General features: G+C 65.4%; 59 protein-coding genes and 1 pseudogene (2 of these 60 running past the window's edge). 34 read left to right on the top strand and 26 right to left on the bottom strand.

Annotation, left to right across the window (positions count from 1 at the left end):
- The 3 genes in view from BT115_RS05595 to BT115_RS05585 are tightly spaced (at most 56 nt apart) and all read right to left on the bottom strand, a layout consistent with a single transcriptional unit that may run on beyond the window.
- Positions 1-771: the 5' portion of a sterol desaturase family protein gene (locus BT115_RS05595; RefSeq protein WP_072321497.1), read on the bottom strand. The gene continues 57 nt to the left of window position 1, outside the view; the window shows 771 of its 828 coding nt (coding positions 1-771); it begins with the start codon at positions 769-771; its stop codon lies beyond the left edge, outside the window.
- Positions 772-789: 18 nt separating this feature from the next.
- Complete coding sequence (locus BT115_RS05590) at positions 790-1071, bottom strand: hypothetical protein (RefSeq protein WP_072321496.1); 282 nt, start codon at positions 1069-1071, stop codon at positions 790-792.
- Positions 1072-1127: 56 nt separating this feature from the next.
- Positions 1128-1664 carry a hypothetical protein gene (locus tag BT115_RS05585; protein WP_072321495.1) on the bottom strand — a complete coding sequence of 179 codons (537 nt, stop codon included), beginning with the start codon at positions 1662-1664 and terminating at the stop codon, positions 1128-1130.
- A 182-nt stretch (positions 1665-1846) separates the two neighbouring features.
- Here BT115_RS05585 and ompR point away from each other — a divergent pair, with 182 nt between their 5' ends.
- Genes ompR through BT115_RS05570 form a run of 3 tightly spaced genes read left to right on the top strand, consistent with a single transcriptional unit; the run spans position 1847 to position 4718 of the window.
- Positions 1847-2566, top strand: a complete 720-nt coding sequence (gene ompR / locus BT115_RS05580) for an osmolarity response regulator transcription factor OmpR (protein ID WP_072321494.1) — start codon at positions 1847-1849, stop codon at positions 2564-2566.
- Positions 2563-3828 carry a HAMP domain-containing histidine kinase gene (locus BT115_RS05575; RefSeq protein ID WP_072321493.1) on the top strand — a complete coding sequence of 422 codons (1266 nt, stop codon included), beginning with the start codon at positions 2563-2565 and terminating at the stop codon, positions 3826-3828. The genes ompR and BT115_RS05575 overlap by 4 nt, the downstream gene beginning before the upstream one ends.
- Positions 3829-3860: 32 nt before the next feature.
- Complete coding sequence (locus BT115_RS05570; protein ID WP_083527380.1) at positions 3861-4718, top strand: alpha/beta hydrolase; 858 nt, start codon at positions 3861-3863, stop codon at positions 4716-4718.
- Between the two features lie 34 nt (positions 4719-4752).
- Here BT115_RS05570 and ccsA read toward each other — a convergent pair whose 3' ends face one another.
- Positions 4753-5550, bottom strand: a complete 798-nt coding sequence (gene ccsA, locus BT115_RS05565) for a cytochrome C assembly family protein (protein ID WP_072321491.1) — start codon at positions 5548-5550, stop codon at positions 4753-4755.
- A 226-nt stretch (positions 5551-5776) separates the two neighbouring features.
- Between ccsA and ffh the strand changes: the two genes are divergently transcribed.
- The 5 genes from ffh (at position 5777) to rplS (ending at position 9320) form a co-directional block, all read left to right on the top strand.
- Positions 5777-7159 (top strand): signal recognition particle protein, encoded by a 1383-nt coding sequence (gene ffh, locus BT115_RS05560; RefSeq protein WP_072321490.1) that lies wholly within the window; start codon positions 5777-5779, stop codon positions 7157-7159.
- Between the two features lie 187 nt (positions 7160-7346).
- Positions 7347-7598 (top strand): 30S ribosomal protein S16, encoded by a 252-nt coding sequence (gene rpsP, locus BT115_RS05555; protein ID WP_072321489.1) that lies wholly within the window; start codon positions 7347-7349, stop codon positions 7596-7598.
- The gene (gene rimM / locus BT115_RS05550; RefSeq protein WP_072321488.1) at positions 7598-8113 is read left to right on the top strand and encodes a ribosome maturation factor RimM; all 516 of its coding nucleotides are present in this window, start codon (positions 7598-7600) and stop codon (positions 8111-8113) included. Before rpsP ends, rimM begins: the two co-directional genes overlap by 1 nt.
- A gap of 18 nt (positions 8114-8131) precedes the next feature.
- A complete protein-coding gene (trmD, locus tag BT115_RS05545) occupies positions 8132-8914 on the top strand; it encodes a tRNA (guanosine(37)-N1)-methyltransferase TrmD (protein ID WP_072321487.1) in 783 nt (260 codons plus the stop codon).
- 10 nt (positions 8915-8924) lie between these two features.
- A complete protein-coding gene (gene rplS / locus BT115_RS05540) occupies positions 8925-9320 on the top strand; it encodes a 50S ribosomal protein L19 (RefSeq protein WP_072321486.1) in 396 nt (131 codons plus the stop codon).
- 90 nt (positions 9321-9410) lie between these two features.
- On the opposite strand, the gene BT115_RS05535 is transcribed toward rplS, so the two are convergent.
- Both BT115_RS05535 and epmB read right to left on the bottom strand, forming a co-directional pair.
- Complete coding sequence (locus BT115_RS05535) at positions 9411-11474, bottom strand: EAL domain-containing response regulator (RefSeq protein WP_072321485.1); 2064 nt, start codon at positions 11472-11474, stop codon at positions 9411-9413.
- Positions 11475-11575: 101 nt separating this feature from the next.
- Positions 11576-12601, bottom strand: coding sequence for an EF-P beta-lysylation protein EpmB (gene epmB / locus BT115_RS05530; protein ID WP_072321484.1), 1026 nt, complete (start codon positions 12599-12601; stop codon positions 11576-11578).
- A gap of 87 nt (positions 12602-12688) precedes the next feature.
- Between epmB and efp the strand changes: the two genes are divergently transcribed.
- From efp to folE2, 7 genes are all read left to right on the top strand, one after another.
- Positions 12689-13270: an elongation factor P gene (gene efp / locus BT115_RS05525; protein ID WP_072321483.1), complete on the top strand. Its 582-nt coding sequence runs from the start codon at positions 12689-12691 to the stop codon at positions 13268-13270.
- Positions 13271-13371: 101 nt separating this feature from the next.
- Positions 13372-14709: a TRZ/ATZ family hydrolase gene (locus tag BT115_RS05520; RefSeq protein WP_072321482.1), complete on the top strand. Its 1338-nt coding sequence runs from the start codon at positions 13372-13374 to the stop codon at positions 14707-14709.
- Positions 14706-14990 (top strand): YciI family protein, encoded by a 285-nt coding sequence (locus tag BT115_RS05515; RefSeq protein ID WP_083527323.1) that lies wholly within the window; start codon positions 14706-14708, stop codon positions 14988-14990. Before BT115_RS05520 ends, BT115_RS05515 begins: the two co-directional genes overlap by 4 nt.
- Before the next feature lie 4 nt (positions 14991-14994).
- On the top strand, positions 14995-15708 hold the full coding sequence (gene ubiG / locus BT115_RS05510; RefSeq protein WP_072321481.1) for a bifunctional 2-polyprenyl-6-hydroxyphenol methylase/3-demethylubiquinol 3-O-methyltransferase UbiG: 714 nt from the start codon (positions 14995-14997) through the stop codon (positions 15706-15708).
- The gene (locus BT115_RS05505) at positions 15705-16385 is read left to right on the top strand and encodes an HAD family hydrolase (RefSeq protein WP_072321480.1); all 681 of its coding nucleotides are present in this window, start codon (positions 15705-15707) and stop codon (positions 16383-16385) included. The genes ubiG and BT115_RS05505 overlap by 4 nt, the downstream gene beginning before the upstream one ends.
- Positions 16382-17218, top strand: coding sequence for a squalene/phytoene synthase family protein (locus tag BT115_RS05500; RefSeq protein ID WP_072321479.1), 837 nt, complete (start codon positions 16382-16384; stop codon positions 17216-17218). Before BT115_RS05505 ends, BT115_RS05500 begins: the two co-directional genes overlap by 4 nt.
- Positions 17219-17314: 96 nt before the next feature.
- On the top strand, positions 17315-18238 hold the full coding sequence (folE2, locus tag BT115_RS05495; RefSeq protein WP_072321478.1) for a GTP cyclohydrolase FolE2: 924 nt from the start codon (positions 17315-17317) through the stop codon (positions 18236-18238).
- A 42-nt stretch (positions 18239-18280) separates the two neighbouring features.
- Here the strand turns inward: folE2 and BT115_RS05490 are convergent, their stop codons facing one another.
- From BT115_RS05490 to yidD, 3 genes are read right to left on the bottom strand one after another with little or no spacing between them, the layout of a single operon-like run.
- The gene (locus tag BT115_RS05490; RefSeq protein ID WP_255369387.1) at positions 18281-19033 is read right to left on the bottom strand and encodes a M23 family metallopeptidase; all 753 of its coding nucleotides are present in this window, start codon (positions 19031-19033) and stop codon (positions 18281-18283) included.
- Positions 19034-19077: 44 nt separating this feature from the next.
- Positions 19078-20418: a dihydroorotase gene (locus BT115_RS05485; protein ID WP_072321476.1), complete on the bottom strand. Its 1341-nt coding sequence runs from the start codon at positions 20416-20418 to the stop codon at positions 19078-19080.
- Entirely contained in the window at positions 20411-20671 is a 261-nt protein-coding gene (gene yidD, locus BT115_RS05480) for a membrane protein insertion efficiency factor YidD (RefSeq protein ID WP_072321475.1), read from the bottom strand. The genes BT115_RS05485 and yidD overlap by 8 nt, the downstream gene beginning before the upstream one ends.
- Positions 20672-21333: 662 nt before the next feature.
- On the opposite strand from yidD, the gene dksA reads away from it, so the two are divergent.
- Positions 21334-21822 (top strand): RNA polymerase-binding protein DksA, encoded by a 489-nt coding sequence (dksA, locus tag BT115_RS05475; RefSeq protein WP_072322270.1) that lies wholly within the window; start codon positions 21334-21336, stop codon positions 21820-21822.
- 223 nt (positions 21823-22045) lie between these two features.
- Here dksA and BT115_RS05470 read toward each other — a convergent pair whose 3' ends face one another.
- Together BT115_RS05470 and cysS are read right to left on the bottom strand one after the other, a co-directional pair.
- Positions 22046-22483, bottom strand: a complete 438-nt coding sequence (locus BT115_RS05470) for a SufE family protein (RefSeq protein WP_072321474.1) — start codon at positions 22481-22483, stop codon at positions 22046-22048.
- Complete coding sequence (gene cysS, locus BT115_RS05465; protein ID WP_072321473.1) at positions 22480-23859, bottom strand: cysteine--tRNA ligase; 1380 nt, start codon at positions 23857-23859, stop codon at positions 22480-22482. The genes BT115_RS05470 and cysS overlap by 4 nt, the downstream gene beginning before the upstream one ends.
- 203 nt (positions 23860-24062) lie before the next feature.
- On the opposite strand from cysS, the gene BT115_RS05460 reads away from it, so the two are divergent.
- The 13 genes from BT115_RS05460 (at position 24063) to BT115_RS05400 (ending at position 37833) form a co-directional block, all read left to right on the top strand.
- A complete protein-coding gene (locus BT115_RS05460; protein WP_072321472.1) occupies positions 24063-24608 on the top strand; it encodes a glycine zipper 2TM domain-containing protein in 546 nt (181 codons plus the stop codon).
- A gap of 372 nt (positions 24609-24980) precedes the next feature.
- On the top strand, positions 24981-26015 hold the full coding sequence (locus BT115_RS05455; RefSeq protein ID WP_072321471.1) for an N-acetylornithine carbamoyltransferase: 1035 nt from the start codon (positions 24981-24983) through the stop codon (positions 26013-26015).
- Between the two features lie 44 nt (positions 26016-26059).
- Entirely contained in the window at positions 26060-27265 is a 1206-nt protein-coding gene (locus BT115_RS05450; RefSeq protein ID WP_072321470.1) for an argininosuccinate synthase, read from the top strand.
- Between the two features lie 9 nt (positions 27266-27274).
- A complete protein-coding gene (locus BT115_RS05445; RefSeq protein ID WP_072321469.1) occupies positions 27275-28372 on the top strand; it encodes an acetylornithine deacetylase in 1098 nt (365 codons plus the stop codon).
- Positions 28362-29678, top strand: coding sequence for an acetylglutamate kinase (locus BT115_RS05440; RefSeq protein ID WP_072321468.1), 1317 nt, complete (start codon positions 28362-28364; stop codon positions 29676-29678). The genes BT115_RS05445 and BT115_RS05440 overlap by 11 nt, the downstream gene beginning before the upstream one ends.
- 6 nt (positions 29679-29684) lie before the next feature.
- Positions 29685-30632 (top strand): N-acetyl-gamma-glutamyl-phosphate reductase, encoded by a 948-nt coding sequence (gene argC, locus BT115_RS05435; protein WP_072321467.1) that lies wholly within the window; start codon positions 29685-29687, stop codon positions 30630-30632.
- Between the two features lie 14 nt (positions 30633-30646).
- Positions 30647-31942 carry an argininosuccinate lyase gene (gene argH / locus BT115_RS05430; protein ID WP_072321466.1) on the top strand — a complete coding sequence of 432 codons (1296 nt, stop codon included), beginning with the start codon at positions 30647-30649 and terminating at the stop codon, positions 31940-31942.
- Between the two features lie 47 nt (positions 31943-31989).
- Positions 31990-33123 carry a glutamate 5-kinase gene (gene proB / locus BT115_RS05425; protein ID WP_072321465.1) on the top strand — a complete coding sequence of 378 codons (1134 nt, stop codon included), beginning with the start codon at positions 31990-31992 and terminating at the stop codon, positions 33121-33123.
- Positions 33120-34373 (top strand): glutamate-5-semialdehyde dehydrogenase, encoded by a 1254-nt coding sequence (locus BT115_RS05420; RefSeq protein ID WP_072321464.1) that lies wholly within the window; start codon positions 33120-33122, stop codon positions 34371-34373. Before proB ends, BT115_RS05420 begins: the two co-directional genes overlap by 4 nt.
- A gap of 228 nt (positions 34374-34601) precedes the next feature.
- Positions 34602-34796: a hypothetical protein gene (locus BT115_RS05415; RefSeq protein ID WP_143144464.1), complete on the top strand. Its 195-nt coding sequence runs from the start codon at positions 34602-34604 to the stop codon at positions 34794-34796.
- A gap of 22 nt (positions 34797-34818) precedes the next feature.
- Positions 34819-36183: a class III lanthionine synthetase LanKC N-terminal domain-containing protein gene (locus BT115_RS18380; RefSeq protein ID WP_143144463.1), complete on the top strand. Its 1365-nt coding sequence runs from the start codon at positions 34819-34821 to the stop codon at positions 36181-36183.
- Positions 36184-36334: 151 nt separating this feature from the next.
- A complete protein-coding gene (locus tag BT115_RS05405) occupies positions 36335-37204 on the top strand; it encodes a hypothetical protein (protein WP_072321461.1) in 870 nt (289 codons plus the stop codon).
- Positions 37192-37833 (top strand): ABC transporter ATP-binding protein, encoded by a 642-nt coding sequence (locus tag BT115_RS05400; protein WP_072321460.1) that lies wholly within the window; start codon positions 37192-37194, stop codon positions 37831-37833. Before BT115_RS05405 ends, BT115_RS05400 begins: the two co-directional genes overlap by 13 nt.
- Before the next feature lie 15 nt (positions 37834-37848).
- Here the strand turns inward: BT115_RS05400 and BT115_RS05395 are convergent, their stop codons facing one another.
- From BT115_RS05395 to BT115_RS05340, 12 genes and pseudogenes are all read right to left on the bottom strand, one after another.
- Positions 37849-38550, bottom strand: a complete 702-nt coding sequence (locus BT115_RS05395) for a hypothetical protein (protein WP_072321459.1) — start codon at positions 38548-38550, stop codon at positions 37849-37851.
- Positions 38547-39827, bottom strand: coding sequence for a kynureninase (gene kynU, locus BT115_RS05390; protein ID WP_072321458.1), 1281 nt, complete (start codon positions 39825-39827; stop codon positions 38547-38549). Before kynU ends, BT115_RS05395 begins: the two co-directional genes overlap by 4 nt.
- 11 nt (positions 39828-39838) lie before the next feature.
- Positions 39839-40336 carry a hypothetical protein gene (locus tag BT115_RS05385; protein ID WP_083527318.1) on the bottom strand — a complete coding sequence of 166 codons (498 nt, stop codon included), beginning with the start codon at positions 40334-40336 and terminating at the stop codon, positions 39839-39841.
- Between the two features lie 94 nt (positions 40337-40430).
- Positions 40431-41456 (bottom strand): amidohydrolase family protein, encoded by a 1026-nt coding sequence (locus BT115_RS05380; protein ID WP_072321457.1) that lies wholly within the window; start codon positions 41454-41456, stop codon positions 40431-40433.
- 53 nt (positions 41457-41509) lie between these two features.
- Positions 41510-43582 carry an FUSC family protein gene (locus tag BT115_RS05375; RefSeq protein WP_072321456.1) on the bottom strand — a complete coding sequence of 691 codons (2073 nt, stop codon included), beginning with the start codon at positions 43580-43582 and terminating at the stop codon, positions 41510-41512.
- Positions 43583-43684: 102 nt separating this feature from the next.
- Positions 43685-44251 (bottom strand): elongation factor P-like protein EfpL, encoded by a 567-nt coding sequence (yeiP, locus tag BT115_RS05370; protein ID WP_072321455.1) that lies wholly within the window; start codon positions 44249-44251, stop codon positions 43685-43687.
- 31 nt (positions 44252-44282) lie between these two features.
- Positions 44283-45050 carry an SDR family oxidoreductase gene (locus BT115_RS05365; RefSeq protein ID WP_072321454.1) on the bottom strand — a complete coding sequence of 256 codons (768 nt, stop codon included), beginning with the start codon at positions 45048-45050 and terminating at the stop codon, positions 44283-44285.
- Positions 45051-45143: 93 nt separating this feature from the next.
- Complete coding sequence (locus BT115_RS05360) at positions 45144-45713, bottom strand: GNAT family N-acetyltransferase (RefSeq protein WP_072321453.1); 570 nt, start codon at positions 45711-45713, stop codon at positions 45144-45146.
- On the bottom strand, positions 45710-46120 hold the full coding sequence (locus BT115_RS18755) for a GNAT family N-acetyltransferase (RefSeq protein ID WP_255369386.1): 411 nt from the start codon (positions 46118-46120) through the stop codon (positions 45710-45712). The genes BT115_RS05360 and BT115_RS18755 overlap by 4 nt, the downstream gene beginning before the upstream one ends.
- Positions 46121-46195: 75 nt before the next feature.
- Positions 46196-46681, bottom strand: a pseudogene (locus BT115_RS18855) (GNAT family N-acetyltransferase); the annotation flags it as partial.
- 87 nt (positions 46682-46768) lie between these two features.
- The gene (locus BT115_RS05345; protein WP_072321452.1) at positions 46769-47668 is read right to left on the bottom strand and encodes a hydroxymethylglutaryl-CoA lyase; all 900 of its coding nucleotides are present in this window, start codon (positions 47666-47668) and stop codon (positions 46769-46771) included.
- A gap of 13 nt (positions 47669-47681) precedes the next feature.
- The gene (locus BT115_RS05340; protein WP_072321451.1) at positions 47682-49676 is read right to left on the bottom strand and encodes an acetyl/propionyl/methylcrotonyl-CoA carboxylase subunit alpha; all 1995 of its coding nucleotides are present in this window, start codon (positions 49674-49676) and stop codon (positions 47682-47684) included.
- 188 nt (positions 49677-49864) lie between these two features.
- On the opposite strand from BT115_RS05340, the gene BT115_RS05335 reads away from it, so the two are divergent.
- Positions 49865-50347, top strand: a complete 483-nt coding sequence (locus BT115_RS05335) for an FKBP-type peptidyl-prolyl cis-trans isomerase (protein ID WP_072321450.1) — start codon at positions 49865-49867, stop codon at positions 50345-50347.
- 42 nt (positions 50348-50389) lie between these two features.
- On the opposite strand, the gene BT115_RS05330 is transcribed toward BT115_RS05335, so the two are convergent.
- A complete protein-coding gene (locus BT115_RS05330) occupies positions 50390-51454 on the bottom strand; it encodes a phospholipase A (protein ID WP_072321449.1) in 1065 nt (354 codons plus the stop codon).
- Between the two features lie 162 nt (positions 51455-51616).
- A complete protein-coding gene (locus BT115_RS05325) occupies positions 51617-52189 on the bottom strand; it encodes an EF-hand domain-containing protein (protein WP_072321448.1) in 573 nt (190 codons plus the stop codon).
- Between the two features lie 115 nt (positions 52190-52304).
- Here BT115_RS05325 and BT115_RS05320 point away from each other — a divergent pair, with 115 nt between their 5' ends.
- Positions 52305-53573, top strand: coding sequence for a winged helix-turn-helix domain-containing protein (locus tag BT115_RS05320; RefSeq protein ID WP_255369356.1), 1269 nt, complete (start codon positions 52305-52307; stop codon positions 53571-53573).
- Here the strand turns inward: BT115_RS05320 and BT115_RS05315 are convergent, their stop codons facing one another.
- Positions 53574-54047: a hypothetical protein gene (locus tag BT115_RS05315; protein WP_072321447.1), complete on the bottom strand. Its 474-nt coding sequence runs from the start codon at positions 54045-54047 to the stop codon at positions 53574-53576.
- Positions 54048-54370: 323 nt separating this feature from the next.
- Between BT115_RS05315 and BT115_RS05310 the strand changes: the two genes are divergently transcribed.
- The 3 genes from BT115_RS05310 to BT115_RS05300 all read left to right on the top strand — a co-directional run.
- Positions 54371-54580: a cold-shock protein gene (locus tag BT115_RS05310; protein ID WP_072321446.1), complete on the top strand. Its 210-nt coding sequence runs from the start codon at positions 54371-54373 to the stop codon at positions 54578-54580.
- 336 nt (positions 54581-54916) lie between these two features.
- Positions 54917-55120, top strand: coding sequence for a transcription antiterminator/RNA stability regulator CspE (locus BT115_RS05305; RefSeq protein WP_036111837.1), 204 nt, complete (start codon positions 54917-54919; stop codon positions 55118-55120).
- A 303-nt stretch (positions 55121-55423) separates the two neighbouring features.
- Positions 55424-55778 carry the beginning of a pirin family protein gene (locus tag BT115_RS05300; RefSeq protein ID WP_072321445.1) on the top strand. 512 nt of this gene lie beyond the right edge of the window, so only the first 355 of its 867 coding nucleotides appear in the window; its start codon is at positions 55424-55426; the stop codon falls past the right edge of the window.

Here is a 55778-nt window from a genome sequence, read left to right as displayed (position 1 = left end):
CATGGTGCGAAACATCTGTAGCCAGGTATGGAAGGCGATGCGGACGGGGTTGTGGCTGTATATCGGCTTCACCAGACCGTACCGAGGCGGTTCGTCCTCACGCTCTCTGCGGAACGAACCAAACATCCTGTCGAACACGATCAGCACACCGCCGTAGTTGCAATCGATGTAATCCGGATTGCTGGCATGGTGCACGCGGTGGTGCGACGGAGTGTTGAACACGAACTCGATCGGTCGCGGCAATCGTCCGATCAGTTCCGTATGCAACCAGAACTGATACAGCAGATTCACCGCCAGCGCGGCGAGCACGACGGGCACCGGAAACCCGAGCCATACCAGCGGCGCGAAGAAGATCGTGGCGCCAGTGATCTTTCCGGTCCAGCCAAGGCGATAGGCGGACGACAGCGTGTACTGGTTCGACGAGTGGTGAACCGAGTGATTGAGCCAGAACCAGTGGATGCGGTGATCGGCACGATGCATCCAGTAGTAGCAGAACTCCTGGCCCACGAAGAGCAAGGCCCAATGCCACCATCGGTCCATCGTGAAGGTGGCGATGCGCCATGGCCATACTGCATAGAGCAACGCTCCGATGATTCCGGCCCCGAGCAGTCCGTTGATCAGCACGCGGCCTGCTGCATCCCCGAGCGACGCCCAGTAGGCTTTCCAATCGTGGCCGAGTCCGCGTCGTTGTCGCAGCCAACCTTCGGCGGCGGCGATGAGTACTAATAGCGGCAGCGGTAGCACCAGCAAGCCGAGCGACGAGGTATCCATGGTGATCGCCTTGCTCGTTCAGCGGCCGAAGCGCTGTCGCGCGACGTCGACGGCCTGCTTGAGTTCGGCGGCAGACAGCTTTCCATCGTGGTTGGTATCGATCTTGTCGAAGTTCTTGGCGACACGCGGCAGGCTGGCTTCGGCTTCCTGGCGATCGATAAGGCCGTCGCCGTTGGCATCGGCAGCCTTGAGGCGTGCCTGCATGTCCTGCTTGGCCTGGGCGGCGCCTTCGCTCTGCGCGAAGGAGGAGGTGGAGGCGACGAGCAGCGTTGCGGCAAGTAGGTAGGGACGTTTCGGCATGGGATACCTCGTTGGCTGAAAGGGTGGCCATCCCTGGCCTGGGGGAGGGTTGGGCATCAGTTACCGCGGCACGCGATCGTCTCGCCTACCGCGTTGGTGCAGGTGCCGGTGTGGGTAACCGTGCCGTTCTGGACGGTGGTCGAACCGTTGTAGGTGTTTCCGCTCTGGCCGGTAGCGCTGGTGCTGCGACTGCCATTGACGTTGCCGGACGCGTCGCGCGCGATGCTTCCGCTGGTGGTCGCGGTGCCACCGTTGGGGCCGTTGACCGAGGCACTGCCCTGGCGACCGGCGCTCCCGTCGGCATTGCGGTAGAAGCTGCCTTGGCGCTGCGCGGTGCCGCCGTCGGCACCGGCGGCATACGCGCCGCTGCGGCCACTGACATTGCCCTGGCCATCGCTGTCCACACGGTGTCCGCGCTCATAGGAACCGCGATCGCCACGGGCGGCCGCACCGGTGACGGCAGTACGCCCGCCATCACCGGTATGGACTACGGCGTGGCCGCGGACGCGGCCTTGCGCCGAGACGTCCGGAATGGCGGCAACGGAAGCGCCGGCCAGCACAAACGTCGCCATCAGCAGGGTCGTTCTGTTCATGGGTATCTCCTTCGGGTCGGCGCGAGGCATCCTCGCGGTGAGGCCAAGCTAATCCCGGCCCGGACCGAACGTATGTCGCCATCGCCACCAGATGTTTCGGCGGGGCGCCTCGGAAACATTTGCTTACAAACGGCTCCGAAAGGGCGTTGCGCCGGCTCGCGGCCAGCCGCGATAGTGGCCCCATGGACGAAAACCTTGCCCGCATCCTTCTGGTCGACGATGACGCTCGCCTGCGCGACCTGCTGCTGCGCTACCTGGAATCCCAGGGTTTCGAAGTCAAAGGCGTGGGCGATGGTATGCAGATGCGCCAGGCGCTGGACCGCGGCCACTACGACCTCATCGTGCTGGACTTGATGCTGCCCGGCGAAGACGGCCTCGATATCTGCCGTCGCCTGCGCGGTCAGGGCGACGCCACGCCGATCGTGATGCTCACGGCCAAGGGCGACGAGATCGATCGCATCGTCGGCCTGGAGATCGGTGCCGACGACTACCTGCCCAAGCCCGTCAATCCCCGCGAGCTGCTGGCGCGCATCCGCTCGGTGTTGCGGCGAGCGCGCCCGACGCCGGGTGCGCCGGAGCCCGACGGTGGTATCGTTCGCTTCGGTCCGTTTCGGTTGGATCTCGGGCGCCGCGAATTGAGCAAGCACGGCGAGATGCGGCGTTTGACCTCCGGCGAATTCGCCGTGCTGACGGTGCTGCTGCGGCACCCGCGACAGCCGCTCAGCCGCGATCGCCTGATGAGCCTCGCACGTGGCCGCGAACACGATGCGTTCGAACGCAGCATGGACGTCACGATCGCTCGCCTTCGCCGGCTGCTGGAAGACGACGTGCGCAACCCACGCATCCTCCAGACCGTGTGGGGCGTGGGTTACGTGTACGTGCCGCCGGATGAAAACGCATGATCCGCCTTCCGCTACCGCGCAGCGTGTTCGGGCAACTCGTGCTGGTGATCGGGCTGGTGTTGCTCGGGGCGGCCGTGTTGGCTGTGGCGATGGGGCGGCAGATGACCACCCGCCCGGCTGCCGTGCAATTGCTGAAAGCGATGGACGGCTTTGCGGATGTCGCCGAGGAACTGGCACGCACCCAGCCCCATGAACGCGTGGTGGCCCATTTGCGCGACGCCGGGCTGGCAGTGAGCGAGTTGCCGCCGCCATCGCGGGACCTCCGTGCCGTGCCAGTCATGCGCGAGTTGATCGAACAGGCGCCGCAACAGCTCACACACGGTCGCGAGGTGCGTCTGGGGCGCCTCGGAACGGCGAACGTGGTGTGGCTGAAGCTCGATACACAGCCGGCCCTGTGGGTGTCGTTCGCTCTCGATCAGCGTGCCAGTCGCGTGTTGCGCTTTTCGGTACTGATGTTGATCGTGGGTGCCGTGCTGGTCTGGCTTGCGGCGGCATACTACGCACACCGTCTGGTGGTGCCGTTGCGGCGCCTGGCGCAATCCGCACCGGCGATCGTGCGGGGCGAATCGCCATCGCCGGGGACTCTGGCGGGGCCGCAGGAAGTGGAGGAGCTGGCGCGCGCGCTTGCCGATTCGAGCAAGGAGGTACGCGAGGCGGCCGAGGAACGCGCACTGATGCTGGCCGGCATCTCGCACGACCTGCGCACGCCGCTGACGCGCCTGCAATACGCCATCGAACTGGTGCCCGGTGTCGATTCGGAACTGCGTGCCGGGATGCATCGCGATATCGCCGATATCGACGCGATCCTTTCGCAGTTCATTGCTTACGCGCGGGATGGCCGCGACGAAGCGAGCGAACCGCTCGACCTGGCCGTGCTTTGTCGCAACGCGATCAGCGCGTGTGAGGGCGAGTGGCAGGTCGATACGCCTGCCCACGCGCCGATGACCGGCAGACCGATGGCGCTGTTACGCGCAGTGGGCAACCTGCTCGTCAACGCGCAACGGCACGGTGCGCCGCCTTACGCGCTGGCACTTTCGCGTCAGGACGACGCCTGGTGCGTCGACGTCGTCGACCACGGTCCGGGCTTGCCCGAGCAGGTTGCCGAGCGCGCTCGGCAGCCCTTCGTGCATGGCGAGGGCGGCGGTACCGGCCTGGGGCTGGCGATCGTCGAGCGCGTCGCACGTCAGCATGGCGGCGAGCTGCGGCTCGCGCCGCTCCGACCTCATGGGTTGATGGCAACGCTTGTGTTGCACGGAAGTTGAACGACTCCACCTCTCGGGCAGACATCATGGGCATGAAACGAATACGTGGGATTCTCGCTGCGGTATGCATCGCCGTAGGTGTTGGCGGTATCGCGCATGCCGCGCAAGAAGACGTATCGCGAACCGATTCGAGAGTCCTGCGCGACGTGGCTTATGGCGACGACCCTCAGCAGCGTTTCGACGTCTATCTGCCGCCGTCGCCGCGCCATGCGCCGGCGATCTTCATGGTGCATGGAGGAGCCTGGGTCATCGGCGACAAATCCAATCCGGGCGTGGCCGATAACAAGGCGGCGTACTGGTTGCCGAAAGGGTATGTCGTGGTCTCGGTAAATTACCGGATGCTGCCCGCGGCCCGACCGTTGGAGCAGGCCCGGGACGTCGCTCGCGCCTTGGCCACGGCGCAACGCATGGCCACCTCATGGGGCGCAGACCGCGATCGATTCGTCCTGATGGGCCACTCGGCAGGCGCGCACCTGGTCGCCTTGCTGGGTGCCGATCCCGACATGCTGACTGCTGCTGGGGCCGTTCGGCCGCGCGGGGTCGTTTCGCTCGACAGCGCCGCCATGGACGTGGTGCAGATCATGGAGTTTCCGCGTCATCCCAGGCTCTACGATCGCGCCTTCGGTGACGATCCGCGCGAATGGGCTGCTGCGTCGCCGTACCATCGACTCCAGGCAGACGCGCTGCCAGTGTTGGCGGTGTGTTCCAGTCAGCGTTTCGATGCGTGCCCGCAGGCACGGCGCTTCGCGCAGAAGGCGGCAGGGCTCGGTGTACGTGTCGACGTGTTCCCGCAGGACCTTTCGCACGCCGAGATCAACCGAACGCTGGGGCTGCACTCCGATTACACCGAGCGGGTAAATGCGTTTATCGCCGGACTCGTGGTCCCGTAGCGAGACGCATGGTGTCCAGGCGCGCCGTCTCGGGTTAGGGCGTTCTGTGCAGGATCAGCTCGAGCACGGCCTTCGTACCGAAGAACGCGAGCAACAGGATGCCCATGCCGATCAGTGTGAGATACACCGCGCGGATGCCGCGCCAGCCGTATTGCCAGCGGCCCCACAACAACACGCCGAACACGATCCAGGCGGCGATCGAGAGCACGGTCTTGTGGACGAGATGCTGACTGAAGAGATTGCCGACAAACAGCGTGCCGGTGACCAGCGTCAGCGTGAGAAGTACGAAGCCGACCGCGATCAAGCGGAACAGGAGCACTTCCGTCAGCGTAAGCGGGGGCAGGGCGCGTAGCCAGTGCCCGAAGCGACTGCGGCGCAAGGCACGTTCCTGAATCGCCAGGAGCACTGCCAACGCGGCGGCGAGGGAAAGGATGCCAAAGGCTAGGATCGCGATCGTGACGTGCAGTTCGATCTGCCAGGTCATCGCCTCAGGCGCGGTGCGCGGGGCGAGGAAGGTGTCGATGGCCAGGAACACCGCCGACAACGGAAAGATCAGGATGCCCAGGCCGGCGATGGGGCGCGAAAGGTTCACCACAATGGTGAGCGCAGAGGCGATCCAGGCGACCAGCGAGAGCGCAGCGAAGAAGTGCAGGTCGAGCGTGCCGCGATGCGCGGAGAGCAGCACTGCGCCGTGCGCAATCGCGGCGACGGTCGCCAGCGCCATGCCGGCGCGCGCAAGCGGTTGTCCACCTGTCGCGAGCGGCCGGGCGAGGACGCCGGCAGCGGTCAGGTAGAAGACGATGGCGGCCAGGGACAGGATGGTAACGGTCATGGACGCGCAGTGTGGCATAGAGAACAGGCGTTGTAGTTGTAGGAGCCGCCATGGCGGCGAGGGAAACCTAGCCTTGAGCCTGCATATGGGCTTTGGCTTCACCGCTTCGTGGACTTCTCGCCGCCATGGCGGCTCCCACACAGGTCCGTGTGCGCTTCGAGCGGAGCGGTGGTGTGTGTGGGGTTCGGCTATAATCCCTGGTTTATTGCATCTTGACCGAATCCCCATGTTCGAATCGCTCAGCCAGCGCCTGTCCGACACCGTCAACCGCCTGCGTGGCCGCGGGCGGCTGACCGAGGAAAACATCCGCGAAACCCTGCGTGAGGTTCGTATCGCCCTGCTCGAGGCCGACGTGGCCTTGCCGGTGGTGAAGGCGCTGGTGGAACGCGTGAAGGTTCGCGCCGTCGGTCAGGAGGTCCTGAAGAGCCTGTCGCCGGGTCAGGCGCTGGTCAAGGTCGTCAGCGACGAGTTGACCACCCTGATGGGAGCGGCCAATACCGAACTGAACCTGGCGGCGCAGCCGCCGGCAGTCGTGCTCATGGCCGGCCTGCAGGGCGCGGGCAAGACCACCACCGTCGGCAAGCTCGCCCGCTTCCTGAAGGAGCGCAAGAAGAAGCGCGTCATGGTCGTGAGCTGCGACGTCTATCGTCCGGCCGCGATCGAACAGTTGCGCACCCTGGCGTCGCAGGTCGACGTCTCGTTCTTCCCGTCGGAAGCCGGGCAGAACCCGGTGGACATCGCCAAGGCCGCCGTGGCGGCCGCCCGTCGCGAAGTCATCGACGTGCTGCTGGTGGATACCGCCGGCCGACTGCACGTCGACGCTGCCATGATGGACGAGATCAAGGCGCTCCACGGGGCGCTCGATCCCATCGAGACGCTGTTCGTCGTCGATTCGATGACGGGCCAGGATGCCGCCAACGTCGCCAAGGCCTTCGCCGATGCGCTGCCGCTTACCGGCGTGGTGCTCACCAAGACGGACGGCGATGCGCGCGGCGGTGCTGCGCTTTCGGTGCGCTACGTCACCGGCCGGCCGATCAAGTTCCTTGGCGCGGGCGAGAAGTCCGACGCGCTCGAGCCATTCCATCCGGACCGCGTGGCCCAGCGCATCCTCGGCATGGGCGACGTGCTGTCGCTGGTCGAGGAGGTCGAGCGCAAGGTCGACCAGGAGAAGGCCCAGAAGCTGGCCGAGAAGGTCATCAAGGGCAAGCGGTTCGATCTCAACGACATGCGCGACCAGCTCGAGCAGATGAGTAACATGGGCGGCCTCGCCGGTCTCATGGACAAGCTGCCGGGCATGGCCAGCATTCCGGATAGCGTCAAGTCCAAGGTCAACGACAACGAGCTGAAGCGCATGGTCGCCATCATCGGCTCCATGACCAAGAAGGAGCGCCGCCATCCGGACCTCCTGAACGGCTCGCGCAAGGCCCGCGTCGCGCGCGGCTCTGGCACCCAGCCGGCGGACGTGAATCGCCTCCTGAAGCAGTACATGCAGATGGAAAAGATGATGTCCAAGCTGTCCAAGGGCGGCAGCAAGGGCCTTCTGCGCCAGATGCGCGGCGCCATGAAGGGCATGGGTGGCATGGGCGGCATGCTGCCGCCGGGCCGCTAAGGCGGCCCAGAGTGAACCGTGAACCGTAAACCGCAAGTAAGGGTGGCGGTCCCGGGTCCGCGGCGGCAGCTTACTGTTTACGGTTAACTCTTTACACACTCGAAATTTTCACTACAATGTCCGGCTTTACCGCGCCCGCTTCTCGCGCGCGCCTTGCCGGTCTTCGGCATTCTGGAGCTCGTAACTTATGGTCAAGATTCGTCTTTCGCGCGGTGGCGCCAAGGGCCGTCCGTTTTATCACGTCGTCGTGACCGACCAGCGCAGCCCGCGCGACGGTCGCAACATCGAACGCGTTGGCTACTACAACCCGGTCGCTTCGGGCAACGACAAGCGCCTCGAACTCGACGTTTCCAAGGTTGAGGCCTGGATCGCGAAGGGTGCGCAGATGACCGACAAGGTCCGTGCCCTGGTGAAGGAAGCCGGCAAGCTGGCTGCTTGATGTCGACGGAGTCCGGTAAGCGCGTCCGAGTGGGACGCATTGTCGGGCTCCATGGCGTGCAGGGACAGGTCAAGCTCGAAAGCTGGACCGAGCCCCGCATCCAGATCTTCCGCTACCAGCCCTGGCTGCTGACCGCGCCGGGCGTTGAGCGGGAAATGGACGGAATCCGCGGTCGCGCTCAGGGCAAGGGCATTGTTGCCACCCTGCCGGGCATCGAGGATCGTGATCAGGCGGCTGCCCTGGTCGGCTGCGAGATCACGGTCTCGCGCGACAAGCTGCCGCCGCCCGCGCCAGGTGAGTTCTACTGGACCGATCTCGAAGGCCTTGAGGTCGTAACCACGGAGAACGCTCATCTGGGTCGGGTCAGTCATCTCTTTTCCACCGGCGCCAACGACGTCATGGTGGTAAGGGATGGCGACAAGGAACGGCTGGTTCCGTTCGTCCAGGGCCCTTACGTGCATTCGGTCGATTTCGACGCCGGGCGCATCGTGGTGGACTGGGATCCCGAGTTCTGACGGCGAAACCTGAAGATCATGCGTATCGACGTGGTTTCGCTTTTTCCCGATTTCGTCCGCCAGTCGGCTGCGATCGGGGTGGTCGGAAGGGCGCAGCAGCGCGAGCTTTTGCAGGTGGAAACCTGGAATCCTCGCGACTTCGCCACCGACAATTATCGCACTGTGGACGGTCGCCCCTTTGGCGGCGGACCCGGCATGGTGATGCTGATCGACCCTCTGCGAGCGGCGCTCGCGGCGATTCGTGAGGCGGCACCGGAACCGGTGCATGTGATTTACCTCAGCCCGCAAGGTGCGCGGCTGACGCAGAAAAAGGTGGAAGCGCTGGCAGGCATGCCGCGAATCGCCTTGATTTGCGGACGTTACGAGGGTGTGGACGAACGCCTGATCGAGCACGAGGTCGACGAGGAGCTCTCAATCGGCGATTATGTGCTGTCTGGCGGTGAACTCGGCGCAGCGGTGATCATCGATGCGGTGGGTCGTCTACAGGAAGGCGCGTTGAACGATGCGCAGTCCGCCCAGCAGGATTCCTTCTCGGATGGTCTGCTGGATTGCCCGCATTACACCCGTCCCGTGCATCACGATGTGTGGGGCGGCGTGCCGGAGGTGCTGCTTTCCGGCGATCACGCGGCCATACGCCGCTGGCGTCGCAAGCAGTCGCTGGGTCGTACCTGGCTGCGCCGGCCGGATCTACTAACGCAGCGTGCGCTCGATGACGAATCGAGAGCATTGCTGGATGAATTCCGCCGTGAGTACACGCGGCCAAACGGTGCGGTCGGTAACGACCGCCGTAATGAAAATTGACAGGTGCGCCATGAACAAACTCCTCCAACAGTTCGAAGCCGAGCAGATCACCCGCCAGCTGCCGGATTTCGGTCCTGGCGATACCGTGATCGTCAACGTCAAGGTGAAGGAAGGTAACCGCGAGCGCGTCCAGGCGTTCGAGGGCATCGTCATCGCCAAGCGCAGCCGCGGTCTGCATTCCGCCTTCACCGTGCGCAAGATCTCGCACGGCACGGGCGTGGAGCGCGTGTTCCAGAGCCACAGCCGCTCGATCGACTCCGTCGAAGTGAAGCGCAAGGGCAAGGTCCGCGGCGCGAAGCTGTACTACCTGCGTGGTCTGGAAGGCAAGGCTGCGCGCATCAAGGAAGACGTCGCCGCCGCCGCTGCCGCCAAGGCTGCGAAGAAGGCTGCCGCCGCCGCCGAGTAATCGGCTGCGAGGTGCACGAAAAAGCCCGCGAGCGATCGCGGGCTTTTTTGTTTCTGGGGTTGCCGAAGAGACCCTGTGGGAGCCGTGTCCTCACACGGGCATGTATTCCTCGGCCAGCACCTTGGCGGGTTCCTGCAGGAAGTTGCCCTGGATGAAGTCCACGCCGCAGGCGAACAGCAGCGACGTGCTCACAGCGTCTTCGACCCATTCGGCGACGGTCTGCTTGCCGGACGAGTGGCTTTCCTTGCAGATCTCGGCGATCTTCTTCTGGTTTTCCGGGTGCTGCGGCAGGTCGGTCATGAAGCTGCGGTCGATCTTCAGGTAGTCGGCCTCGACGTGGTTGAGCATCTGGAACGAGTTGAGACCCGAGCCGAACTGCTCGATGGCGAAGCCGCCACCCGCCTTGCGCCACCCGGTGACGAATTCCTGGGTCGGTCGCAGGCTGGTCAGTACCTTCGATTCCGGCATCTCGATGACCAGCTTGCTGCGGCGCAGGTTGGCCGTCTGCAGGCGGCGGATGAGCCACGGCAGCAGTTCCGGGTCTTCCAGCGATTGCAGCGTCATCTTTACGAAGTAGGTGGTCGTGAGCCCATCGTTCTCGCGGTGGGCGAGGGCATCGATGGCATGGCCGAGCACCCAGCGGTCGATCGCAGGTAGGAGGCCGTTGCGTTCGGCGACCGGGAAGAAGTACGAAGGCAGCACGTCGCCCTTGGGCCCGCGCATGCGGACGAGGATCTCGTAGAACTCGCCGGCGGCGTCCTGCAGGCTGATGATCTGCTGGTGGTAAAGCCGCAGGCCGTCTTCCGAGAGCGCCTGACGGACCAGATCCAGCCAGTACTGCTCGCGTTCGGCGTCGGCCTTTTCGCGCGCCGCCGGATCGTGCAGTTCGACGCGGTTTCCGCCTTGGTTCTGTGCCGCACGCAGCGCGGTGCTGGCCTGATCGAGCGCCGTTTCCGTGTTGGCGTTCTTCTCGGCGAGCAGCGTGCCGCCGAGGGTGACGGTGACGGTGAGAGAGCGGGAGCCGGCGTCGAAGATGGTTTCGGCGATGGTGGTCCGCAGACGCTCGGTGAGCGCCGCGTGTTCAAGGTCGCCGCGTGGCGACAACACCAGGCCGAACGTATGGTCGCCGAGCACGCCGGCAATGTCTTCGTCGTCGATGGACTCGTTGACCTTCGCCGCGATGGCGGCGAGCAGGTGATCGGCATTGCCGATGCCCGCACTGGCGACGAGATCCTTCCAGTTGTCCGGTTCGAGCAGCACCACTGCCTGCCCGGCGCGACCGGCCGCGGCAGCGGCCACGGCCTCGTCGATGCACTCCAGCGTGTGTGCGCGGTTGAACAGGCCGGTGACCGGATCGCGCTGCAACTGCGCCACGAGCGCCGGGTCTACGGTCTGCTGGCGGAACACGATCTGCAGGCAGGCCTCGCCTTCGAAGGTCGCGTGGGCGAACTCGACCATGGCCTTGAACGTGCTGCCGTCGTCGCGGCGCGCGAGCAGTTCCATGGCGGGTGGCACCTTGTCGCCCTTCGACAGCCCGCGCAGCGTGCTCTTGAAGTCGTCGGCATGGGTGCCGGCAACGAGATCGAGGATGGGCAGGCCAATGATGTCGTCGACCTCGGCAAAGCCGAAGGCTTCGAGGTAGGCCTGGTTCACGCGCACGTGCATGCCTTCGTGGACATAGGCGATGGCGTCGCGGGAGGAGTCGAGCAGCGCGTCGCAGCGCCGCTCGGTTTCGCGCAGCGAGGTTTCGAGGCGGCGAACGAGCCGGCGGGTGGACAGCGCGTCGAATTCTCGCTGCACCACGGTCAGCACCTGATCGGCGCGCTTACGCAGCACCACGCCGCGTACGCCGTTGGCGAACATGTCCGCGATCGTCTCGTCGTCGAGGGTGTCGACGACGGCGATGAGGGAGAGATCGCGGCCGCTGGCGTCGAGCTGCCGCATGACCGCGGCAGGATCGATGCCCGGCACGCCGGGATTCATCAGTACCAGGTCGGGCACGGTGTCACCGAGGGCCGCCTGGATTTCGTCCGGACTGGTGGCGCGGGCGGGTCGCACGGCGATGCCGCCGTTGCGCAATACATTGATCAAGAGTTCGGCGTCTTCGACCGAGTTCTCGATGAAGAGGATCCTGATGACGTTGTCGTGTTTCATGCCGTTCCGGTTGCCGCTTGCTCATCCCGCGGTGCGGCGTGGCCGTACCGCTCCCCCATAGCGCGGTCCGGCAGGTTCATGTCTGCCGGGTGTTGCCCATACTAACGCGCGAAATCGGCAATGGGACGTTTCGAGGGATCGCCCGGCAATTCACGGACCAGACGGGGGACCAGGTAGCCCGGCAGGCGGCCCCGGAGGCCTTCGAGCAGTTCCAGCGCGCGGTCGTCTTCGACCTCGAAGTGCGCTGCGCCCTGCACCTTGTCGAGCTGGTGCAGGTAGTAGGGCAGCACGCCGGCCGCGAAGGAGCGTTCGCACAGCGCCGTCAGCGCGTCCACATCGTCGTTTACGCCACGCAGCAGTACCGACTGGTTGAGCAGCGTGGCGCCCGCGGCCCGCAAACGCGCACAGGCCGCATCCACGGCGTCGTCGAACTCGTTGGCGTGATTGGCATGCAGCACCACGACCTTCTGCACCGGCAGGGCCGATAGCCAGTCGACGAACGCGTCGTCCACGCGTTCCGGCAGCACGATGGGCAGGCGCGTATGGATACGCAGGCGGATCACATGCGGCAGGTCGGCCAGGCCCCGGGTGAATTCCTCGAGCTTGTGGGTGGCGAGCGACAGGGGGTCGCCCCCGGAAAGGATCACCTCGCGGATCGAGTGGTCGGCATGCAGGTGCGCCAGCGCCTCGCGCCATTGCGCCGCCGCGGCGATCTCCTCGCCGTACGGGAAGTGGCGGCGGAAGCAGTAGCGGCAATTGACCGCACAGCTCCCGCTGGCGATCAGCAGGGCCCGCCCGTCGTACTTGTGCAGCACCCCATGTCCGGCGCGTGAGGCCATGTCGCCCACGGCGTCCACGGAAAAGCCGTCGGCCGTGGCGGCCTCCTGGGCGCGTGGCAGCACCTGGAGCAGCAGGGGATCGGCCGCATCGCCCTGGCGCATCCGTGCGACGAAGCCGCGGGGCACGCGCAGGGGGAACCCCGCGTCGCCCGGCGGCAGGAGGTCGGGGCGATGCGCGAGACCGACGGCGGCCAGGAGTTCGCCGGCATCCGTGATGGCGTCCCGCCAGAGCTCGCGCCAGCCTACGGTGGGCGGCGATAGGCGGGGAGTGGGGCTTGCGGTTATCATTGCGGACCTTGGATCGGGCCGTAATGCCCGTGACGGACCCTATTTTAGCCGCCCACGGGGCGGATTTAACCCTGGAGCAGAAAGCGCATGGCGAGTCTTGGCCTCAATGACGTCAAAACGGGCAAGAAGATCCTTCACAATGGCGATCCGTGGGTCATCACCGAGGCCGACTTCATCAAGCCGGGCAAGGGCCAGGCGTTCACCCGTATTCGCGTCCGCAACTTGAAGGACGGTCGCACGACCGAACTCACGCTGAAGTCGAGCGATTCGTACGAAGAAGCCAACGCCACGGATACCGACGCGACGTTCTCGTACGTCGAGGGCACCGGCAACGATCGCGAGTGGGTCTTCATGCACTCGGAGACCTTCGAGCAGTACCGCGCGAACCTGGCCGCCATGGGCGACGCGTGGAAGTGGCTCAAGGGCGACGAGGAATGCGTCATCACCATCTTCAATGAAACCCAGATCATCGCCGTGCAGGCGCCGAAGTTCGTCGAACTGAAGATCGTCGAGACCGATCCGGGCGTGCGCGGCGACACCTCGGGCGGCGGCGGCAAGCCGGCCACGCTTGAGACGGGTGCCGTGGTTCGCGTGCCGCTCTTCGTCAACCAGGACGAGATCATCAAGGTCGACACCCGCACGGGCGAGTACGATAGCCGCGTCAAGTAAGGCCACTCTTCGCCCTGATATCGCGGCACGGCAGCCTCGGAGCACTTCCGAGGGCCGTGCCGCTCTTGCATGAGGCTCCCGCTTTTCCCACCGAGGCCCCGATGACCGCCAGCCCTACCGATATCGATCTGCTCCTTGAGGCCCGTTGGGTCGTGCCCGTCGAACCCCATGCCGTGGTGCTCGACGAACACGCCGTCGCGGTCCACCGCGGCGAGATCGTGGCGATCCTGCCCATCGCGGAAGCCCGTGCCCTCTACGCCCCGCGGGAACGCGTCGAGCTACCGGAGCATGCGCTGATTCCCGGCCTGATCAACGCGCACACGCACAACCCCATGACGTTGTTGCGCGGCCTGGCGGACGACCTGCCGCTGATGACCTGGTTGCGCGAGCACATCTGGCCCGCGGAAGGGCGGGTGATGGGGCCCGACTTCATTCGTGATGGCGTCGAACTCGCCGTGGCGGAGATGATCCGCGGCGGCACGACCTGCGCGAACGAAAACTACTTCTTTCCGGACGTCATCGCGGCGACCTATCGCGCCATGGGTTTCCGTGCCGTGATCGGTCTTCCGGTGATCGACTTTCCCACCGCGTGGGCGAAGACGTCCGACGAGTATTTCAGTCGCGCGCTGGAAGTGCACGATTCGCTGCGTGGCGAGCCGCTGCTCACCACGGCGTTCGTGCCGCATGCGCCGTACACGGTGTCGGACGAAAATTTCGAACGCATTCGCGTGCTGGCCGACCAGCTCGACATTCCCATCCACCTGCACACGCACGAAACGGCGCACGAGGTGGAAGAGGCGGTGGAGAAGGACGGCATCCGCCCGTTCCAGCGCCTGCAGAAGCTCGGTATCGTCAACGATCGCCTCGTTGCCGTGCACATGACGCAATTGACCGACGCGGAGATTGCCGCGTGCGCGAAGGCCGGCGTGTCGGTGGTGCATTGCCCGGAGTCGAATCTCAAGCTCGCCTCGGGCTTCTGCCCCGCCGAGAAGCTGCGCGCGGCCGGCGTCAACGTCTGCATCGGCACCGACGGTTGCGCCTCGAACAACGATCTGGACATGTTCGGCGAGATGCGCACCGCCGCCCTGCTGGCGAAGGCCGTGGCGGGTGACGCGGCCGCCTTCGATGCTGCGTACGCGTTGCGTGCGGCCACGCTCAATGGCGCCCGTGCGATCGGTCTCGGTGAACGGGTCGGTTCCATCGAGGTTGGCAAGCGTGCCGATCTCGTCGCCGTGCGCCTCGATGCTCTCGAAACGCAGCCGCTGTACCACGTCGCTTCGCAGCTGGTGTATGCCACGGGGCGGCATCAGGTCAGCGACGTGTGGATCGACGGCCGACGCAAGCTGGCGGACGGCGATCTCGTCGATATCGATACCGCGGCCATCCGCGCCAAGGCGCGCGCCTGGCGCGAACGCATTGCAGCGGGAGATGCCGCATGAGCAAGCCGGTGCACCTTTACCTTGTGCTCGCGATGCGCACGCCGCATTTCCAGGCAGAGGCTGGCGAGGCGCACAAGGCGTTTCTTGCGGCGCTGACCGAACAAGGTGTGCTGGACGCCACCGGTCCCTTCACCGATGGCAGTGGCGGCGCCTATCTGCTGCGTGCGGCCGATCTCGCGACCGCTACCGAACTTGCCCACCGCGATCCCTTGCACATCACCGGATCGTCGACCCTTACCGTCCATGAGTGGCGCGTGCGTCGCTTTGCGGCGAAGGAGTAACACCATGCAGACCCAAGCCAATCCCAACGTCAGCGCGGAAGAAATCGCCCGCTTTGAAAAGCTCGCCGCCCGCTGGTGGGATCCCGATGGCGAATCGCGACCGCTGCACGACCTGAATCCCGTACGCGCCGCCTATGTCGCGGGCCGCGCAAACCTGCGTGGCGCCCGTGTGGTCGATGTCGGCTGTGGCGGCGGCCTGTTGAGCGAGGCTCTGGCACGCGCAGGCGCCAACGTCACGGCGATCGACCTGGGCGACAAGCTCATCGAGATCGCCAAGCTGCATCTGTTCGAATCGAACCTGCAGGTCGATTACCGCGTGCAGTCGTCGACGGCACTGGCCGAGGCCGAGCCGGCCTCGTTCGACGTGGTCTGCTGCATGGAACTGATCGAGCACGTGCCCGACCCGCAGGCGCTGATCCGCGACCTCTCGGCGATGCTGAAGCCCGGCGGTCAACTCTTCCTGTCCACGCTCAACCGCACGCCTGCCGCGTTCGGCGCGGCGATCGTTGGCGCGGAATACGTCATGGGTCTGCTGCCGCGCGGCACGCATCACTACGCGCAGTTCCTGAAGCCGTCCGAAGTCGCCACGATGCTGCGTCGCTTCGAACTTGAACTGGAAGACATCAAGGGGCTGGCTTACAACCCGCTCACGCGCAACGCCAGCCTCTCGTCCAACACCGCGGTCAACTACGTGCTGGCGGCAAGGAAGGCGGGATGAGCATCCTGCCGTTCCGGCCGGACGGGGTGTTCTTCGACCTCGACGGCACGCTGCTCGACAGCGCGCTGGATCTCCATGCTGCGCTGGTCGATCTGTGCGCGGAGGAGGGCGTCGCCCCGCCGCCGTACGAGCGCGTGCGGCCGGTGGTATCGCGTGGTTCACGCGCCATCATCGGCGTGGGGCTTCCCGAGATCACCGCGGAGGCGCTGCTGGCGCTCGTACCGCGCTACCTCGCTATCTACGAGGCGGCGATGTCTCGCCACACGGTGGCCTTCGATGGCGTGGAGGCCCTGCTCGCGGGTCTCGACAACGCCGCGATCCGCTGGGGCATCGTCACCAACAAGCCCGGGTTCCTCACGGACGCACTGCTGCCGCAGGCTGTGCCGCACTGGGAGCCGGCAGCGGTCGTCTCCGGTGACACGCTGCCGGTGAAGAAGCCCGATCCGGCGCCGGTGCTGCATGCATGCGCGCTCGCCGGGTGCGAGCCGACACGCTCGGTGTTCGTCGGGGACGACCGCCGCGACATTCTCGCGGGCAACGCGGCGGGGCTGTTCACCGTGGCGGTGCGCTGGGGTTACCTCGACGGCGGCGATCCGGACGCATGGGGTGCGGATGCCGTGCTCGACCACCCCGACGATCTCGCCGCCCTGCTGGGCGTAAGGGAGGCTGCGGCGTGAGCGACAGTGCCACCCAGAGCTTCATCGACAAGTGGCTGGCCGTGCAGCCGCAGCAGCGCGTGGCGCTTGGTTTCGTCGCGCCGTCGGTGCGCGACGAGCGCGTGGCGCTCGCAGCCTTCGAGCAGGAATTGGTTGCGACGGCCTACGGCATCCGTGAGCCGAGCGTGGCCGCGGCGAAGCTGCAATGGTGGGCGGAGGAATTGTCAGGTGCTCCGGCCAGTGGCGGCCGCCATCCGCTGACCCAGGCACTGTTCGCGAGCGAAAGGGCCCGCGCGATCCCTATGGACGGCTGGCTGGCGCCCGTGCTCGCAGCGATGGCGCAACTGGAGCAGGGCACGCCGTCGGATTTCGCAGCCCAGGTCGCGGCCTCGCAAGGGCTGCACGGCGCGCTGGCGCGCCTGGAGAACATGTGGTGGTTCGGTCCCGACGCGCCGACCGAGGCCGCGTCTCGTGTGGCGACGCTGTCGCATCTGGTGTTCGCCTTGTCGCGGCTCGAACTCGATGCGGAACGCGAGCGCCTGCCTTTGCCCATGGCTCGACTGGCGCGGCATGGCCTCGCGCGCGCGCAATTGAAGACCGATTCGCCAAGCCGTCGCGACGCGTTGCGTGCGCAACTGGGCGAACTGGCCGACGGCCTGCGTGAGGCGCTGGCGCAGGGTGAGCCGATGAGCACCTTCCGCGGTTTGGAGGGGCGGACCTCGCTGTCCACGGCGCGCTCGGCCGCCCGCGCGGGCGAGCCGTTCGCCGAGTTGCATCGGCGCCAGTCGCGCACCGGCCCCGCTACGGCGATCCGGGCATGGCTTGCGGCGCGGCATGCAGAGCGATTCAACTGAACGGACCGTTTCCCGGCACTCACCATTGAGCCACCTCCCCGGGCCCCCATGTGGTCACGGTAAGCCGCCAGCGGCACGTCCCAAGGATTTTCCCTGATGTACATCCACGATTCCCCCCATCGCCTGCTGCCTGACGTCGCTTCGCAGGAACATGCCCTGGCCGTCGGCACGCTCGACTGGGTAGGCATGGACGGCATGGAAATGCCTGTGGCGTTCGATGCCGGCGACGGCGACGTCCGCTCGACCGGCGCGCGTGTCGGTGCCTTCGTCGATCTCAAGAAGCCGGAAGCGCGTGGCATCCACATGTCGCGGCTCTATCTGCTGGTCTCCGACGCCTTGTCGGCGGGCCCGCTGACGGTAGCCGGGGTACGCAGTCTGTTGCAGTCGTTCCTGTCCTCGCACGAAGGTCTGTCCGATCGCGCGCGCATCACGATCGGCTTCGAGCATCTCGTGCGGCGCAAGTCGTTGCGCAGCGAGAACAGCGGCTGGCGTGCGTACCCGGTCACCATCGACGCCACGCTCAACGGTGACGACTTCCGCATCGAGATCACCACGGACGTGGTCTATTCCTCGACGTGCCCGGCCTCGGCAGCGTTGTCACGGCAGCTGATTCAGGACAACTTCGCCAAGACCTTCGCGGCCGGTGAGCCGCTGGATCGGGAGACGATCCTGGCGTGGCTGGGTACGGAGCAGGGCATCGTGGCTACGCCGCATGCGCAGCGGAGCACTGCCACCATTCGCGTTCGTCCCGTGGGCGAGGGCGTGTTCCCGCTCGTGGACATGATCGACAACGTGGAAGCCGCGCTCGGCACGCCAGTGCAGACGGCTGTCAAACGCGCCGATGAGCAGGCATTCGCCCTCGCCAACGGGCAGAACCTGATGTTCTGCGAAGACGCGGCGCGGCGCATTCAGAAAACGCTCGAGGCCGATCCGCGGATCGCCGATTTCCACCTGCGCGTGGCCCATCACGAAAGCCTGCATCCGCACGATGCCGTGGCGTTCGCTTCCAAGGCGCGCTGAAGCGGCTCGCGTCCAGGGCCTGTTACAGGCCCTGGACAGGCCCTAGGAACTGGGTTCGATGCCCGGCAGCAGCAGGGGATCGAGCCGCACACCGAACCAGTTGAAGCCCCAGTGCAGGTGCGGGCCCGTCGCGCGGCCCGTCTTGCCCGCCGCGCCGATGATCTGCCCCTGGTGAACGCGCTGGCCGACCTTCACGTCGATCCGCGACAGATGCAAGAAGTTGGACGACAGCCCGAAGCCGTGGTCGAGCAGCACCGTACCGCCGGTCAGGTAGAGATCGGGGGTGGCGAAGGTGATCACGCCGTCCGCGGGCGCCTTGACCGGCGTGCCTTCGGGCACGGCGATGTCCATGCCCGAGTGCGGTGCTTTGGGATCGCCGTTGTAGATCCGCTGGTTGCCGAAGCGACCGCTGATCCGGCCCGTGACGGGCCAGATGAAGCCATGCGCGAAGTCTTCCCGGGCGTCGTCCCGCGAACGTGCCGCGACGACCGCTGCCTGTTCGCGCTCGATGCGCGCGGCCACGGCCGGCGGCGGGTTCACGGTGGCGGGCGGCACCCCCTCCACGCGCTCGATCGGCCAGTCGCGCGGGACGACGGCGAGGTTATGTCGCACGTCGCCCACGGTCACCACGACCGGGCCTTTCTCGTCACGCCCCACGCCGAAGACGTAGACGCCATCGGGGCCCACGTGTACCGGCCTGTCGTCGATGAAGACGCGGGCTCCGGGTTTGGCATGTGCGACCACGAGCGCGCCCTGGGATACGCTTGCCGGAAGGTCCTGGGCAGCCGCTTGCATCTGGGCGGAGAGCAGTAGCGCGGTGAGCGCGCCGGACCATCGCCTCATCGATCGAACGCCAGTCGCTGGCCGCGTACGTTGCCGTCCACGGTCTTGCCATCCCACACGCGCTGGCCGTTGACGAAGGTGGAGACGATGCTGCTGCTGAAGGTGGTCCCTTCGAACGGCGACCAGCCGCACTTGGACAGCACCTCTTCTCGCGTCACGGTGTGCTTGCGCTTCGGATCCACCAGCACGAGATCGGCGGCGTAGCCTTCGCGCAGGAAACCGCGTTTTTCGACGTCGAACAGCTTCGCAGGCGCGTGGCAGACGGTTTCGACCACGCGCTCCAGCGTGAGCTTTTTCTCAAATACGCGCTCGAGCGCGGCCTGCAAGGCAAACTGGACCAGCGGCAGCCCCGACGGCGCCTTGTCGTACTTCTGTGCTTTTTCTTCGAGGAGGTGCGGCGCGTGGTCCGTGGCGAGGACATCGAGACGGCCCTCGGCCAGCGCCTTTGTGATCGCGTCGCGATCGGCTTCGTCCTTGATCGCCGGGTTGCACTTGATGAGGAAACCCTTCTCGTCGTAATCGGCCTTGCCGCCGAAATGCAGGAAGTGCACGCAGGTCTCCGCCGTGATCCGCTTGCCCTCGATAGGACCCGGCTCGAACAGGGCGAGCTCGTCGGCGGTGGAGATGTGCAGCACGTGCAGGCGGGTGTTGTGCTTTCTCGCGAGCGAGATCGCGAGGCGCGTGGACTTGATGCAGGCCTCGCGCGAACGGATGTGCGGGTGTTCCCAGGCGGGGATGTCCTCGCCGTACTTTTCGTGCGCCTTCGCGAGGTTCGCATCGATCATCGGCGTGTCTTCGCAATGCGTGATGATCGGTGTCGGCGCATCGCGGAAGATGTGGTCAAGGGTTTCCGGGTTGTCGACCAGCATGTTGCCGGTGGAAGCGCCCATGAAGACCTTGATGCCCGGTGCGCTCTTCGGGTCGAGTGCGCGGATGGCCTCGAGGTTGTCGTTGCTCGCGCCGAGATAGAACGCGTAGTTGACCACGGAGGTTTCGCCAGCGCGCGAGTACTTGGCTTCGAGCGAATCGCGGTCCAGCGCCGGCGGCTTCGTATTCGGCATTTCCATGAAGCTGGTGATGCCGCCTGCCGCACATGCCCGGGATTCGCTGGCGATGTCGGCTTTCTGCGTGAGGCCGGGTTCGCGGAAATGCACCTGATCGTCGATCATTCCCGGCAGCAGCCACAGGCCGGTGGCGTCGATGACCTGTTCGTCACGCCGATTTTCCAAGCCTTGCGCGATCGTTTCGATTTTTCCGCCGCTCACGCGGACGTCGGCGATGAAACGTCGGCCTTCGTTGACGAGTTCGGCGTTCTTGATGAGCCAGGCGTCAGTCATGGGTATGTGCTCCTTGAGCGCCGCAGCGGCGCAGGACGAATTGGTCGGGTACGGGATCGTGGCCGCCTTCGCAAAGCGGCTGGCAGCGCAGGATGCGCCACGCACTGAGCGTGCCGCCGCGCAGCGGACCGAAGCGGGCGATGGCAACCCGGGCATAATCGGAACAGGAGGGATGGAACCGGCAGCGGGCTCCGAGCAGGGGGCTCAGCCAGCGTTTGTAGAGGGAAAGCAGGAATAGGAGGAGGCGGGTCACTGTGTGTCGGTGTTCGCCGGCATAAGCAGTCCACAGTATCCCAGAAGATAGGTTGCTGGGGTAACGCATCTGGGCTATAACACCCCGCCGCCACGGCCACCGAGGTGAAGGAAATGGCGAAAGACGCTCGTAGTTCCGCAACCGCCAAGGGCACCGCCAAGAAGGGCGGAGCCGGCGACGTGAAGAAGGCCAGGACGGTAGTGGCCGGGGTGAAGTCGACCAAAACAACCGCGAAGACGGCGGCCAAGGCTGCCCCGAAGAAAGCGGCTGCGTCGGCGAAGAGCGCCGCAGCAAAGCCTGTACCGAAAGCGGCCGCCAAGAAGGCGCCAGCGAAGGCTGCCCCGGCGAAGGCTGCCAAGGCGGCACCGGCAAAAACCGCCACGAAAACTCCGGCGAAGGCCACAAAGGCGCCTGTAAAGGCGTCTCCGGTCGCCGCCAAGAAAGCAACGCTGCCGGCCGCTGCGAAGAAAGCGCCGTCGGCACCGGTGAAGTCGGCGCCCGTCCCGGCGCCCGCACCCGCCAAGAAAACCGCAACCGCCGCGCCCGCCGCCAGCCCTGAAAAGGGTCGTTCGGCATCGGCAGTTGCCGCCGCTCCACCCCGGACTGCGTCCGCGGTGGCCGGCACCAACCCATCCAGAAACGAGAAGTCCGCTCAAGCAAGCATGAACAGCACTGCCTCCCATACCGCCGATAACGGCATCACGCGCGAAGATGGCCGCTATGCGCTGCCCGCTTCGACCGTCATTGACCTCCCGAAGGGCTACAAGCCGGGTGACGACGAGGAGTACATGAATCCCCGTCAGCTCGCCTATTTCCGTAACAAGTTGAAGGAATGGCGCGAGCAGCTGGTCGAGGAATCGCGCCAGACGATGGACAACCTCCGCGAGGAAGTCCGCGACGTCGGCGACGAGGCCGAGCGCGCCACGCGCGAGACCGAGAACTCGCTCGAACTGCGCACGCGCGATCGCTACCGCAAGCTCATCTCCAAGATCGACAAGGCCCTGCGCCGTATCGAGGAAGGCCGCTACGGCTTCTGCGAGGAGACCGACGAGGAGATCGGTGTCGATCGTCTCGACGCGCGCCCGATCGCCACGCTGTCACTCGACGCGCAGGAACGTCGCGAACACCTGCAGAAGCAGATGGGCGACTGATCGTTCTTTCCGGCACCCGGTAACGAAAGAGCCCCGCAACGCGGGGCTCTTTCGTTTTTTGGGGAGGCCAATGCGGCGATGGAACTCGCCGGTGGGAGCCAGCTTGCCGGTGGGAGCCAGCCTGCTGGCGATGGGGGCTTGGCACGCTGCTACACCGCTCCGTCGGCTCTCGCTGCTATAGCAGCTCCCACAAGGTATTCGCAGGCGCCGCCTCTTGTCTGCCTCAGCCCTTTGCGAGCGCTTCCGCCGCGTACGCCTTGAGCTTCGTCAGCATCGCTGCCAGGCCGTTGGAGCGCGTGGGGGAGAGATGCTTGGCGAGGCCGATCTGCTCGATGTAGGTCGGCTCGGTCTCAACGATTTCTCGGGCGGAGCGATCGGAATAGACGCGTAGCACCAGGGCGATGAGGCCGGAGACGATAGCGGAGTCGCTGGCTGCGTCGAAATGCATGCGCGAGGCGTCTCCCGAGGGCACCAGCCAGACCATCGACTGGCAGCCATGCACGCGGTTTTCCTCGGTCTTGCGCTCATCGGGGAACACAGGCAACTGGCGGCCCAGATCGATGAGGTACTGGTAACGCTCGGTCCAGTCGCCGAAGAAGGCGAACTCCTCCGCGATGGCTGCTTGGGCTTCGGCGGCAGTGGCTTCGCGTGGGGTCGTCATGCCTTCACCACGCTCCAGCGCGTGCCTTGCGCGCTGTCCTCGATGGCGATGCCCAGTGCTTTCAACTGATCGCGGATCGCGTCGGAACGTGAAAAATCCTTTGCCGCGCGGGCGGCACGACGCTCTTCGAGCAGCGCCTCGATGGCGGCAGCGTCGATCGCATCGCCGGGGTTGCCCTGCCGGAACCACGCTTCGGGATTTTGCTGGAGCAGGCCGAGCAGGGCACCGCCGCCCAGCAACGCGGCCTTGGCGGCAGCACGGGCGTCACCCTGAGCGCGACGCGCCTCGTCGGCGAGTTGGGAAAGCTCGGCCAGAGCCTGCGGCGTGTTGAGGTCGTCGCACAGGGCGGCTTCCACCGCCGCGGGCACGACGGGTTCGCCAGCATCCACGTCGGCGAGGTCGCGCAGGGCGCCGTACCAGCCGTCGAGCGTGCGTATGGATTGGGTCATCGCGGCGTCCGACCAGTCCAGCGGTTGCCGGTAATGGCCGCGCAGCAGCATCAGGCGCAGGGCCTCGCCCGGATGCCGCTCCAGCAGTTCATGCAACTGAAGCACGTTGCCGATCGATTTCGACATCTTGCGTCCCTCGAACGTGAGCATGCCGTTGTGCAGCCAGTAGCGGGCAAAGGGCTTGCCGCCGTGGGCGCAGACGCTCTGGGCAATCTCGTTCTCGTGGTGCGGAAAAGTCAGGTCGACGCCGCCGGCATGGATATCGATGGTGTCGCCGAGATGGGCCTCGCTCATGGCAGAGCACTCGATGTGCCAGCCCGGGCGGCCACGACCCCAGGGGCTGTCCCAGCCGGGCAGGGTGGCATCGGAGGGCTTCCAAAGCACGAAGTCGCCCGGGCTGCGCTTGTACGGCGCGACTTCGACCCGCGCCCCGGCGAGCAACTCGTCGGGATCGCGCCCCGACAGTGCGCCGTAAGCCGGAAACGATTCGACGTGGAACAGCACATGCCCTTCGGCCTCGTAGGCATGGCCCGTGGCGATGAGGCGCTCGATCATCGCGATGATCTGCGGAATATGCGCCGTGGCGTGGGGCTCGACGTCGGGCGGGGCCACGCCCAGCCGCGCGATGTCCTCGCGGTAGGCCTTGGCGTAGCGGTCGGTGATCTCCACGATCGGCACGCCCGCAGCGGCCGCCGCGGCGTTGATCTTGTCGTCGACGTCGGTCACGTTGCGGGCGTACACCAGCTTTGGGTAATGCCGGCGGATGAGCCGGGCCAGTACATCGAAGACGACCGGGGGCCGGGCGTTGCCGATATGGATGTAGTTGTAGACGGTGGGCCCGCAGACGTACATCGTCACCCGCTGGGGATCGAGCGGCGTGAACGCTTCCGTGCGGCGAGACAAGGTGTTGTAGAGCGAAATCTGCATCGTGAATCCGTGGACGAGCGCGGCGGGCGGCCGGTCGCCGATAGTACCAAGCCTGCCCGCATCCCGGCGTACGCGCAGGCGCTGAATCGGTTGACACGCGGCACGCTGCCGCACCCGTCCGTTCTAAGCGTGGATTCAGCGTGAACTTGTTGAAATGCACGCCAGTAGGCGCTCCTTTTGCGCCTGGCTGGAGGTTCTCCCACATGTCTCGCCTGTTGTTCATCCCCGCTCTCGTTCTCGCGGTCTTCGCCAGTGGCGCCATGGCGCAGGATGGTCGTTACGGTCCGCCGCCCGGGCCCGACGACAACACCCATTTCGGCTGGGCGGACGTCCTGCGGGTCGATCCGGTCTACGGCGTGGCTCGTGTCGAAACGCCTCGCCAGGAGTGCTACGACCAACCCGTCGTCCGCCGTGAGTCGAGCGGCAACAGCACGGCCGGCACCATTCTCGGTGCCGTCGTCGGTGGCGTGCTGGGTAACACCGTCGGCAAGGGCGACGGCCGCAAGGCCGCTACCGTGGTCGGCGCGGTGGCCGGCGGCGCGGTCGGCAATGGCATTGCCCGTAACGGCGACCGTACCTACGAAGGCACGGAGACCCGGTGCCGCGACGTCAGCTCGATCTCCGAGCAGCGCCGCATCGCCGGCTACGACGTGGAATATCGCTATCGCGGCGAGGTCTACGTCTCGCGGCTCAACTACGACCCGGGCGAGCGCCTGCGTGTTCGTGTGAGCGTCGCGCCGGCCGACTGACCCGGTCGGTGGAGCCCCTGGAAAGGCCGCGGGAAACCGCGGCCTTTCTCGTTTCCGCCACGCCGGGGCCGTGTGGGCCCCGCCCGCCTGCCTTGTTGCGCGTCGCACCAAATCCCGGCATGATCGCGGTTCAACGTTTCCAGGCCCAGCCGTGTCCCACACTGTCTACACCGCGATTGTCTTGACCAGCGCCCGTATGGCCGCAGGAATGACGTCGCGTGCTCGTCGACCGTACATGGGACCATCGGCCGGGTAGGCTGTCGCGCGCGTTTCATTCGTACCGACTAAAAAACCCGGCCATGTGCCGGGTTTTTTCGTTTCCGATTTCTCTTTCCTCCACCGCCTCCGGGCCATCGACCCATCTGGATCGCCATGACCGTTCGCCATTTCCTTTCCACCCAGGACTACAGCCGCGCCGAGATCGACGCCCTTCTCGACCAGGCGGCCGAGTTCAAGCGCTCGCCCCAGGGCCAGCAGCTGGCAGGCAAATCGATCGCGCTGTTGTTCTTCAATTCGTCGATGCGCACGCGTACGAGCTTCGAGCTCGGTGCCTTCCAGCTCGGCGGCCATGCGGTAGTGCTGTCGCCTGGCAAGGACGCATGGCCGATCGAGTTCGAGGTCGGCGCCGTCATGGATGGTGAGACCGAAGAACACATCGCCGAGGTCGCTCGGGTGCTCTCGCGGTACGTGGATATGATCGGGGTGCGCGCCTTTCCGAAGTTCGTCGATTGGTCGGTGGACCGCCAGGACAAGGTACTTGCCGCGTTCGCGCAATACGCCACGGTGCCGGTGATCAACCTGGAGACCATCACGCACCCGTGCCAGGAACTCGCCCACGCGCTCGCTCTGAAGGAGCACCTCGGCGACCTGCAGAACCGCAAGTACGTGCTGACCTGGACCTACCATCCGAAGCCGCTGAACACCGCTGTGGCGAACTCGGCGCTGCTGATCGCGACGAAGATGGGCATGGACGTGACGCTGCTGTGCCCGACGCCCGAGTATGTGCTCGACCAGCGCTACATGGATTTCGCCGAGGCGAATGCCCGCGAGAACGGTGGATCGCTGCGCGTATCGCACGACATCGAATCGGCCTATCGCGACGCGCACGTCATCTACGCCAAGAGCTGGGGTGCGATTCCGTACTTTGGCCGCTGGGATGAGGAAAAGGCAATCCGCGATGCGCACCGGCATTTCATCGTCGACGAGGCCAAGATGGCGCTCACCGACCACGGGTTGTTCAGCCACTGCCTGCCCTTGCGCCGGAACATCAAGGCCACCGATGCCGTGATGGATTCCCCCGCATGCATCGCCATCGACGAAGCCGAGAACCGCCTGCACGTGCAGAAGGCGGTCATGGCCTCGCTCATCTCGCAGTCGTCGGGCGCACCGTCCGGCCTCGGCTTCTGATTCGTCTCGCCCCTTTCGATTCCATGACTTTCTCCGGAGCCAGCATGTCCAGCAACGATATCGTCCTCGCCTTTTCGGGCGGCCTCGACACCAGTTTCTGCGTCCCCTACCTGATCGAGCGCGGCTATGCCGTGCATACCGTCTTCGTGGACACGGGCGGCGTCTCGGCCGAAGAGCGCGAATACATCGAACAGCGCGCTCATGAGCTGGGCGCAGCGTCCCATCGCACGGTAGACGCCGCGCAGGCCATCTGGGACAGCTTCGTCACCCCGCTGATCTGGGCCGGCGAGTTCTACCAGGGGCAGTATCCGCTGTTGGTGTCCGATCGCTATCTGATCGTGAAAGCCTCGCTGGAGCGTTGCGACGAACTCGGCACGAAGTTCTTCGCGCACGGCTGCACCGGCATGGGCAACGATCAGGTGCGTTTCGACCTCACCGTCAAGGCACTCGGCGACTACACGATCATCGCCCCCATTCGCGAGATCCAGCGCGAGCACACCCAGGTGCGTGCGTACGAACAGAAGTACCTGGAAGACAAGGGCTTCGAAGTGCGGGCCAAGACCAAGCACTACACGATCAACGAGAACGTGCTCGGTGTGACGATTTCGGGCGGCGAGATCGATGCGTGGGAAATTCCGGAAGAGGGTGCGGTCGCGTGGTGCGCGCCTCGTGCCGAATGGCCGTCCGAACCCTTGCGCATCGAACTCGGCTTCGAGAAGGGCACGGCCGTCTCGTTGAACGGCAAGCCGGCCTCGGGCCCCGAGATCCTCGGCTTCCTCAACCGCGAACTCGCCAAGTACGGCGTCGGTCGCAGCATGTACACAGGCGATACGAATATCGGTCTCAAGGGCCGCATCGTGTTCGAGGCGCCGGCATTGACCGCGCTGCTCACGGCGCACCGCGCGCTGGAGGAAACGGTGCTGTCGAAGCAGCAGAACCGCTTCAAGCCCGAGATCGGCCGGAAGTGGACCGAGGTTGCCTATGAAGGCTTCTTCAACGATCCGATCAAGGCGGACCTCGAAGCCTTCCTCGTCTCCACGCAGCGCAAGGTGGACGGCAAGGTCGTCATCGAAACTCGCGGCGGCACGGTGTATGCGGTGAAGGTCGAATCGAAGCACATTCTGCAGTCCTCGAAGGCCACCTATGCCCAGGCTGCCGACTGGGGCGTGGCCGAGGCCGAAGGTTTCATCAAGCTCTACGGCATGAGCTCCACGCTCTGGGCCGAAGTCGATCGCGCCAACGGGAACTGATACAGGCTCATGGATAAGCTCCTTCAGGACACACTCGACCATCTGCGCGCGCTCGTCGGCTTCGACACGCGCAACCCGCCACGAACGATCGGCACCGACGGGATCTTCGATTACCTGCGTTCGAACCTCCCCGGTTTCGACGTACAGGTAACGGACTTCGGCGCCGGTGCCGTGAATCTCTACGCCGTGCGCGGCAAGCCGAAGTACCTGTTCAACGTGCATCTGGACACCGTGCCCGATTCGCCGCATTGGACGGCCAGTCCGTTCGAACTGCGCGTGGGTCAGGATCGTGCGGTCGGTCTGGGCGCGTGCGACATCAAGGGCGCAGCGGCCGCGCTCGTGGCGGTCGCCAATGCGACGCAGGGCGACATGGCCCTGCTGCTTTCCACGGACGAAGAAGCCAACGACGCACGCTGTATCGATGGTTTCCTGAAGACGCCGCGCGACTACGAGGCGATCATCGTTGCCGAACCCACGCGCGGTGAAGCGGTGCTGGCGCATCGCGGCATCCATTCCGTGCAGATGCGTTTCCAGGGCCGTGCCGGACATGCGTCGGGCGAGCAAAAGCCTTCCGACAGCGCCTTGCACCAGGCCATTCGCTGGGGCGCGTCAGCGCTCGATCACGTGCAGGCACAGGCGCACGAGCGCTTCGGCGGTCTGACCGGCCTGCGTTTCAACATCGGCAAGATCGAGGGCGGCATCAAGGCCAACGTCATCGCGCCGACGGCGGATGTGCGCTTCGGCTTCCGTCCGCTGCCGTCGATGGACGCCGACGCTCTGCTGGAAACCTTCCGCACGCTGGTGGAGCCGCTGCCGGTGGAATACGGGGAGACCTTCCGCGGCGATTCGCTGCCGGCGGGCGACACCGCCACGGCCGAGACCCGGCGCCTTGCCGCGCGCGATCTTGCCGACGAGCTGGGCATCCCGGTCGGTAACGCCGTCGATTTCTGGACCGAAGCGGCGCTGTTCTCCATGGCCGGTTATACGTCCTTCGTTTATGGCCCTGGCGACATCGCCCAGGCGCACAGCGCCGACGAATGGGTCGCCCTCGAACAACTGGCGGACTACGCCAAGGTCATCCATCGGATCGTCGAAAGTGGACGCTAATAAGAACACTCGCAAGACCATCGTCCGCCTGCTGTCCTCCATGGGCAGCGCGCGGGAAATCCAGCAGTACCTCAAGCGCTTCTCGCAGTTGGATGCCGCCCGCTTTGCCGTGGTGAAGGTCGGTGGCGCCGTGCTGCGTGACGAACTGCCGGATCTCACCTCGTCGCTGGCATTTCTTCAGCAGGTGGGCCTGACGCCCATCGTGCTGCATGGCGCCGGCCCCCAACTGGACGAGGAACTGGCGGCAGCGGGTATCGAGAAGAAGACGGTGAACGGCCTGCGGGTGACCTCGCCGGAAGCCCTGGCGATCGTTCGTCGCGTCTTCCAGGCGCAGAACCTGCGTCTGGTGGAAGCGCTGCAGGAAGCCGACACGCGAGCCACGTCGGTGCCGTCCGGTGTCTTCACCGCCGACTTCCTCGATCAAGATACGTTCGGCCTGGTCGGTCGCGTGCGCGACATCAACCTCGCGCCGATCGAGGCGAGCCTGCGTGCCGGTTCGATTCCGGTCATCGCGAGTCTCGGCGAAACCGACGCGGGTCAGATCCTCAACATCAATGCCGACTTCGCCGCCAACGAACTCGTCCGCGTGCTGCAGCCCTACAAGATCGTGTTCCTCACGGGCACGGGCGGTCTGCTCGACGGTGACGGCAAGGTCATCGATTCGATCAACCTGTCCACGGAATACGAGCAGCTTCTGCATCAGCCGTGGCTGCATTCCGGCATGCGCTTGAAGATCGAGCAGATCAAGGATCTGCTGGACGACCTGCCGCTGACGTCGTCGGTGTCGATCACGCGCCCCGCCGAGCTGGCGAAGGAACTGTTCACGCACAAGGGCTCCGGCACGCTCGTACGCCGCGGCGAACGCGTGCTGCGCTTCGAGTCGTGGGACGGCGTGGACCTGCCGCGCATGCAGCAGTTGATCGAATCGAGCTTCGGTCGTGCGCTGGTCGGCAATTACTTCGAGCGGACCAAGCTGTATCGCCTCTACGTTTCGGAAAACTATCGCGCTGCCATGGTGCTGACCCAGGAAGAGGGTTTCGCGTACCTGGACAAGTTCGCCGTGCTCGACGATGCGCAGGGCGAAGGCCTGGGGCGCGCGGTTTGGCAGGTGATGCGCGACGAGAATCCCCGGTTGTTCTGGCGTTCGCGGCACGGTAATCCGATCAACCATTTCTACTACGCGGAATCGGACGGCTGCTTCAAGCAGGCGCGTTGGAAGGTGTTCTGGTACGGCCTGAACAGCTTTGCCGATATCGAGCGCTGCGTGGCGCATTGCGCCACCCGCGAACCCACCTTGCAGGACTGAACGCTCATGGCCACCAAGACCATCGGCATCGTCGGCGCACGCGGTCACACCGGTGCCGAACTCATCAAGCTCATCGCCGGCCATCCGGAACTGGAGCTGGCCTTCGTTTCGTCGCGCGAACTGGACGGCCAGCGCCTGGATGCGCACAGCGATGCCTATCGAGGCGATCTCGCCTTCGTCAACTTCGACCCGGCCGCCGTCGCCGCGACTGCCGTAGACGTGGTGGTGCTGGCGCTGCCCAACGGCAAGGCGGCCCCCTATGTCGACGCCATCGACAAGGCGGGTACCGGTACCGTGATCGTGGATCTTTCCGCGGACTATCGCTTCGACGAGCGCTGGTACTACGGGCTGCCCGAGTTGTACCGGGATCGCTGGCGCGGCGAGAAGCGGATCAGCAATCCCGGCTGCTACGCCACCGCGATCCAGGTCTCCATCGCTCCGATCAAGGACCTTCTGGCCGCGCCGCCGGTGTCCTTCGGCGTATCCGGCTACTCCGGTGCGGGCACGACGCCATCCGACCGCAACGATCCGGACAAGCTGCGGGACAACCTCATGCCGTACGCGCTCACGGGCCACATGCATGAGAAGGAAGCCAGCCGACACCTCGGCATGCCTGTCGAGTTCATGCCGCATGTGGCACCGCATTTCCGTGGCCTTACCGTTACCACCAACCTCTATCTCGCCAAGCAGGCCAAGCGTGAGGACATCGTGCGCCGGTTCGAGGCACGCTATGCGAAAGAGAAGCTGATTCATGTGGTGGACGAGGCGCCCTGGGTGAGCCAGATCGCGAATCGGCACCACCTCGACGTGGGTGGTTTCGCCTTGTCGACCGATGGCCGTCGTGTCGTCGTGGTGGCGACGCTGGATAACCTGCTCAAGGGCGCCGCCACCCAGGCGATGCAGAACGTCAACCGCGCGCTCGGCTTCGACGAGCTCACCGCCATCCCGCTCTGAGAAAGGACGCCCCCATGACTCAACCCCTCTGGCAGAAGTCCGACACGCACGTCGACGCGCGCATCATGCGTTTCCTCGCTGGCAACGACGTCGTGCTCGATCGCGAGTTCTTCCTGCACGACATCACCGCGAGCAAGGCGCATGTGGAAGGGCTCGCCAACATCGGCATCGTGTCGTCCGACGAGCAGGCTGCGCTGCTGCGCGAACTCGATACGCTCGCCGTCGATTTTGCCGAAGGCCGTTTCGTCCTGGACGACCGCTATGAAGACGGTCACTCGGCGATCGAAGCGCGCCTGACCGAGCGCCTGGGCGATGCCGGCCGCCGAGTGCATACGGGTCGCAGCCGCAATGATCAGGTCCTGGTAGCCACGCGGCTCTGGCTCAAGGAAAAGCTCGGCACGCTGCAGGCGCTCTGCCGCGAAGTGGCCGAAGTCTGCCTCGCACGCGCGGAACGCGAATCGCTGCCGATGCCTGGCTATACGCACATCCAGCGCGCCGTGGTCTCGTCCACCGGCATGTGGTTTGCCGCGTTCGCCGAGGCCTTCATCGACAACACGCTGCGCGCGCGGCAGGCTCTCGACCTGATCGATGCCAATCCATTGGGCACAGCCGCCGGCTATGGCGTCAACATCGCGCTCGATCGCGCGCACACCACAGCGGCGCTCGGCTTCGCGCGCATGCAGGTGTCGCCGATCTACGCGCAGCTCTCGCGTGGCAAGTTCGAGATGGCCGCGCTCGATGCCGTCGGTACGGCACTGCTCGATACGCGCCGTCTGGCGTGGGACCTCTCGCTGTTCACCACGGCAGAGTTCGACTTCGTGAAGCTGCCGCCGGAGTACACCACCGGCTCGTCGATCATGCCGAACAAGCGCAACCCCGATGTGGTGGAACTGCTGCGCGCGAGCTACGCCTCGGTGGCTGCCGCGCGCACCGAGATCGAGCAGTTGCTTTCGCTTCCCTCGGGCTACCAGCGCGACCTGCAGTTCTCCAAGGGTTCGCTGTTCCACGGTTTCTCGATGGGCCTGGGCGCTCTGGAACTGCTGCCGGATATGCTCGCTCGCCTGGAGTGGAAGGCCGAGAGCATGCGCGCCGCCATCGAGCCAGCGATGTACGCCACTGATGTGGCGATCGAGCAGGCGGCCGCGGGCGTGCCGTTTCGCGATGCCTATCGTGCAGCAGCCGCTACCGCCGCCTCGGCGGGCGAGGGCCGCACTCCCGAGTCCAGCCTCGCCGCGCGCACGTCGCCCGGCGCGGGGTATGGGTTGATGTTGGACGTGTTGCGAGACAGGCTGGCCGCGATGGCGGGCTGACGTTTCGCGGGCGCCGACCCCTTCGGCGATGAGGATGGCGAGAGGTGATGGACGAAGCGCAGGGATTCACGCCGCAGCCGCTGCCACCGTGGCATCGCGCCGTGCTCAAGGTCGGCAGCAGTTTACTGACGACGCCGGACGGCGCACTTACGGACGTCCACGCGCAAGCGCTCGCGAGCTTCGTCGCGCGTAGCCGGGACGCGGGACGCGAGGTGGTGATCGTATCGTCCGGTGCGGTCGCAGCCGGCCGCGGTCTTGCGCGCCCGGATCGCAGTACGGGACTTCCCGGGCGGCAGGCGCTCGCCGCCCTGGGGCAGACCCGGCTCGTGGCGCTGTGGCAGGGCCTGTTCTCCGTGCCCGTGGCGCAGGTACTTCTGACACACGATGATCTGCGCCATCGTCGTCGGTACCTCAACGCGCGCGCTACGCTTCGCGAGCTGCTTGCGCTAGGCACGGTGCCCGTCGTCAACGAGAATGACACCGTGGCCGTCGACGAGTTGAAACTCGGCGACAACGACAACCTTGCCGCGATCGTCGCCGCGCTCGTCGATGCGGATGTGCTGCTGATCGCCTCCGACGTCGCCGGATTGTTCACCGCCGATCCCCGAACGGATGCGCGTGCGCGGCCCGTACAGGACATTTCCGCGCTTGCCACGTCGTCGTTCGCCACCGCCGGTGGGGCAGGGAGCAAGGCGGGAACTGGCGGCATGCGCACGAAGCTGGAAGCGGCCACCAAGGCCGCCGCTGCGGGCATCGAAACCGTGCTGTTCGACGGGCGTGACCCCGCCTGCGTGGCACGGCTCGCTGCCGGCACGCTCACCGGCACACGGTTGCGTGCTCCGCAAAGCCGCATGGCCGCACGCAAATACTGGTTGCGGCATACGCCTCCGACCGGACGCGTGCTGGTCGATGCCGGCGCGGCGCAGGCATTGCGGGCGCGAGGCGCGTCGCTGCTCCCCGGTGGCATCGTGGGTGCCGAGGGCGACTTTGCACGCGGTGACGTCGTCGAGATCGGCGACGGGCAGACGGTCTTCGCCCGCGGTATAGCGCAGTACGCCGCGAGCGACGTTCGCCGTATCGCGCGTCTGCATACGCGCGATATCGAAGCCGTGCTCGGCTACAGTTACGGCGAGACCGTCGTCCATCGCGACGACCTCGTTACTTTCGGAACAGAACCATGACGACGCCTCTTCGCCAACGTGCCCTGGCCTGCCGTGACGCGGCGGCGGCAATCGCCGCCCTGGATACGACGAGCAAGCGGCGACTGCTCCATCGTATGGCCGACGAACTCGCGGCATCCGCAACGCATGTGCTCGATGCCAATGAGCGCGACATGGCCGCCGCCAAGGCGAACGGGACGAGCGCGGCCATGCTCGACCGACTGTTCCTCGATGCACCGCGCATCGCCAAGATAGTCGCCGCGATTCGCGACGTGGCAACGCTGCCCGACCCGGTCGGTGTGGTGACGCGGCGTGAGACGCGGCCGAATGATCTTGTCGTCGAACGCGTGCGCATTCCGCTCGGCGTCATTGCCATGATCTACGAGGCCCGACCCAACGTCACCGCCGACGCGGCTGCGCTGTGCCTGATGGCCGGCAACGCCGTGATCCTGCGTGGGGGCTCGGACGCGTTGCATTCCAACACCGCCATCGCCGAGGCATTGCGGCGTGCGCTCGTGGCGGAAGGTTTACCCGTGGCCGCCATCACGCTTGTCGACGATACACGCCGCGAGACGATGGTCGAGCTGTTGCAGTTGACCGACGTGGTCGATCTCGCCATTCCCCGCGGCGGAGAGGGTTTGATCCGCTTCGTCACCGAGCACGCGCGCGTGCCGGTGATCAAGCATTACAAGGGCGTCTGCCATCTCTACGTGGATCGTGCGGCGGAACCCTCGATGGCGCTGCACTTACTCGTGGACGGCAAGACCAGCCGGCCGGGCGTGTGCAATGCGCTGGAGACTCTCCTGGTGCATCGCGATGCGGCGGCCGCTTTCCTTCCTCCGGCCATCGCACGCTTGCGCGAACTTGGGGTTGAGGTTCGTGGCGATAACGCGACACGCGGGCTCGTGCCGGATGTCGTCAGCGCCACCGACGACGACTACGCCGCCGAGTTTCTCGACCTGGTGATCGCCGTACGCGTGGTGGACGATCTGGAGGCCGCCATCGCACACATCCGTCGCTACGGCTCCGACCACACGGAAGTCATCGCCACTCAGGACGAGGCCGCCGCGGATCGATTCGTCCACGCACTGCGCTCCGCCGTCGTCATGGTAAACGCGTCGTCGCGTTTCAGCGACGGCGGCGAGCTAGGCCTGGGCAGCGAAATCGGCATTTCCACGACGCGCCTGCATGCCTACGGCCCCATGGGCGCCGAGGCGCTTACGGTGGAACGATTCGTGGTGCGCGGCACCGGGCAGGTCCGCCATCCCTAGTGGGATGGTAAAGCGTTCACATCCCGATGTTGGATACGCTGCGCGACGGGTCGGTCACGATGACGTGGTGCGTAGCTGATTTCGGTGTGCCACTGAGAGCTAATGCGGATGCTATCCCAGGCGGCCCACATGAATGTCGGAAAACACTGATACGGCGTGCTCTTGTTTCGGACTACCGTGCAGGACCGTTTGCACGTCCGCAAGCGGGTTAACCGACAGGAGTTCGACATGTACCGCATGGTCCAACGGGAAGTAGAGGCCGTTTGCGTATCCATCGAGGATACCGCACCGATTCAACCCGTCCTTGCAACCTCGCCGCTTGAGGCCATGAACATGGCTGGATGCGACAAAGGAGCAAACGTACTTCCGATTACCGTGACTATCACGCTCACCACCGTTCTCTGGCCGGGTAAGGCGCACTAATCACTATCAGGGAGATTCGGCCATGGAAGGCACTGATGTTGTTCTCGAGCGGAATGATGCTATCGAGCGGTTCCCTTCGCCACGCGACTTTGGTGACGTCGACTGGGCTGAAACGCCTCACTGGTATGGAGTCGGAACTCCGTCACGACAGGTGAGCCAGGGCTGGAAGCTCTATGTGTCTGCAACTCCCGCAAACTACATAAGTCTGATTCGGAATGCGGCTCCCGTCTTCCTGCGCCATGGGATTGCGTTCAAGTATCTCCGTTCCATCGATGATCTCTGCCAAGCCAATATTGGCTTGTTCGGCTTTTCGCAGGTTGGAAAGAATCTCGTTGCCTACCTTGAGACCCCGGAAAGCAGTGCAGAAGCTTTAACTGCATTGCGCCAATGGCTCGGTGCTAGTGGGCACTTCGGTCCGGTCGTTCCCAGACTTCAGCAGCTTTGGCGGGGGATACCAGTTTTCCTTAGGTACGGGGCCTTTCGCGGTACGACGTTGTCGATCGATGGTCGCGACGTAATCGACGACAGGGATGACCCGAAGGCAGTGATTGACGTTCTGGACCAGGACGCACTGTGGGATGTTGTGAGACATAGGGAAGCACCCCCAAGTAGGCACGACAGCCCATCGCTGCTGGCTCGATACCCTGTCCGTTCGGCGATCTGCAGATCCGGAAAAGGAGGGGTCTTTATAGCGACGGACGTTCGTTCGGGCGATGAATGCATCGCGAAATTAGGTCTACGGCATGGTACGGAGTTGCCCGATGGTCGAGACGGTGCGCATTTCGTGCGTCATGAGGCACGGATGTATGCGTTGATGACGGCGAGGGGGATGGGCACGCACTTGCCTCATGTCATCGAATTTTCGGACGAGGCTGATGCATCAATCCTGCTTCTTGAAAGGTTGAGCGGTGAAGACCTGTTTGCCGCCAGAAGCTCCTTGTCATCTGACGCTTCATGGGTCGATAAGGCAGTCGATATCATTTCCAAAGCGCACTTCGCGGGGTTCGTTCTTGGGGACGCCAAGCTATCCAACTTCGTCGTGACCGGATCATCGTTGCGATTGATTGACCTCGAGTCGTGCCAGGATGTTTGCTCGGATCGAAAGGAGGATGTGCCTGTCTCGTTTCGTGCGTTCGGCGTTGACGATATCGATCGATTCACAGCGGATTCCATGCACTTTCTTCTGTCGGTTCTGTTTGTGGATGGAGCGAAGGAATCCCTTCGTGCCAATCGCATTGTCGATTTAAATGAGCTGCTAGCTAGCCCGCCGAGAAGGGATGCGTGGGATGAGTTCGCCTTGGCGGCGTTGAAGCGCTTGATGGGGAAAATGACCCCAGGTTTTACGTGGTTTGGACGAAAGCCTCTCCCGTCGAGTTCAGAGGGATAAGCCAGTGAATTCTGTGACAGTTCTCCTTGCCGCGAGAGCTAGTTGGCTCACCTATCGGTATCGATCCATCGCGTACTTCGCAAGAGAGAGGCGCACCATATTCACCGTTGCGTTTGTTCTGGCTCCTCTCGCGTCGGTACCCGAACTGCTCATGTCACCCGTTCTCATCATGGGTGACCACACCGCTGATATTCGGCTTCGGGTCGGTGCGTTTTTTCTGGTCTTGCTGCTCTGGTCGACCTGGGCGGGAGTGAATCGTCCGTTTCAAGCCTGCACGACGCATTTTATGGTGCTCTCGGTGGTGGCTCCCCCAAGGATAGCTCGTCTCAACGCCGCAGTGCCGCTCGTTATTACCGGCTGGCCATTGGTTCCTTTATCGTTCGGCGCCGCGTTCGTCGGTCGTCCGGAGCGGTTGCCGTGGTACGTGGCGGCGTTGTTTCTTTCCGCCGCCTCAGGTTTCATCGTCGATGCGTTGGGTTGGCGCTACGGGCAACGATGCGCGGTGAAAATTCATGGTGGCGCCTCTCGACGGAGTGTCTTGGTGCGTCACGCGGTCGTTGACGCACTGCCGATGGGTAAGCCTTGGCTGGCAATGCGCTATCTGCTCATTGCCTTATGTGCGATGTGCGGCTTTCGATGGATTGACGAGGGTGACATCAGCGCGCCCGAGGTGCTTTGCGGCACGGCTGGCATCATCGTGTGGGTTTTGCGTGGCGTGGCTGATGTGCTCCGCGTGGAGACCCATCGCTTGGTGCCGATGCTCTCGACGACACGCTCGTTGCATAAGCTGTGTGTGGCGCGCTTGCTTGTCTTGACGATACTCGCGTCCGCGATTGTGCTGATCGTTGGTATGTTCGTGTCGAGCAGCTTCGCTTCCATCGCCGTGCTGCTGTCGGCAGTGATTGGGGGTGCCACCCTGCTCGGTATGCTTCGGCACCTTCGCATGGACGGGGCCGCCGACTGGCTTGCTGCATTCAGTCCCTTGATTGCAGGCATGGCGAGGCTCGCATGGCCGAGCTGATCCTGGACGGCGTCCGCAAGGGCTATGGGTCGCGTTGCGTCCTCCGCGATGCCACGGCCGTCCTGCGACCCGGCGTGCACCTGATCGAAGGGGACAATGGCGTCGGTAAGAGCACGCTGCTGTCCATCATGTCGGGCACGTTGGCGCCGACAGCTGGACGCGTTTTACTCGATGGCAGGGATATGTTTGCCAAGCGCCCGCAGCGTCGGAGGCAGCTCGCTTTCGTGCCTGCGGAGCCAACGTTCTTCGAGGGTGTCACGGTGTCGTCCGCCTTACAGCTCTATCTTTCGCTGCAGGGAGTGCGCTGCGTAGCCGATCCGCTCGATGTCGCCGATCCGTTCGGGCTCCATCAGGTGTCGGAGTTTCGCTTTGGCGATCTGTCCTTGGGTTGGCGCAAGCGTGTCCTGTTACACATGGCGTTGGTAACGGTCGCAGAGTTCATCGTTCTCGATGAACCAACCGTAGGATTGGATCAGGATGCCGTGCGTGTTCTAGTCGAATTGATCCGTACCCAGTCTGTCGACCGGCTCATCGTTCTGACGTGCCACGAACCGTCCGTACTCGCGCGAGCCGAGCCCCGCAGGCACCAGTTGGAGAGCCAGCCCGGCGGCAGCATTCTGCGCTCTTGAGCCCAACGTCCCTCCTCACACCATCTGTCCCAGCCCGCTGCGGATGCGTTCTGAAACGGCGATCATGGCGTACCACGCCCGCTCGATGGCGTTGGCGAGCGCATTGCGGTCGAGGGCTACGGTTTCCGCGCGGCCGCCTTCGTCGGGCGAGTATTCGATGAGCACGCGTCGTCCATCGATCCACGCTTGCTCGCCAGCGAGGTAGAGAGGTTCGTCGTAGGCGCCCATGCCGGGTTCGAGTGGCATGGCGAAGGCGGTGCGGGTGTCTTGTGGTGCTTCGCGCAGGAGTTCCATCGCGCGGGCGAAGGAGCCGTCTTCGTCGTCGAGTTCGAGGTCCACGCGGTCCATGCGTGATCCGACGAAAAGTTCGACCGAGCCGGTGAAGATGATGTGCGTGGCGTAGCCGTCGAGGCGCAGCCGTGGGTGCTTGAGCACCGTGCGCAGTGCAGCGACGTATTGGTCGATCACCTCGGGACGGTCGCGTAGCCAGACGCTGCTGACGTCGTCCACCGCGGTGACGTGACCATCGACCTTCGCCACGATGCCGCCGTGCGAGACCGTCGCAGGGCGGTCGGGCAGGGCGACCGGCAGGCCGCCCGCCTTGAGACCCAGCAGGACTCGTCCGGGTGCGATGCGCAGCCAATGCGTCACGGCCTGCACCGCGAATCCATCGCCGCGCTCGCTGTACGGCAGAGGGTAGAGTTCCTGCTCGCTCATGCCGACGTCGCCTGCCAGGATGCGATGGTGTCCACGGCACCGAGGCAATCGAGATAGCGGTTGTAGAGCGGCGTCGGCGACAGGCGGATCACGTCGGGTTCGCGCCAGTCGCCGATCACGCCATGACGTTCGAGATGCGTAAACAAGGCTCGACCTGCGTCACGTCCGGCGCGTACGCGGATGGACAACTGTGCGCCGCGTTGCGCAGGATCGTTGGGCGTGACGATGTCGAGGGTATCGTCGAGACGCGTGCGGATGAGCCAATCGAGGTAAGCCGTAAGCCGACGGCTCTTCGCGGCGAGCCGCGCCATGCCCGCCTGCGTGAACAGTTCCAGCGATGCCCGCAGTGGCGCGAGCGCCAGGATGGGCGGATTCGACAACTGCCAACCGTCCGCACCCGGCGTGGGCACGAATTGCGGTCCCATTTGGAAACGCGTGGCCTTGTCGTGGCCCCACCAGCCGGCGAAGCGTGGAAGCTCGGCACGCGCGTGTCGTTCGTGGACGAAGGCGCCGGCCACGGCGCCCGGACCGGCGTTGAGGTACTTGTACGTACACCACACGGCGAAGTCGGCGCCGCTGTCATGCAGCGCGAGAGGGAGATTGCCGACCGCATGGGCGAGATCGAAACCGACCACGCAACCCTGTGCATGGCCGAGCTGGACGATGTGCGCGAGGTCGAACACCTGGCCGGTGCGGTATTGCACGCCTGGCAGCAGGATCAAGGCCACCCGGTGCCCATGCTCGGCGATGGCGCGTTCGATCGCGTCCATGGACAAGATACCGCCAGGACCGTCCGGCGCGATCTCGATGAGATCGTGCGAGGGATCGTAGCCATGGAAACGGACCTGCGATTCCAGCGCATAGCGATCGGTAGGAAACGCGCCGGCCTCCATGAGGATGGCCGGCCGCTCCGCCGTCGGGCGATAGAAGCTGACCATCATGAGATGCAGATTCACGCCGAGCGAGTTCATGGCCACCACTTCGTGCGGCTGCGCCCCCACCACCTCGGCCATCGCGTCGCGCACGTACTCGTGGTAATGCATCCATGGCGAACGACCGCGGAAGTGCGCTTCCACCGCCAGTTCCGACCAATCGGCCAACTCGGCGTCGATCGCGGCGCGCACGGTCTTCGGTTGCAGCCCGAGCGAGTTGCCGCAGAAGTACAGCGCGTCGCCGCCGTCGTGTGGCGGGATGTGGAAGGCGTCGCGGAACGAGCGGAGAGGATCGGCGGCGTCCTGGGTTTCAGCCCAGGCGCGCGTCGCTTCGAAATCATTCATGGAATCGACCGTCAGGAGGGTATGCGTGCAGCGAGTTCGGCGCAGCCCTTGTCGAAGGAGGCGCCGAAACGCGCGTCGTTCGCGGGGCGTACGCAACGCAACTGGATCGCATAGCCGTTGCTGTAGAAATAGCGTTCGAAATAGGCGAGCGTCACGGCGCCTTCCTTTGCCGTGTAGACGTTCTCGGTCGGCGCTGCCGCCTTGCCCGGCGTGTATTCCGTGAGGCCGGTGGCGTGGCTGCGCAGATTGCCCGCGAACTGCTGGAACCCGTTGAGGTTGGGCACCTTCTGCGCCGTGATGGAAACACGGGCCAGGGTGGCGTCCGCCGCACTGGAGCCGGGCACCTGGAACACCTGGGTTTCTTTCTCGCCTTCCGACTGCATGATCGGCACCCATTGATCCGGCACCGGGAAACGAATGGCGCCTCCCATCATCGAGACGTCCGTCGCGCCGAGCGCGGGACTGGCGAACACGAGGGCGGTCAGGAGGACTCGCAGAGGGCGGTTCACGGCGTGGGATTCCCTGTTGGAGCGCGTCGGCGCGCAATCCGCGGCATTCTGGCACAGGGCGCGAACGGTTATCGCACCCGCGGTGTGCGCCAGATCACGCGACGGCAGCCACGGCCTGGAAGCGCGATATCGGCACGCCGAGCCATTCCAGCGCGGTGCCATGGAACAACCGTGCGCGGGAGACGTCGTCGAGGCCCAGCGCATCGATGCCGCTCCCCGGCTCCTGTTCGCCGAGCGGGAAGGGGTAATCGGTGCCGAGCATGATCCGCTCGCTGCCGGCCGCGGCGATCAGGTAGCGCAGCGCAGCGTCGTCATGCACGCAGGAGTCGAAGTAGAGCCGGGATAGATATTCCCGCGGGTTGCGCGCATTGTCCGTGGCGACGAGGTCGGGGCGCATGCGGAAGCCGTGCTCGATGCGTCCGATGGTGTACGGGAAGCTGCCGCCGCCGTGCGCGAGCATGATCTTGAGCGACGGCAGACGTTCCAGTACGCCGCCGAAGATCAGCGCGCAGGCGGCGCGCGATTGCTCGGCCGGCATGCCTACGAGCCACGGCAGCCAGTATTTCGGCATCGTGTCCGCGCCCATCATGTCCCACGGATGCACGAGGATCGCTGCGCCGAGGTCTGCCGCTGCCTCGAAGAACGGAAATAGCGCGGGTGCATCCAGGTTCCACTCGTTGCAATGCGAACCGATCTGCACGCCTTGCAGGCCGAGCTCATCGATGCAGCGTTCCATCTCGCGGATCGCCAGTGCGGGAGCTTGCAGCGGCACCGTGCCGATGCCGGCGTAGTGGCGCGGATGCGCCTGGCATATGTCCGCCATGGCGTCGTTGAGATGCGTATGCAGTTCGAGCGCCTGATGACCCTTGGCCCAGTACGAGAACATGACCGGCACCGTGGAGATCACCTGAACGCCCACACCGAAGCGCGCGTAGTCGGCGATGCGGTGCTCCGCATCGAAGGCCGACTCCCAGACTTCGCGGAAGAACTTGCCGTCCTTGTAGATCCGGTGGTGGCCGCTGGAATGGGTCATGACCGGGAACCGATCGTCGCCGTACCGGGTGGCCAGATCGGGCCAGTCGCGGGGCAGGATGTGCGCGTGGGTGTCGATCTTGAGCATGCGGCCGAGTGTAGCGCCGCCCCGCGCCCAGAGCCTCTCGCGCTGCAGCAAGTTCAGGCCGGCGCGGTCGAGCGGCGATTCACCACGTGAGCGATCGTGTCCACGTTGTCGGTGAGACGGTCCGTCAGGCGTGCCACGGCCTCGGCCAACTCGCGATCCCGGGTGCGCGATACCGCCTCGACCAGGGTACGCTGGTGCTCGCGCAGGCCTTGCGGCATGCCGATGCCAACGCCCTGATTGAGTGCGTCCGCTTGCTGGCGCAGCGTCACTGAGGCTTCATGGATGAAGGCGCCGACGGTGGGCCAGGCTTCCGGTACCTCGCCATCGTCGATCAGGGCCTCCAGTGCCATCGCAGTACGCGCGAGGCGGTTGCCATTCGCGTATAGGGTTTCCGCCAGCTCCTGAAGCACGGCGGGCGTACCGGGTTCGGCACGCATGCGATCCAGGGACGCCTGCGCGTTGGTGCGCGCCGTGCGCGTGCCCGTCCGAACCGCGTAGCGTGCGTGGCTGTCCGCCGGCGCGACGAGTGCATCGAGGTAATCGGCGTACGCACACAGCATCTCGGAAAGCGCCGTGCGCGCGCGGTGGCGCTCCCAGGACGGCCACAGCACGTAGGCCAGCAAGGCCAGGCCGCTTCCCAGCGCGGTGTTGACGACGCGGTCCGACATGGCCGCATGCGGGTCCACGCCCTCGAACGAAAGCAGCACCACCACGGTACCGGTCAGCGCCGCCACGGCGATGCCGTAATGTGCTCCGGCGAGATAACGGAACGCGACGCAGAGCGCGCCCATCACGCCGATGTGCGCCCACACGTCGTCCGGCGCGAGGCGCAACACGAAGGTGGTGAGCATGAGCCCGAGCACGGTGCCCACCACGCGGAGCAGACCGAAATTGAAGGTGGCCGCAAAGTCCGGGCGGAGCACGATGGCAGCGGTCATCGGCAGCCAATAGCCATGGGGCAGGGCGTAATGCCGCGAGACGACGAAGGCAAGGGTGAGGACCACCGCGCAGCGAACCGCATGGCGGAATGCCACGGCATCGGGCGTGAGGTTGGCGCGCAAGGTGGAAAGGGCGGACGCACTGCGCAGCGTTTCCGGTAGCGCGGACTCTGCACGCTGCGCGCGCTCTTCGCCGCGCGAGCCGGCCCAGTTGGCATTGCGCACCACGGCGGCAAGCTGGCCGGAGAGCGCCTGGATATGTGCGCCGAGGCCCATGCTCGTGCCGCCACCGGCCAGCAGGGCGCGCTCGCTGGCCTGCAACGTTGCCAGTGCCCGTTCCGCGCGTTGGGGCGGCTCGGCGGCGTCGAGCGCGTCGGCCACGGCGCCCAGCACACGAGCCGTGTCGTTGCGGAACATCTCGCCCATGCCGTCGCGGCGGGTCTCCAGCTCGGTCATCGCAATGAGTTCGAGGCGGATGCGCTCGGCCAGTTCGAGCAGCACGCGGAACGCCTCCATGGCGCGCCCTCGCGCATGGTGTCGGCCGAGCAAGGTGGTCTGCAGCGCGTTCATCGCGTCGGTCAGGCCAGGGGCCTCGCCATCCTTGTGCGGCTTGCGCGCCAGGTCGGCCAGGCCGCGGTAAACGATGGCGAGCGCCTGCCGTTCCGGGCGATAGCGTTGCAGGGGCCACGCCGCGATCGAGAACACGGCCAGCAGCATGCCGCCCGCGAAGATCAGGCTGCCACCGGCCAACGAGCCGCCGAGATCCTTCGGCGTCGCCGCAGTGATGACCAGCAGAAGCATGCTGGTCATGCCGACGCGAGCGATGTCCGGGCCGAAGACGACAAGCATGCCGCCAAGGAACCCGCAGATCGCGCAGGCGATCGCCATCGGCAACACCCAGTCGCCGATGAAAAAGCCCACGAGCGAGGCCGTTCCCGCTGCCAGGGCGGCGAGGAAGAGTCGATTGAGACGTTGGAGGTAAGGGCCGGGCTGATCCGAGAACATCGTATCCAGCGCGCCGGCCGCGATGCCGATGCCCACCTGCGGATAACCGGCCAGCATGCCCAGCGCGAGCGGCAGCACCACCGCTGCCGTATTGCGCAGGGCGACCCGCAGGGGGACGTCCGGTCGTTTCGTCCGGAGCAGCGTCTGGATGACGCTGGCGCGGAGCGAGTAGCCGTTGTTCATGGTGTCTGCGGGCTCATTCTCTGAGCCGCACATTTTGCCGCAGTCTCGCTGACTGGACGGCAAGCGAGGGACGGAGACGCAAGAGCGCCTCCGTCCTAACGGTTACGATGCGCGGCCCGCGAATTCGCCGGTCAGCGTGTTCACGGTCACTTTCTCGCCCGTGGTGATGTACTCGGGCACCTGCACTTCGATGCCGGTCTGCAAGGTGGCCGGCTTGGTCCGCTTCGTGGCGCTGGCGCCCTTCAGTTCGGGGGCCGTGTCGGTCACCGTGAGCACGACGGACGTCGGTACCTGCAGGCCCACCGGTGCATCGTCGATCACCTGCACGTAGTAGCCTTCCATGTCCTCGACGACGTAACCCGCGTTGTCGCCGATCACCTCGGGGCCGAGGGTGTACTGGGTGTAGTCCTCGTCGTCCATGAAGACGAAAGCGTCGCCATCCATGTACGAGAACTTCGCCTGGCGACGGGTCAGCTCGACTTCCTTCAGATCGTCGTCCGCACGGAGGCTGAGGTCGTACTTGCGGCTGCCGGGAATCGAATAGAGGGTGAAGCGGAAGGTCACATTGCCGCCGCGCGCGGTCGGAGCGCTGCGCTCGATGTCGCGGACCTGGTACACGGTACCGTCGTGTTCCACGACGTTACCTTTCTTGATGTCGGATGCTTTCATGTCGGTTCGACTTCGATGTCGTTGAGGGGGATTACTTCGGGGCGAGGCGCACGGCGCCGTCGAGACGGATCGTTTCGCCGTTGATGTAACGATTGGCGAGGATGAACGCCACGGTCTCGGCGAATTCCTCGGGCTTGCCGAGGCGCGACGGAAACGGGATCGACGCCGACAGCGATTCCTGCACCTGCGCGGGCATGCCATCGACCATCGGTGTCCAGAAAATGCCCGGAGCGATCGTGTTGACGCGAATACCGAAGCGAGCCAGCTCGCGCGCCATCGGCAGGGTCATGCCGACCACCCCGCCCTTCGAGGCGGAATACGCGGCCTGGCCGATCTGGCCTTCGTAGGCGGCGACGGAAGCCGTGTTCACGATCGCGCCGCGCTCGCCGTCTTCACCGGTCGGATTGGCCTGCATCAGTTGAGCAGCGGCCTTGGCGACATTGAAGCTGCCGACGAGGTTCACCATCACGGTCGTGGCGAACGTCGACAGCGGCATGGGGCCCTCCTTGCCGAGCACGCGCCCGGCACCGAGGATGCCGGCGCAATTCACCACCACGTTGAGACCGCCCATCGCGTCGCGTGCGGCGGCGACGTTGGCGGCCACGCCGTCCTCGGACGTGACGTCCGTGCGCTGGAACGACGCGTTCGCGCCGAGCGTTGCTGCCGCGGCCTGGCCCTTCTCCTCGTTCACGTCGAACAGCGCCACCTTGGCGCCCGCGGCGACGAGGCGTTGCGCGACGGCATAACCGAGTCCGGAGGCACCGCCGGTGACGACGGCCCTGACTTCTTCGAGCTGCATGAAGACTCCGCTGTGTGCGAATGGCAAAGAAGCGCATCTTAGCGGAGGGCGGGTAGCGATGCTTTCCGCAGCGCCGCGATGACCGTGCTCGGGTCAGCTGCGCGCCAGCAGCGCGTCCAGATTCGGCGTGCCGATCAACTGGGCGAAGGGGACGACCGGGGACGGCGGGTTGGCCGGCTCGGAAAGAAACCGGCTCCAGACGCCGACGTCCCACCACTGGCCGAGTTTGTAACCCGCCTTCGGCCACACACCGGCCGGTGCGAACCCCATGGCTTCGTGCATCGCCACGCTGGCGTCTCCGGGCAGGGTGATGACGCCGACGGCCTGGTTGATGCCCTGCATCGCCATCGTGTCGAGCAGGGCACCGTACAGCCGGCGGGCGATGCCGCGGCGGCGCGCGTTTTCATGCACGTAGATCGAGGTCTCCGCGACCCAGTCGTACGCGGCCCGTTCGCGGAAGCGGCCGGCATACGCGTAGGCCAACACGATGCCTTGTTCTTCCCACACCAGCCACGGATGGTTCGCCAGTCGGGCCCGGATGCGTTCTACCATGGCGTCGTCGCCCGGCGGCGCGGTCTCGAAGGTGATCGCGCTGGTCCCGACGACCGGCGCATAGATGGCGTGGCAGGCGGCGGCGTCGGACACCGTGGCGACACGGATCACAGCGGCTTCTCCATGAAGATGCTACCCGGTTGCTGGCGATGTTCGCCGAAGGCGCGGCAGCGTCTGTAACCGGCGCGTTCGTACAGCTCGATCGATTCCGTCTGCGCCGTACCGGTTTCCAGCTTCACCATCGTGCCGCCCGCCGAACGCGCCTGTTGTTCGAGCGCTTCGAGCATCTGCTTGCCCAGGCCCATGCCTCGACAGGCGGGCAAGACGTACATGTATTTCAGTTCCACGTAGTCGCCGTGATCGACGCTGGCGCCGCATGCCAGCGGCAGGCCATCTACACGTGCGGTCATGAAGGTCGTATGCGGCTGGCGCAGGCTTTCAACACCTACCGACGGCGGCGGGAGATGCCTGTCGAGTTCGGACAGGTATCCATGCAGCTGCTCGATCAGAGGCAGCACGTCGTCGCGACCGGGATCGTCGATGGCGAACACCAGCGACGGCGGCTTGGGGGCAACGAGCAGGTCGCCGTCGTTGAGGCTGCGCACGTAGAAGCGGTTGCAACCGAAGTGGCCGGTGCCGCCCATCGGCGCGTCGATGCGGGTGAAGCCATGACGCACATAAAGCGCCTGCGCCGCGTCCATGCCGGTGAGTGTTTCGAGGTAACAACGCGAGAATCCCGCGCGGCGGGCGGCGTCGAGGCAGCGACGCATGAGCTGCGAGGCGGCGCCGGTACCGCGTGCCTCGGGCAGGAAATACATCTTGCGCAGCTCGCAGGTGTCGTCGTCGCCGCCTTCCAGCGGTGCGATACCGCCGCCGCCCACGGCGCGGCCGTCCATCTCGACGACGAAATACGCGGTGCGGGGACGCGTGTAGGCGGTCGACATGGTCGCGACTTCGGTGTCGTGAATGGCGAAGCCAGGCCCGTCGGCACCGAACTCGGGCATGACCTGGCGGATCACCGCGGCGATGTCGGCATCGTCGCGCGGCTCGATGGGGCGAATGAGAAAGTCGGCAGGCATGGTCGGATGCTGCCACGTCTGCCAACGGCAAAGAAGCCCGCGCCGCACGTTGCCTGCGCTGTGCGGGTCGTGTGTCGTAGCCGGCGGTCAGGCCGCCGTGCGGGCGCGCGTCACGCGACTGGCCGTGGTGGTGCCCAGGCGCGCGGCAAGCCATGCGCCGGTCTCCACCAGACGATCGAGATCCACGCCGGTCTTCATGCCCATGCCGTGCAGCATGTACACCACGTCCTCGCTTGCCACGTTGCCCGTGGCGCCCTTGGCATAAGGGCAGCCGCCGGTACCGGATACCGCGCTATCGATCACGCGTACGCCTTCTTCAAGGCATGCCAGGATGTTCGCCAGCGCCTGCCCGTAGGTGTCGTGAAAATGCACGGCCAGGGCGCCCATCGGCACCTCGTCGGCCACGGCACGCAGCATCGCACGCGCCTTGACGGGCGTGCCGACGCCGATCGTGTCGCCCAGCGAGATTTCATGGCAGCCGAGGTCGTGCAGCCGACGCGCCACGCGGACGACGTCTGCGACGGCGACCTCACCCTGGTAGGGGCATCCCAGCACAGTGGATACGTAGCCGCGCACCGCGACGCCATCCGCGCGTGCCCGTTCCAGCACCGGTAGGAAGCGGTCGATGGACTCGTCGATGCTGGCGTTGATGTTGGCGCGGTTGAACGCTTCCGACGCCGCCGTGAACACCGCCACTTCGGACGCGCCCACCTCGCGCGCGCGTTCGTAGCCTTGCAGGTTCGGCACGAGCACGGGATAGCTCACACCCGGCGCCTTGTGGATTGCACGAAAGACCTCGGCCGCATCCGCAAGCTGCGGCACCCACTTCGGGCTGACGAAGCTGGTGGCCTCGATGGTGGCAAGGCCGGTCGCCGAGAGGCGATCGATCAGCTCGATCTTCACCGATGCGGGCAGCAGCGTCTTCTCGTTCTGCAGTCCGTCGCGAGGGCCGACCTCGACGATGCGTACGTGATGGGAAGCGTTCATGGCAACTCGCAGGTCAGGTCGTTTCGGCGAAGCGGACGAGGATGGCATCCGCCTCGACGAAGTCGCCTTGGGTAGCGGATATCGACTCGATAGTGCCGGCACGCGGTGCCTTCAAGGCCAGTTCCATCTTCATGGCTTCCATGACCAGCAGTTCCTGCCCTTCCTCCACCACGTCGCCGGGCTGGGCACGCACCAGAACGATGCGCCCGGGCATGGGTGCAGCGAGCTGTCGCGCCCCGCCGGCTGCTTCGCTGGCCCAGGCATAGGCGGGCGAGCGCTCGAACGTCCAGCGGCGGCCGTGCTCGTCGTGCAGACGCACCCGGTCTCCGTGCAGCACGAGCGGCACGCGGCGTGCCCGATCGTCGAAGCGCGCAGAAAGCACGCCATCGGCGAAGCGCGCCCCGGTGACGGTGCATGCGTGCCCTTCGTGGTGCAGCACGTAGTGGCCGGCGTGACCGTGTGCATCCACTTCGTGGCGACGGCCATTCTCGGTCAGCGCGACCACGCGCTTGCCGTGATGCCCAAGGCGCCATGCGTCGGCAGCCGACCAGGGCGAATACGGATCGGCCTCGACGACGTGGGGCGACGACTCGTCGGCCAGCAGCAGTGCGGTGGCCGCGGCGGCGTAGTCGGCATCGCCGGGCGCGGCGTCGCCGACCAGGAATTCCTCGAGGTGGCGGTCGAGGTAGCCCGTATCGATGCGACCTTCGACCACCACCGGATGGCGTACCAGGCGCTCGAGAAACGCCACGTTCGATTTCGGACCGACGATCTCGGTCTGCGCCAACGCTTCGCGCAGACGCTCCAGCGCTTGCGTGCGATCGCGATCGTGCACGATCAGCTTCGCGATCATGGGGTCGTAGAAGATGGTGACCGTATCGCCGGCAACGACGCCGCCATCCAGTCGCACGTGGCGGGAAACGGGGGGCAGGGCTAGCGCGCTGAGGCGTCCGGAGCCCGGAAGGAAATTCGCTTCGGGATCTTCGGCGTAGAGCCGCACCTCGATCGCATGGCCGACGGCGTGTATGGCGTCCTGGGTCAGCGGCAGTGGTTCGCCCGAGGCGACACGGAGCTGCCATTCGACGAGGTCCAGCCCCAAGGTTTCCTCGGTGACCGGATGCTCGACCTGCAATCGCGTGTTCATCTCCATGAAGAAGAACTCGCCGTCCTGACCCACGATGAACTCGACCGTGCCGGCGCCCACGTAGTCCACGGCACGCGCCGCGGCCACGGCGGCGGCACCCATGCGTGCGCGGCGTTCGTCGTCGAGGAACGGCGAGGGCGTCTCTTCCAGCACCTTCTGGTAGCGGCGCTGCGCGGAGCACTCGCGCTCGTTCAAGTGAATGATGTTGCCGTGGGTATCGCCGAAGACCTGGAACTCGATATGGCGAGGGTGCTCGACGTAGCGTTCCAGGATCACGCGGGTGTCGCCGAAGGCATTGGCAGCCTCGCGTTGCGCGGAAGCGAGCGCTTCAGCGAAAGCCGCGGCGTTGCGCACGATGCGCATGCCCTTGCCACCACCGCCCGCAGCGGCCTTGATCATGAGCGGGAAGCCGGTGCGCCCGGCTTCGTCCGCGAGCCGCGCGGGATCCTGGTCTTCGCCGTGGTAGCCCGGCACCAATGGCACGGCGTGCTGCGACATGAGCGCCTTGGCCGCGGCCTTGGAGCCCATCGCATCGATGCTTTCCGGCCGCGGCCCGATGAAGACGATGCCAGCGGCCGCGCAGGCACGGGCGAAGTCCGTGTTCTCGGAAAGAAAACCGTAGCCCGGGTGGATCGCCTGGGCACCGCTGCGTTTCGCCACCTCGATGATGGCGTCGCCACGCAGATACGATTCCGCGGGACGCGGGCCGCCGATCGGGTACGCCTCGTCGGCAAGGCGGACGTGTTGCGCATCGGCGTCGGCAGTGGAATACACGGCGACGGTGCGGATGCCCAGTCGGCGGCAGGTCCGGATCACGCGGCAGGCGATCTCGCCACGGTTGGCGATCAGAATGCAGTCGAACATGCGGCTCCGGCGAGGTCGAATGATGGAGGGGGAAAAGCGGGAAAACTAGCAGATTGCGGGCGCGCGGCGGGTTGCGCCGCAGCATCGCGAAGGCGTTGTGATTTGCAGTACGGGAACGGGTCGCCTAGCCTTGGGGGTCCGGGAGGGCGTCCATCGTCTTCCTTCACCCCTCCCACAGCGAGAATCCCATGCAGATCGCCAATCGCCACGCCGTTTCCTTCCATTACACGCTCACCGACGGGCAGGGCAACGTCATCGACAGCTCCGATGGCCGTGAACCGCTTGCCTATATCCATGGCGAAGGCCACATCGTGCCGGGTCTGGAAAAGGCGCTCGAAGGCCGCTCGGTCGGCGACCAGTTCAAGGTCGACGTCGTGCCCGAGGAAGGCTACGGCCCCCGTCATCCGGAGCTGGTGCAGGTCGTGCCGCGTGCGGCGTTCCAGGGTGTAGAGGATCTCCAGCCGGGCATGCAGTTCCAGGGCCGCAACGACCAGGGCGCCATCAACGTCACGATCAGCAAGATCGAGGGCGACAACGTCACCGTCGATGGCAACCATCCGCTCGCCGGGCAGACGCTGCATTTCGCTGTCGAGATCACCGGCGTACGCGAGGCCACCGACGAAGAACTGTCGCACGGTCACGTGCATGGCGAAGGTGGTCACCACCACTGATCGCGGTCTGACGGGGAGCCGCGGCAGCGGCTCCCCGTCGTTTCAGTACCAATCCAGCAACGAGACGCCGAGGCCCAGATAGGAGGCCCGGTGGTTGTAGTCGATCAGGCTTTCGCCATAGCCGTTGAAGACTTCCAGGTAACCGCGCAGGTTGCCTGCCAGCGGGAAGCTCCAGGTGCCGCGCAGCGAGCCATGCGAGCGGTCGCCGCCGCGGAACGAGTGACGCGCCGTAAGGGCGAATTCCTGCCGCCCCACTTCGTGCACGACCTGAATCTCGCCCCGGCCCATGTAATCCTTGATGTCCGGATTGTCGTCGTCACGGGCGCCTTCAGGGATGCGCCACCAGGGACGAAGCATGATGGTCCAGCCTTCGCGTTCCAGTCCGACATCGGCGATCACCCGATTCCAGCTGCGTGACAGCGGATCGGCGCGGCCATTGGACTGATGATTGATGCCGATCCCGGCCAGTCGTCCCGTCCACCCGAGAATCTCGTAGTGGGTGTTGAACACCAGCATGGCCTCGGGCTCGTAGTTCGTCTCGCGGAACGGGCGCGAGTTCTCCTTGTTGTAGACCTGCCAGCGCGAGGACTGGGTATAGCCCACCCAGACGTCGCCGTTGTCGCCGAAGAGGTTTTCCGCGACCTTGGTCTTCAGGCTGATCTGGAACTTGGATTCGACGTTGTCCAGCTCCTGCGGCGTGGTGACCGTATGGTCGGGAGCCGGACTGTGCGGCGTGGTGTTCTGCTTGGTGGTCGCGAACACCGGCAAGGCGTACGTGGGCTTGTAGCCGCGCAGGTTGAAGGTGCCGAGCTTCGACTCGGGCGACAGTTCCCAGCGGCTGTCGAGCAGGGAGAGCGGGCGGGCCACGTCACGAGAGTCGCGTGTCGCCAGATCGACGCTCACCGAGTTCGCGTCCGGATCCTGCTTTTTCGCCGCCTGCGGTAACCGGTCACGCCCCACTGCCTTGTCGTAGCAAAGCAGCCGTTGCGAATCGGTTTCGATACCCGCGCACGCGCGGATGTCCAGCGGACTGGGGTTTTGCGCGTAGACGGCGCCCGCTTGCAGGCACGCCAGCGCGACAACGCTGGGGGCGCGGTAGGACTTCATTCTCGTGTAACTCCCTGCTAACCGGGCTGTTCCGGCAAGGCGGGGAGTGTAACGGCCTCACATGTGTGAAGAACGTGCAGCGGCGCGGTAAGGACGCGGTACAAAGGCAGAGGGACGCCATGGTGGCGTCCCTCCGTGTACACCTGCTGCGCTTAACGACGCTTACTGTCCAGCAGCACCGGACTTGGCGACCCAGCGCTGGTATTCGCTCTTGGAGATTTTTCCATCGCGGTTTGCGTCCGCGTACTGGAAATCGTTGGCGAGCAGCGGATAGGCAGACGCCTCCGACTCCGTGATGTAGCTCTTCTTACCGGCGAGCGTCGCGAAATCAGGGGCGGGACCAGCCGGCTTGGCCGGGGCAGGACCGCTGTTCACCGTAACCTGACCCTGCGGTGTAGCCACGGTGGCGCCCGACGAGCCTGCTTCACCTGCCGGCGGCGGGGGCGGCGGCGGTGCCATGCTCGCGGGTTCACCCGGCGGGGGCGGCGGAGGCGGTGCGTCGGCCGCCGGAGGCGGCATGTTCGGATCCGGGGCTTGCGTCGTGGCCGGTGGCATAGCGCCGGCCGGGGGCGGCGGCGGAGGCGGTACCGCGCCAGGCGGCGGGGGCGGCGGCGGGGTGGCTTCACCCGGCGGCGGAGGCGGAACCTGGCGCGAGGCGGGGACATCTTGCGCGAACGCCGCGCCGGCAAGCAGCAGCGAAGCACCCATGGCGATGGCGCTTACTTTCTTCTTCATCGAAAGGCCTCCTTTCAAGGTGGTGGTGGCGTCGCACACGCGATCGCGGCGACATCGTTGCCGACGCTACCAAGTAGCGATTTAATGGCGCCCCAACTGGAATAAGGCTTCTACCGTGCCGTCACGCGTATCCGACACGCCCTGCACGGACGACGTGCTTCGTCTCGGCGCACGGGCGGCACAACTGCTGCATCTCGCTGCGCAGGGCCTCTTGAAGCGCGGCACCCGCAAGGCGCGCAAGGCGGACGTTGGCACGACGATCGCGCGCATGGGGCTGTTGCAGATCGACACAATCAACGTCGTGGCGCGCAGCCCTTACATGACGCTGTTCTCGCGTCTGGGTGCCTACCGCAACGAATGGCTCGACGAACTGCTGACCGAGGGTGTCATCGCCGAATGCTGGGCACACGAGGCCTGTTTCGTCCCTGCGTCGGAATTCCGCTATCACCGCGATTATCGGGCGGGCCGTGCCAGTCACTGGGCGCATAAAAGCGCCGAGCGCATACACGCCGAGGCTCGCGGCGACATGGACGCACTGCTCCAGCGCATCCGTCTCGAGGGGCCGCTCCGTGCCGCCGACTTCGAACGCGAGGGGCCGGCCACGAAGGGGTGGTGGGGCTGGAAACCGGAGAAGCGCTGGCTCGAGGCGTGGTTCGCGCTCGGGCGATTGATGGTCGCGCGCCGGGACCGCTTCCAGCGTGTGTACGACCTTGCGGAACGTGTGATCGCGCGCTGGCCGGAGCAGCCTCCGGCCGAGATTCTCGACGAAGCGACGGTGCGCCAGCATTTCATCGCCGAGAGCGTGCGCGCCCTGGGCATCGCGAAAGCCCGCTGGGTAGCGGATTATTTCCGGCTGCGGCCAAGGGTCACGGACGCCGAGCTGGCGCCGATGGTGGCCGACGGCAGGTTGCTCCGTGTGTCCGTCGAAGGTTGGGACGTTCCGGGGTACGTCCATCGTTCCCATGCAGACCTGCTGCGGGACGCGCAGCGAAATGCCCTGCGCGCGACCCGCACCACGCTGCTCTCGCCGTTCGATCCGGTCGTGTGGGATCGCGCCCGCGCGCTGGATCTGTTCGGTTTCGAGTACACGATCGAGTGCTACACGCCGGCAGCGAAGCGCACCTACGGCTACTACGTATTGCCCATCCTGCATCGCGGCCGCCTGGTGGGGCGGCTGGACGCGAAGGCGCATCGACAGACGGGCCTGTTCCAGGTGCTCGGATTATGGTTGGAGGCCGGTGTGGCCGCGTCGCCGGCTCTGGTCGAAGGGATCGCCGAAGCCATCGGCGAATGCGCGGCGTGGCATGGCACGCCGCGCGCAGTGATCGAGCGAAGCCAGCCGAGGTCGCTGGCCGCACTCGTCACAAAGCACCTGGCGCGTTGATCAGCGCGTGGAAGCCGGTGCCGGCACGTCCGCGCAGGACTTGCCGTGCAGCGCTTCCTTCAACTGGGTAGCCAGCGAGGTGCAGCGGTTGCCGAGCTGATCGCGCATGTCCGGATCCTGCGACTGGCGCAGCAGGCTCGTGCGCATCATGTCGTAGCGGCTGTCGATCTGGTCACGAGCGTAGATGCCCGCGGCGAGGTGGCAGCTCTTGTAACTGGCGAGGTACTCGTCGCACGAGGCGATGCCGGTGCTCTCGGGCAAGGCCCCCTGAGCGGCGGCGGAGCGAGTGCTCTTGGTGGTCGTCGTGGACGTCGTCGCCGTGCGCGGCTTGGTCGAACCCGTCGTCGTGCTCGTCGAGCTCGAGCTCACGGTGCGCGTGGGCTCCGGGGCGGGCTTGGTCTTATGGTCGGAGCAGGCGGCGAGCGCCAGCGCGCCGATAAGAAGCGGAACGAGGCGGATGGTGGTTTGGTTCATGGACGTCGGTCCCCTTGGCGAGCGTGGAACGGATGGTAGCCAAAGTCGCATCGGCGATGCGACGCGGCGCAAGGATGAGCCCACCGGGGGTGAAATCGATGTCAGCGAGGTTCCAGGCGACTTGCCGTGCCATCGCTATTTAATGAATTGACGCGTATAGTTCTCGGACTGTGTTTGCCGGGGTCATAGAGTTACGTTGACCCGATGCAGCTGATCACGTATCCGCAACATCGCTTCGCTCCTCGCGTTTCCTTGCACACCAGTAATGCAGCGGCTTATTCCAAGCTGCTGGTTTCATTCGTAAATAGTTTTGGAGTGTTTCTATGTCGGATCGTGAAATCGGCGCCGTCAAGTGGTTCAATGACGCCAAGGGCTTCGGCTTTATCTCCCGTGAAAATGGCCCGGACGTGTTCGTTCACTTCCGCGCGATTCAGGGCAATGGCTTCAAGTCGCTTGCCGAAGGCCAGAAGGTCTCGTTCAAGGTCGTGAATGGCCAGAAGGGTCTGCAGGCTGAGGAAGTTCAGCCGCTCTAATCGGCCGAACTGACTTTGTCGAAGAAGGCCGGGCGGCGACGCCCGGCCTTTTTTTGCCCATCGTTTTGGACGATTCGTGGCGCGGCTGCGGCAAATCGCCGTTTCTGCGCATGATTTCGCGTGATCCGCGTCAAAAAATCGACCTATGTAAGATTTCCCCTACAGAACTTTGGGCAAATGTGGTTATCATCGGACCTACTGTGTCTGCGCGGTCACGCGAGTGACCCGATGTAAGCGAGCAGTTCTAGCGCTCCATCGCCTCACCCCGGTCCTGCATGCTCAGTAAGTCGCCGGCTCGCGAGCCGGGTTTTCGTGTGTTGGATAGAGGTGTGTGTGATGGCAACTGGTACTGTGAAGTGGTTCAACGACGCTAAGGGCTTTGGCTTCATCACTCAGGATGAAGGCGGTCCGGACGTGTTCGTGCATTTCCGTTCGATCCAGGGCAACGGCTTCAAGTCGCTTGCCGAAGGTCAGAAGGTGGAATACACCGTGACCCAGGGACAGAAGGGTCCGCAGGCGGACAACGTCGTCCCGAAGTGATTTATTCAGGTCGGCTGCCTACGGGCGGCCGGCCCGATTAAACCTGGCTCCTCTGGCGCTACGCGTCGGAGGAGTTTTTATGAGCAGCCGAATCGAGGCGCGCAAGTCGTCTCTCTTTCCGGTGCGCGCTCGGTCGGTCTTGTGAGAGCCGCCATGGCGGCGAGGGACCTGCTGCTTCTATCCAGGCATTGAGTGGTATGCCGGCAGCGCTTCCTTCCCGAGCAGTCCCGCGCCAGCGGACGAACCGTCAAGACGTACCTCCGACAGTCGGGTAGGCTTTGTGCTTCACTATCGAGGCCCGCCATGACCGCCATTTCTATCGACGGCAAGACGCGTGACCTGGGCGGCGGTTTCGTCGTTCGACGCATGCTGCCGCACCTGAAGGCCCGCCACGTCGGCCCCTTCGTTTTCTTCGATCAGATGGGCCCCGTGGCCTTCGACGATGACGCCGGCCTCGACGTCCGTCCGCACCCGCATATCGGTCTGGCGACCGTCACCTGGCTGTTCGATGGAGTGATTCGCCACCGCGACAGCCTCGGCAGCGCCGTGGACATCCACCCTGGCGACGTCAACTGGATGACCGCCGGGCGCGGCATCGTCCATTCCGAGCGCACGCCGCCCGAAGCGCGGCACGATCACGAGACCCTGCACGGCATCC

The sequence above is a fragment of the Luteibacter sp. UNCMF366Tsu5.1 genome, assembly GCF_900119235.1.
In the GTDB taxonomy this organism is placed as follows: Bacteria; Pseudomonadota; Gammaproteobacteria; order Xanthomonadales; family Rhodanobacteraceae; genus Luteibacter; species Luteibacter flocculans.
The sequence above is the reverse complement of the archived record's forward strand: the minus strand, read 5'-3'. Positions and strand labels throughout refer to the sequence as shown.

Coding starts and splice junctions, on each gene's coding strand:
- BT115_RS05345 (WP_072321452.1), bottom strand. CDS start 47,668: ATGAACGCTTCCCATCACGTACGCATCGTCGAGGTCGGCCCTCGCGAC.
- yeiP (WP_072321455.1), bottom strand. CDS start 44,251: ATGAAAGCATCCGACATCAAGAAAGGTAACGTCGTGGAACACGACGGT.
- rplS (WP_072321486.1), top strand. CDS start 8,925: ATGAACAAACTCCTCCAACAGTTCGAAGCCGAGCAGATCACCCGCCAG.
- proB (WP_072321465.1), top strand. CDS start 31,990: ATGGACGAAGCGCAGGGATTCACGCCGCAGCCGCTGCCACCGTGGCAT.
- rimM (WP_072321488.1), top strand. CDS start 7,598: ATGTCGACGGAGTCCGGTAAGCGCGTCCGAGTGGGACGCATTGTCGGG.
- BT115_RS05340 (WP_072321451.1), bottom strand. CDS start 49,676: ATGTTCGACTGCATTCTGATCGCCAACCGTGGCGAGATCGCCTGCCGC.
- BT115_RS05570 (WP_083527380.1), top strand. CDS start 3,861: ATGAAACGAATACGTGGGATTCTCGCTGCGGTATGCATCGCCGTAGGT.
- BT115_RS05315 (WP_072321447.1), bottom strand. CDS start 54,047: ATGAACCAAACCACCATCCGCCTCGTTCCGCTTCTTATCGGCGCGCTG.
- BT115_RS05590 (WP_072321496.1), bottom strand. CDS start 1,071: ATGCCGAAACGTCCCTACCTACTTGCCGCAACGCTGCTCGTCGCCTCC.
- BT115_RS05380 (WP_072321457.1), bottom strand. CDS start 41,456: ATGCTCAAGATCGACACCCACGCGCACATCCTGCCCCGCGACTGGCCC.
- BT115_RS05365 (WP_072321454.1), bottom strand. CDS start 45,050: ATGCAGCTCGAAGAAGTCAGGGCCGTCGTCACCGGCGGTGCCTCCGGA.
- BT115_RS05490 (WP_255369387.1), bottom strand. CDS start 19,033: ATGCAAGCGGCTGCCCAGGACCTTCCGGCAAGCGTATCCCAGGGCGCG.
- ffh (WP_072321490.1), top strand. CDS start 5,777: ATGTTCGAATCGCTCAGCCAGCGCCTGTCCGACACCGTCAACCGCCTG.
- BT115_RS05400 (WP_072321460.1), top strand. CDS start 37,192: ATGGCCGAGCTGATCCTGGACGGCGTCCGCAAGGGCTATGGGTCGCGT.
- BT115_RS05470 (WP_072321474.1), bottom strand. CDS start 22,483: ATGACGACCCCACGCGAAGCCACTGCCGCCGAAGCCCAAGCAGCCATC.
- BT115_RS05520 (WP_072321482.1), top strand. CDS start 13,372: ATGACCGCCAGCCCTACCGATATCGATCTGCTCCTTGAGGCCCGTTGG.
- BT115_RS05455 (WP_072321471.1), top strand. CDS start 24,981: ATGACCGTTCGCCATTTCCTTTCCACCCAGGACTACAGCCGCGCCGAG.
- ubiG (WP_072321481.1), top strand. CDS start 14,995: ATGCAGACCCAAGCCAATCCCAACGTCAGCGCGGAAGAAATCGCCCGC.
- BT115_RS05535 (WP_072321485.1), bottom strand. CDS start 11,474: ATGAAACACGACAACGTCATCAGGATCCTCTTCATCGAGAACTCGGTC.
- BT115_RS05485 (WP_072321476.1), bottom strand. CDS start 20,418: ATGACTGACGCCTGGCTCATCAAGAACGCCGAACTCGTCAACGAAGGC.
- BT115_RS05405 (WP_072321461.1), top strand. CDS start 36,335: ATGTCACCCGTTCTCATCATGGGTGACCACACCGCTGATATTCGGCTT.
- kynU (WP_072321458.1), bottom strand. CDS start 39,827: ATGAATGATTTCGAAGCGACGCGCGCCTGGGCTGAAACCCAGGACGCC.
- BT115_RS05305 (WP_036111837.1), top strand. CDS start 54,917: ATGGCAACTGGTACTGTGAAGTGGTTCAACGACGCTAAGGGCTTTGGC.
- ompR (WP_072321494.1), top strand. CDS start 1,847: ATGGACGAAAACCTTGCCCGCATCCTTCTGGTCGACGATGACGCTCGC.
- BT115_RS18380 (WP_143144463.1), top strand. CDS start 34,819: ATGGAAGGCACTGATGTTGTTCTCGAGCGGAATGATGCTATCGAGCGG.
- ccsA (WP_072321491.1), bottom strand. CDS start 5,550: ATGACCGTTACCATCCTGTCCCTGGCCGCCATCGTCTTCTACCTGACC.
- BT115_RS05515 (WP_083527323.1), top strand. CDS start 14,706: ATGAGCAAGCCGGTGCACCTTTACCTTGTGCTCGCGATGCGCACGCCG.
- epmB (WP_072321484.1), bottom strand. CDS start 12,601: ATGATAACCGCAAGCCCCACTCCCCGCCTATCGCCGCCCACCGTAGGC.
- argC (WP_072321467.1), top strand. CDS start 29,685: ATGGCCACCAAGACCATCGGCATCGTCGGCGCACGCGGTCACACCGGT.
- BT115_RS05445 (WP_072321469.1), top strand. CDS start 27,275: ATGGATAAGCTCCTTCAGGACACACTCGACCATCTGCGCGCGCTCGTC.
- BT115_RS05585 (WP_072321495.1), bottom strand. CDS start 1,664: ATGAACAGAACGACCCTGCTGATGGCGACGTTTGTGCTGGCCGGCGCT.
- trmD (WP_072321487.1), top strand. CDS start 8,132: ATGCGTATCGACGTGGTTTCGCTTTTTCCCGATTTCGTCCGCCAGTCG.
- BT115_RS05395 (WP_072321459.1), bottom strand. CDS start 38,550: ATGAGCGAGCAGGAACTCTACCCTCTGCCGTACAGCGAGCGCGGCGAT.
- efp (WP_072321483.1), top strand. CDS start 12,689: ATGGCGAGTCTTGGCCTCAATGACGTCAAAACGGGCAAGAAGATCCTT.
- BT115_RS05575 (WP_072321493.1), top strand. CDS start 2,563: ATGATCCGCCTTCCGCTACCGCGCAGCGTGTTCGGGCAACTCGTGCTG.
- cysS (WP_072321473.1), bottom strand. CDS start 23,859: ATGCAGATTTCGCTCTACAACACCTTGTCTCGCCGCACGGAAGCGTTC.
- BT115_RS05330 (WP_072321449.1), bottom strand. CDS start 51,454: ATGAAGTCCTACCGCGCCCCCAGCGTTGTCGCGCTGGCGTGCCTGCAA.
- rpsP (WP_072321489.1), top strand. CDS start 7,347: ATGGTCAAGATTCGTCTTTCGCGCGGTGGCGCCAAGGGCCGTCCGTTT.
- BT115_RS05415 (WP_143144464.1), top strand. CDS start 34,602: ATGTACCGCATGGTCCAACGGGAAGTAGAGGCCGTTTGCGTATCCATC.
- BT115_RS05460 (WP_072321472.1), top strand. CDS start 24,063: ATGTCTCGCCTGTTGTTCATCCCCGCTCTCGTTCTCGCGGTCTTCGCC.
- BT115_RS05325 (WP_072321448.1), bottom strand. CDS start 52,189: ATGAAGAAGAAAGTAAGCGCCATCGCCATGGGTGCTTCGCTGCTGCTT.
- BT115_RS05335 (WP_072321450.1), top strand. CDS start 49,865: ATGCAGATCGCCAATCGCCACGCCGTTTCCTTCCATTACACGCTCACC.
- argH (WP_072321466.1), top strand. CDS start 30,647: ATGACTCAACCCCTCTGGCAGAAGTCCGACACGCACGTCGACGCGCGC.
- BT115_RS05450 (WP_072321470.1), top strand. CDS start 26,060: ATGTCCAGCAACGATATCGTCCTCGCCTTTTCGGGCGGCCTCGACACC.
- BT115_RS05420 (WP_072321464.1), top strand. CDS start 33,120: ATGACGACGCCTCTTCGCCAACGTGCCCTGGCCTGCCGTGACGCGGCG.
- BT115_RS05375 (WP_072321456.1), bottom strand. CDS start 43,582: ATGAACAACGGCTACTCGCTCCGCGCCAGCGTCATCCAGACGCTGCTC.
- BT115_RS05310 (WP_072321446.1), top strand. CDS start 54,371: ATGTCGGATCGTGAAATCGGCGCCGTCAAGTGGTTCAATGACGCCAAG.
- dksA (WP_072322270.1), top strand. CDS start 21,334: ATGAACAGCACTGCCTCCCATACCGCCGATAACGGCATCACGCGCGAA.
- BT115_RS05505 (WP_072321480.1), top strand. CDS start 15,705: ATGAGCATCCTGCCGTTCCGGCCGGACGGGGTGTTCTTCGACCTCGAC.
- folE2 (WP_072321478.1), top strand. CDS start 17,315: ATGTACATCCACGATTCCCCCCATCGCCTGCTGCCTGACGTCGCTTCG.